This is a genomic window from Polaromonas sp., from assembly GCF_012927455.1.
In the GTDB taxonomy this organism is placed as follows: Bacteria; Pseudomonadota; Gammaproteobacteria; order Burkholderiales; family Burkholderiaceae_C; genus Polaromonas.
On record NZ_JABBPE010000002.1, the window covers coordinates 343,646 to 399,962 of the forward strand.

Sequence of the window (56,317 nt, forward strand, 5' to 3'; positions counted from 1 at the left end):
GCAGTTCTTCGCCCAAGAGGTAGTCGCGCGACGAGCGGCCGCATTCCAGTCGCCACGGTTTGTTGTCGACCATGCCAGTCAGGGAGAAGCCTTGGCCCTCCCCCGCTGCAGCAAAGGAAAAGCCCTGAGCATCGGCCCATGAGGACACGGCATCGGCCTGGGCCGGGTTCTGTCCAGCTGCTTTAGCGTTTACAGAAAACTTTTTAAGCCGCTCAAACATCGTTCCTGCTTCTCTCTTAAAGTCCGTGAAACTTCATCGTAGCGGTAATCGAATCCAAAGGAAACAACTGTGATCAAGGTTTATTCATGGCCCACACCCAATGGGCACAAAGTGCATGTCATGCTAGAGGAATGTGGCTTGCGGCTGGGCCGCGACTGGGAGGCTATTCCGGTCAATATCGGCGCTGGCGACCAGTTCAAAGCCGATTTTCTGGCCATCAGTCCTAACAACAAGATTCCCGCCCTGATAGACCCGAACGGCCCGGACGGCAAACCGATTGCCCTGTTTGAATCAGGCGCCATCCTGCTTTACCTGGCAGCCAAAACCGGCAAACTGCTGCCGAAAACCGACAGGCTTAAATTTCAGGTGCTGCAATGGCTGATGTTCCAGATGGGTGGAGTCGGCCCCATGCTTGGACAGGCGCACCACTTTCGGCAGTACGCGCCAAACAAACTAGAGTATGCGATCAACCGTTACAGCAACGAAGCCAAACGGCTTTACGGCGTGATGGACAAGCAGTTGGCCAGCAGCAAATTCATCGCCTGCAACCAGTACACCATCGCTGACATCGCCATCTTTCCGTGGCTGCGCAACTGGGAAAACCAGGGCATAGACTGGGCCGACTACCCGCAACTGAAAAAGTGGTTTGACCTGGTTGGTGCCCGCCCGGCGGTACAGCGCGGCGTGCAGGTGCTGGCAGACCTGCGCCGCCCCATCACAGGCGACAAAGAGCGCGAAATCCTGTTTGGCAGCACGCAGTACCAAAAACGCTGAAATTCAGAACAAATAAGGCAGTAGCCCATAAGGGACGGGCGAATACAGCTATCATAATAGTAGCAAAATAAGCGAAATCCCGGTATCACGATCAACCTAACTTTTTTCGGCGAAGCCCTTGCCGCTGCGCTACAACAAAGTGCCAGTAGTCCAGCCGCCACCAAACCGGTCATGCGGGTACACATGCAAGTCCTGAGGAATTTTTAGAGGGTGTCAGGAGGCTAAATGGTCTGCCCGGAGGGGATCGAACCCCCGACCCTCAGCTTAGAAGGCTGATGCTCTATCCGACTGAGCTACGGGCAGAAAACGAAGGCGGATATAAAAAAAGCCCACAAAGTGAGCTTTTTTTAATCGAATTCTTGGTCGGAGTACAAGGATTCGAACCTTGGACCCCCTGGTCCCAAACCAGGTGCGCTACCAGACTGCGCCACACTCCGACAAGAAATGAATTATAGCGTGTACGGACTCCAAACCCGGCGCGCGGCTCCATTTTTTTGCGTTGCCTGCCAACGTCAGCTTTGCTTGAGTCCGGCGCCGGTCAGAAAACCGGCTCTTGGCCACCTTTCAGTGACAGCGGTAGCCCCAACAAAATGGGCAGACTGGCAGACGGTCTCACAATGGAGAAATAAACAGGAGACTCAAATGACCGTGAAGATCGTCAGGCTGGGAGAGGCGCGCAGCACCGATGAGGGCTTGCGCATTGGTACGGTGCGCCGACCACCGCGCGGTGTGCCCAAGGCGGCGTTTGCGTCGCAGGACTGGTACGACGTCTGGTATCCCAACCTGGCACCGAGCCTGGAGACCATGAAGCTGGGGCAGACGATCGAATCGGACAAGGACTGGGCCTTGTTCAGCAAAAAATACCGCGCGGAAACGAATCAGCCCGATGCCAGCCGAAGCCTGGATCTGCTGGCGGCGCTGTCGCACCAGACCAATTTCGCGGTCGGCTGTTACTGCGACAACGAAGCACGCTGCCACCGTTCGCTGCTGCGCGAACTGCTCAGTGAACGCGGCGCATTCATCGCCGGCTAGGTTTCACCGCCCGTCCGTCCCGAGCAAGCGACGGCCCCCGAGGGTCTGGAGCCTGCTGCTCCGAACCTGCTTGAGCAGGTTCGGACGGGCGACAAAGGCAAAGCGTCTGGCGAGCCGCGGCCTGCAAGGCCTCAAAAGCTACACGCAGTAAGCGACCGTTGGGGGCGATATTCTCAAAGCTTGACGTATTCGTACTCAATCGGATTGGCGTTGATGCCACGGTCCGGCGGTGCAATCCAGCCGGCCATCTTGCCCGGCTCGGTAACGCGCTGCATCAGGCTGTGAATGAAGCTTTTGTCGGCGTCGGTCGGCAGCCAGGCGTCCTTATTCGCTTCAAACTCTGCCGCGCTGATGGGCTGGCCCTGCGGGTTGGTGCAGGCGGTTGCCCAGGCGCCGACGCTACGGCGAAAACGCGTGTTGGGCAAGCTCAGTTCAAAATTAATACCGGCCCGCTTGATGCCCATGTTCCAGCGCGTCACGCCGACATTGCAATCCTTCACGTATTCCAGCCGGGTGATTTCGTTCATGCCGTTACGCGTTGAAATGGTTTCATTCCTCAGTCCTCCCTTGCCGTCAGGCACCTGGATGCTCATTTCGGTATCGAGCTCGACATGGTCGGCAAACTTCGCTTCGTCGGGCCGGCCCTTGATGCCGTTGCTGAAGTAGTTGGCGGCGTTGCTTGATGACTCCGAGCCGAACAGGTCTAGCGACGAGGTGAACCAGTAGTTCATGAATTTCTGGATGGTCGGCAAATCAATCACACCGGCCTGACGCAGCATGGCGACGTCATCGGTCTGCAGTTCCTTCATCACTTCCAGCGTCCGTTTAATGACGCGGCCGATACCGGTCTCGCCGACAAACATGTGGTGCGCTTCCTCGGTGAGCATAAAACGCGTGGTGCGCGCCAGCGGGTCAAACGCCGACTCGGCAAAGCTTTTGAGCTGGAACTTGCCGTCCCGGTCGGTGAAGTAGGTGAACATGAAAAAGCTCAGCCAGTTGTCCATGGGTTCGTTAAACGTCCCCAGAATGCGCGGCTTGTCGGCATCGCCGCTGTGGCGCATCAAAAGTTCCTCGGCTTCCTCGCGGCCATCCCGGCCAAAGTGCGCGTGCAGCAGATACACCATGGCCCAGAGGTGGCGGCCTTCTTCCACGTTGACCTGAAACAGGTTGCGCAGGTCGTACAGCGAGGGCGCGGTATGGCCGAGCAGGCGTTGCTGCTCAACCGATGCCGGCTCGGTGTCGCCCTGCGTGACGATGAGCCGGCGAAAAGCGCTGCGGTATTCACCCGGGACCTCTTGCCAGACGTCCTGGCCCTTGTGGTCGCCAAAGCCGATCTTGCGGCCCGCTTCCTTGTCGGCCATAAAAATGCCCCAGCGGTAGTCGGGCATGGGCGTGTAGCCATAGCTGGCCCAGCCCGACGCATCGACGCCGACGGCGGTACGCAGAAAAACGTCGTTGGCCTTGAAGTCGCTGGGACCCATTTCGTCCCACCAGTTCAAAAAGGCCGGTTGCCAGTGCTCAAGCGCGCGTTGCAACTGTCGGTTTTCACCGAGCTGGACGTTGTTGGGGATCAGGGCTTGCAGGTCAATGTTGGACATAGAACTTCCTTTGTTAGATGAGAAAGAAGGCAATTTTTCGACGGGCCGCCCCTAGAAAAAATAGCCCCTTCTTCTTGTGCAAGGGGCAGCGTATTACGTGCAGCGAAAAGCGTGGGGGCTATACCCTCTTCCAGTCGAATTTGGCTTTCTTGCCGGTGCCAAAGAGCTTCAAGGCGCCCTCTTCGCCCACCGCATTGGGGCGAATGAAAATCCAGTTCTGCCAAGCCGAAAGGCGGCCGAAGATGCGCGTTTCCATGGTCTCTTTGCCGGGAAAGCGCAGCGAGGCCTCCAGGCCGGTCATGGCGTCGGGCGATAGACTGGCACGCTCTTCAAGCATGATGCGAATCTCGTCGTCCCAGTCGATGTCGTCTGGCGTCAAAGTGACCAGGCCGAGCGCCAGTGCCTGGTCGGCGAGCAGCCTGCTGTCGCCGAGTTTTTCCAGCTGGGTGATGGTCGACATGTCCTCGCAAAACCGCGTCTGCAACCGGCTCAAGCCGTTGACGGCGGGAAACCAGCCGAAATTAGCGGCGCTGAGCTGAAGCGCCGGCGCGGCATCGGAAGAATCAGGCAACTCCAGCATGTAGATGCGGTCGCAGGCCAGCGCCAACTCATAAAACGTACCGGAAAAGCACGAGCCGGCATCGACCAGCGCAAGCAGCGAGCGGCTGGTCACGTCCAGCCGCGCCAAGGTGCGGCGCAGCGCCCCCAGCGTTTCCTTCACCAGCCAGTGCTCCTTGAGTTGGTCCAGCACCTCGTCCATCTGCATGACCAGAACCGCATCGCCCTGCGTCCGGATCACCCAAGTGCCGATTTCTGGCTCGTTGCTGCGCAGATTCAAAATGGCGTCGTCGAGCTCGCGCTGCAGCCTGAGCGGGTACCAGCTGGCGCCGGCGGCCTTGATGGCGTCTGGCGTGGACTCGACGGGCACAGCGGGCGCCTGCACTGTTAAGGTGGCGATGCGCTTGTCGCGGTCCACCCCCACATCGACCACGCTGTAGTGGTAGCCGGCGTCGTCAATGGTTGCCCGCAAAGCCGTCAATTCAATGCCATTTTCGTTAAGGTTTAGGCCTGCAGCCCTTGTAGATCGGGCGCGGAGTGCTTCTATTTCTGTAGCAAGTAAGGCGCCGAATTGCTGCGGCCTGGCGCAGCCGTCAATCAGCTTCCAGTCTTTGGCGCGATCGGCACGCACGCCTTCGCTGGTGGTGCAGAAAATGTCGGCCAGGTCGCGTCGCACCTTGCGCTTGTCGGTGATGCGCGTCAGGCCGCCGGTGCCGGGCAACACGCCCAGCAGCGGCACTTCGGGCAGGCTCACGGTCGAGCTGCGGTCATCAACCATGATGATGCGGTCGCAGGCCAGCGCCAGCTCGTAGCCGCCACCGGCGCAGGCACCCGTGACGGCGGCAATCGACTTGAGGCCGTCATGGCGCGATGAATCTTCCAGGCCGTTGCGGGTTTCGTTGGTGAACTTGCAGAAGTTCACCTTCCAGCCATGGCCGGACAGGCCCAGCATGTAGATGTTGGCGCCTGAGCACCAGATTTTTTCCTTGCCGCTCTCAAACACCAGCACCTTGACAGCCGGGTGTTCGAAGCGGATGCGGTTAATGGCGTCGTGCAGTTCAATGTCGACCCCGAGGTCATAGCTGTTGAGCTTGAGCTTGTAGCCCGGCTTGATCCCGCCGTCTTCGTTGATGTCTAGCTTGAGGCGAGCCACCTCGCCTTCTACCGTCAGCGTCCAGTGCTGATAACGGCTGGGGTGCGTGGCAAAGCTCACCAGCTCGCGCTGCTGGCCGGCGATCAGCTGTTTAAACAATAGCGGCTCGGTCATGGCGTTCATGTCGTCTCTTTCTCGGGGTGTTGGGCGATGGATTTGACGAAGGATTTAGCCTGCGGCACAGCGCGATCAAGGTCTTTCAGGCTCTGTTTAGGGCTGTGTGCAGCGGTATCGACGACGGCGTCGGCGCGCGCATACAACGCTTCCCGGCTGGCCAGAATGCCGCGCAGGTCTTCCATCGCCTCGCTGGTGGCGCCGCGCGTCGCGTCAAAAGGCCGCATGTCGCCCTGGGCCACCACGCGCGCCATGTGCTCTTGCGGGCTGGCCTTGAGCCAGACACAGTAAAAAAGGCTTTGCAGCAAATCAAAGGTTTCGCGCTCGCTGACGATGCTGCCGCCCGTGGTTATCACAACACCGCCGGCATGCTCTTCGGCAATGCGCAGCAGCGCGCGCCGTTCGTAACGCCGGTAGCCCGCCTGCCCGTGCAGCAGCAGGATTTCGTTCATGCTGGTGCCGGCTTCGCGTTCGATTTCACGATCCAGCTCAACGAAGGGCAGGCCGCGCCGGGCCGCCAGCTGGCTGCCCAGCGTCGATTTGCCGGCGCCGCGCAAGCCAATCAAGGCCACCCGCTGCGCGCGGCCCGGCGCGTCCTGCAGGCCAAAGGTGCTGCCCAGCAAGCCGCAGGCCTGGTCCAGTTGCGCGTCATCGAGCCGCGAGAGCAGGCCCTGCGCCCGTGCCAGCGCCGGGCGCGGCGCGTCCTGCAGCAACTCCAGAATGGAAATATTCAGCGCACGCGCCGCCGCTTCCAGAGAATTGATGGAGACATTACCTTTTCCTGATTCCACATCCGCCAGAAAGCGCTCGCTCAGGCCGGAATCTGCCGCCAGCGCCCGGCGCGTCATGCCGCGGCGCGCGCGCCAGGCTCTGATCCGCCCACCCAACTCGGCAAGCGTGGCTTTCGATTCCTGTTCAGACATGATTTCCAAAAAACACCTGCTTTAAATAAAAAGGGGGCTGCGTTTGCGATTTTTGCAAGCTCGACCTCGAGAAATTGCAGTATACTTCAGCTTTGTTTGATCCAGCGCAGTTTATCGCATCTTTTTTCTGGAGAATTGTTGATGAAGCTCAAAGTCCTCGTGGGCACCATGACCAGCACTGCCGACTATGTGGCGCAGGCCATCCAGATGGATTGCGCTGATCTGGTGAGTGACATTGAAGTGACGCTGATGGACGGGCTGGACATCAGCGTGTTTGATGCCGAAAAAGCAGAAGATGCGATTTATCTCATCTGCAGCGCCACTTATGGTTCCGGTGATGTCCCGGACAATGCCCGGGCCTTGTACGACTCGATGGATTCCCAGCCGCGGTTTTTAGGCCATGTGCGCTACGGCGTGATTGCGCTGGGCGACCGCACCTACCTGCAAACTTACTGCTTTGGCGGCAAGAAATTCGACGAGCGGTTGCAGGGTCTGGGAGCGCAGCGCATCGGAGAGGTCTGGTGCCACGATGCCAGCAGCGGCACCCTGCCCGAGATTGAGGGCACAGCCTGGTGTCGCCAGTGGCTGGTCGCTGCGCTGCAAGACGCCGACACAGCGGCGTAGAACCATAAAACGCCTCCCAGACCTAAAAAAACACATCAAATCATGCTCTAGCCCAATAGACACAGGCGCAAGCAGCTATAAAAATAATAGCATCGGTGCATCGCCCTCAGACCGCGAGCCAGATGCCAAGCAGGAGACACAACATGCCATTGAGCCGTGCCGACCATTCGGTCAGCCCACCCCGGGTAGAGATTCCCCGCGACTACAACGCCGCGCACGATTTGCTGGAGCGCAATGCCCAGCGCCCGGACAAGGCCGCCTTTATCGATGCGCTCAGCGGCGAGCAGTTGAGCTACGGCGCGCTGGCCGAGCAGTCGCAGCGCTTTGCCAATGCCTTGCGGGCGCACGGTTTTGCGCCGGAAAGCCGTGTCATGCTGGCCATGCTGGACACGCCCGAATGGCCGGTGGCGTTTTTGGGCTGCATTCTGGCGGGCGTGGTACCGGTGGCGGCCAACACCCTGCTGACCAGCGCTGACTTTGCCTTCATGCTGCGCGACTCGCGCGCCCAGGGGCTGGTCGTCTCGCAGGCCCTGCTGCCGCAGTTCGAAGCACTGCTGGCAGACCGCGACACACTGAAAACGGTGTTCGTCGCGGGAACCGAAGATTCGGCTTCATTCATAACGTTAGCCCAAGCGATACGGGCGCAGACAGCTACCAAAAAAATAGCAGACACGCGGGCGGACGACGCCTGCTTCTGGCTTTATTCCAGCGGCTCGACCGGCACGCCGAAGGGCACGGTGCACCTGCACAGCCACCTGATCCAGACCGCTGAGCTGTATGGCCGCGCGGTGCTCGGCATGCGCGAGTCGGACGTGGTGTATTCGGCGGCCAAGCTGTTTTTTGCCTATGGCCTTGGCAATGCGCTGACCTTCCCCATGAGCGTGGGCGCCACCACCGTACTGCTGGCCGTGCGCCCCACGCCGGCGGAGGTATTTGGTGTTCTTGAAAAATACCAGCCAACCATCTTCTTCGGCGTGCCCACGCTGTATGCAGGCTTGCTGGCCTTCCCGGACAAGCCGGAGCGGTCGGCGCTTAACTTGCGCCTTTGCGCCAGCGCTGGCGAGGCGCTACCCGCCGAAATCGGCAAAAAATGGAAAACTCACTATGACTGCGACATTCTGGACGGCATCGGCTCGACCGAGATGCTGCATATCTTCTTAAGCAACCGGCCCGGCCAGGTGCGCTACGGCACGACCGGCCAGGCAGTACCCGGCTACGCGCTGCGCATCGTCGGCGACGACGGCCAGGAATGCGGCGTTGGCGAGATCGGCGAACTGCAGATCAGCGGCCCGAGCGCCGCACTGATGTACTGGAACAACCGCGCCAAGACCAAGGCCACCTTTGCCGGAGAATGGACCAAAAGCGGCGACAAGTACACGCGTGACGCCGACGGCTACTACACCTACGGCGGGCGCAGCGACGACATGCTCAAGGTCGGCGGCATTTATGTTTCGCCATTCGAAGTCGAGGCCTGCCTGATGAGCCACGCCGCCGTGCTGGAAGTCGCTGTCATTGGCGTGGCCGACGCCGACCAACTGGTCAAGCCCAAGGCCTATGTGGTGCTTAAAGCTGGCCAGACGGTGACGGCGGACGAGCTGAAAGCCCATGTCAAGCAGCAACTGGCGCCGTACAAATACCCGCGCTTGATTGAGTTCGTCAGCGAGTTACCCAAAACGGCGACTGGCAAGATACAGCGCTTCAAACTGCGCGAGAGTTCGACAGGCTAGCTGGCGGCTGGCGACTGGCGACGCACTTGCACGGCCTATTCGGGTTAGTCAGCTATGCCAGCGGTCAAAGCGTGAACTACATTGGGTGCACTCATTTCCCAAGTGCCTGTTTTTTTTCCGGAGACCCCCCATGACATCACGTCGCCTTGTACTGACCCGCTGCGCCAGCTTGATTGGCGCGGCCTCCACCGGCCTGCTGCTGCCCGCGCACGCGCAGGCCAGCAAAATTCGTGTCGGCTTCATGCTGCCCTACACCGGCACCTTCGCGCAACTTGGCGTGGCGATTGAAAACGGTTTTCGGCTGGCCATCAATGAGCAAGGCGGCAAGCTCGGTGGCCGCGAGATCGAATACTTCAAGGTCGATGACGAATCCGATCCCTCCAAGGGCATTGAAAACGCCAACAAACTGGTGCAGCGCGACAAGGTCGATGTGCTGGTCGGCACCGTGCATTCGGGCGTGCAGATGGGCATTCAGAAAGTCGCGCGCGAAAGCGGTGTGCTGAGCCTGATACCCAACGCCGGCGTGCACGCCGCCACGCGCGGCCTGTGCGCGCCCAACGTGTTCCGCACCTCATTTACCAACTCACAACCAACCCGGGCGCTGGGTCAGGCCATGATCGCCAAGGGCCACAAAAAGGCCGTTTGGATCACCTGGAAATATGCTGCGGGCGACGAAGCGTTCGAAGGCTTCAAGGAAAGCTACACCGCCGCTGGCGGCACCATCATCAAAGAGCTCGGCCTGCCCTTCCCGCAGGTCGAATTTCAGGCACTGCTGACTGAAATTGCCGCGCTGAAACCTGATGCGGTCGCCTGCTTTTTTGCTGGCGGGGGCGCAGCCAAATTCATCAAAGACTACGCAGCCGCCGGCCTCAAGGGCAAGATTCCGCTATACGGCTCGGGCTTTCTTACCGAGGGCGTGCTCGAAGCCGCCGGCCCGGCTGCTGACGGCATCATCACGACGATGCATTACAGCGACTCGCTCGACACGCCCCGCAACAAAAAATTTCGCCTCGACTACGCCAAAGCCTACAAGGCCCAGCCCGACGTCTATGCGGTGCAGGGCTACGACACCGGTCTGCTTTTGATTCAAGGCGCCAATGCCGTGAAGGGTGACCTGAACAGCAAACCGGTGCTGTACAAGGCCATGGAAGGCGCAACCATCGACAGCCCGCGCGGCAAATGGACCATGAGCAAGGCGCACAACCCGGTGCAGGACATGTACCTTCGCGTGGTTGAAAACAAGGAAAACAAGGTGCTGGGCGTAGCCGCTAAAGCGCTGGCCGACAGCGGCGCCGGCTGCAAGATGGCCTGAAATGGCCACCACGGTCGCTTGCTACGCATAGCTCACTGCCCCCCAAGGGAGCCGCTGCGCCTGCGGCCCGGCGAAGCCGGCTCCGCGGCCCCTGCTTGCGTTAAGAAACACCCAGTCGAGCACTGCGTATCGTTTCAGTAACCGTCCCCTACTCCTTTTTTATGCTGAGGCTCACGCGTCGCCACTCCTGAAATAAAAATCCGAATAATTCATCGATGGATTTAGCCAACTTTCTCATTCAGCTTTTAAACAGCGTGCAATACGGCCTGCTGCTCTTCATGCTTGCGGCTGGCCTGACACTGATCTTCGGCATCATGGGCGTGGTCAATCTGGCGCATGGCAGTTTTTATATGCTGGGTGCGTATCTGGCGTGGTCGCTTAGCGCGCAATTTGGCAGCCTCACGCTGGCGATCATCGTGGGCGCGGGGCTTTCTATCATCTTCGGCCTCGCACTTGAGTGGTTGCTGTTCAGGCACTTCTACCAGCGCGACCATCTGGACCAGGTGCTGCTGACCTTTGGCCTGATCTATATTTTTGAGGAACTGCGCTCCATCTTGTGGGGCGACGACGTACACGGCGTGCCCATTCCCGATCTGCTCAGCGCATCGATTCCGCTTACCGAAAACCTGTCGTATCCGGTCTACCGCCTTTTTATGTCGGGCGTTTGCATCACGCTGGCAATCAGTCTTTATTTTCTGATCTCCAAAACCCGTCTCGGCATGAAGATACGCGCCGGCGCATTCAACCGCGACATGGCCGAGTCGCTCGGTATCAACATCAGGCTGATTTATTCGGTGGTATTTGCGCTGGGCGTTGGGCTTGCCGCTGTGGCCGGCATGATCGCCGCGCCGGTTGCCAGCGTGTATCCCAACATGGGCTCGCAGGTGCTCATCATGTGCTTTGTGGTGGTGGTGATCGGCGGTATCGGTTCGGTGCGCGGCGCGCTCATTGCCGCGTTGCTGGTCGGGCTGGTCGATACCTTTGGCAAGGTCTTGCTGCCATCGGTGGCGGGCATGCTGGTGTACATGCTGATGGCGGCCGTTTTGCTCTGGAAGCCTGAAGGACTCTTCAAACAATGAGCACGCAAAAAGCAAATCTTGAGATTCTTCCGCGCGGCGTGCAGGTGGCGCTCGCGCTGGGGCTGATTGCCCTCGCCGCCTTCCCTTTCGCTGGCACCGATTTCTACATCCAGATGGTCACGCGCATGATGATCATGGCGATCTTTGCGATGAGTCTGGACTTGCTGCAGGGCGTAACCGGCTTGGTGTCGCTGGGCCATGCGGCCTACTTTGGTCTGGCCGGCTATGCGCTGGCTTTCTTGACGCCGCAGGGCGAGGCCGTGAGCCTGTGGTGGACGCTGCCCATCGCCGTTCTGGCCTCGGGCCTGGCGGCACTCATCATCGGCTTTTTTGTGGTGCGCACACACGGCATTTACTTCATCATGGTCACCATGGCCTTTGCCCAGATGGTGTTCTACCTGTTTTTTGACAACAAGCTGCTGGGCGGCTCCGACGGGCTTTACATCAATTTCAAGCCGAGTGCGCAAATTGCGGGCTGGGTGCCGTTTGATCTGGACGGCAAGCGCACGCTGTATTACTTCACGCTGGGCGCCCTGCTGCTGGTCTATGCCTTTTTGCGTCGCCTGCTCTGGAGCCCGTTTGGCCGCGCGCTGGCCGGCATTCGCGTCAACGAGCACCGCATGCGCGCCATGGGCTATGGCGTCTTTGGCTACAAGCTGGCGGCCTTCACGCTGGCAGGCGCGCTGGCCGGGCTGGCCGGCTACCTGTGGGGCACGCAGACTGGCTACATCAATCCCGAACTGATGGGCTTTCACATGAGCGCGCACGCCATCATGATGGTGATTCTGGGCGGCATGGGCAACTTCGCCGGCGCGATTGTGGGTGCGTTTGCGTTTGAATATCTGCTGCATGTGTTCAAAGACCTGCCGCAGATCGGCAGCGTGAATCTGGGCAAGCACTGGCAGCTCTGGATGGGCCTTTTCATCGTGGGGGTGGTGGTGTTTGCGCCACGCGGGTTGCTCGGGCTGGTCGAGCGCTTTGGCCAACGCAAGGAGGCATCCAATGAGTGAGGATGTGCGCCGCGCCGGACTGCCCCAAGCAAGCACAATTTCTTTGGGGGGCAGCGAAGTACACCAAGTGACGAGTGTGGGGGCCCTACTTTTAAGCGCCAAAAACCTGACCAAACGTTTTGGCGGTCTGGCTGCCGTCAACGATGTGTCGCTGGAGCTGCTGCGCAACCAAATTCATGCGGTCATTGGCCCCAACGGCGCTGGCAAATCCACGCTGACCAATCTGCTATCTGGCGATTTGCCGCCCACCTCGGGCTCGGTCATGCTGGGCCAGCGCGACGTGACGGGCTGGAGTCCCGAGAAAATATCCGCGCAGGGCCTGGGGCGCAGCTACCAGAAGACCAACATCTTTTTGCCTTTCAGTGTCTGGGAAAACGTGCGGCTGGCCGCCCAGTCGCGCCAGCCGCACGCCGCGCGCTGGCTCAGTCATGCTACAAGTTTTATAGCTGTCAACGCCCGTGCTGAAAAGGCTCTGGAGCTTTCCGGCCTTCAAAAAAGGAAAAACAGCGGTGCCGGTACGCTCAGCCACGGCGAACAGCGCCAGTTAGAGATCGCCATGACGCTGGCCACCGAGCCGCAGGTGCTGCTGCTCGACGAACCGCTGGCCGGCATGGGCGCGCAAGAAGCCGAACGCATGGTGACGCTGCTGCAAAGTATCAAGAAGGACCACGGCATCTTGCTGGTGGAGCACGACATGGATGCGGTGTTCGCGCTGGCCGACCAACTGACGGTGATGGTCAACGGCCAAGTGATTGCGAGTGGCAAGCCGGCAGAAATCCGCGCTGATGCGGGCGTGCAGGCGGCTTACCTGGGTGAAGAACACTGATGGCCGACTTACTCATCAACGCCGAGCAGATCCACACTTATTACGGCGCCAGCCACATCCTGCGCGGCGTCAGCTTCTCGGTGGCGCGCGGCGAAACCATCGGCCTGATGGGCCGCAACGGCATGGGAAAAAGCACGCTGCTGAAAAGCATCATGGGCCTGGTCAAACCGCGCTCGGGTTCGGTTGCCATTGCCGGCCTGCCGATGACAAGACGAGCGCCCTATGAAATTGCCCGGCGGGGCATCGCCTACGTACCCGAGGGCCGCGGCATTTTTGGGAACCTCAGCGTGAAGGAAAACCTCCTCATGTCGGCGCGGGCCGGCTCGCGTGGCCAGCGCGACTGGACCTACGAGCGCGTGCTCGACACCTTTGCGCGCCTGCGGGAGCGCCTGGGCCACGGCGGCCAGCAGCTCAGCGGCGGCGAGCAGCAAATGCTGACCATAGGCCGCGCGCTGATGACCAACCCCGATGTGCTGATTCTTGACGAGGCCACCGAAGGTCTGGCGCCTTTGGTGGCGCGCGAGATCTGGCGAATCTGCGGGCTGATTCGCGAGACCGGCATCAGCAGCGTCATCGTCGATAAAAACTGGAAGCATGTCACGCAAATCACCGACCGCAATGTAATCTTGCTCAAGGGCGAGGTGGTGTTTGAAGGCAGCTCGGCAGAACTGCAGGCCAGTCCTGATCTGCTGCAGCAATACCTCGGCGTTTGACTTATCAGGCATCAGACATCAGGCATCAGCTATCGGACATCGCAAGCGCTTGACAGGAGACACCATGCGTACTCAAGTCGTCATCGTGGGTGGCGGTCCGGCCGGGCTGCTGCTGGGGCAACTGCTCTACAAGGCCGGCCTGGACGCCGTCATTTTGGAACGCCAGAGCGCCGACTATGTGCTGGGCCGCATCCGTGCCGGCGTGCTTGAGCAGGTCACCACCGACCTGATGGATGAAGTCGGTGTGGGCGCGCGCATGCACCAGGAAGGCCTGGTGCATGGCGGCTTTGACATGCTGTTCAAGGGCCAGCGCCACCGCATCGATATGCAGCGGCTCACCGGCGGTAAAAACGTCATGGTCTACGGCCAGACCGAACTCACGCGCGACCTGATGGATGCCCGCCAGGCCGCCGGCCTGCAGACCATTTATGGCGCCGGCAACGTAACGGTGCATGACTTTGACAGCGCCCAGCCGCTTGTGCGCTACGAGACGGAAGGGGACGGCCCGGCTGGCAAGCAGGTGCACGAGATCGCCTGCGACTTCATCGCTGGCTGCGACGGCTTTCACGGCGTGTGCCGCGCCAGCGTGCCGCACAGCGCGATTCGGGAATACGAAAAAATCTACCCCTTCGGCTGGCTTGGCGTGTTGTCAGAAACGCCGCCAGTCCATGAAGAACTGATTTACGCCAACAGTCCGCGCGGCTTTGCCCTGTGCTCGCAGCGCAGCCACACGCGCAGCCGCTACTACCTGCAAGTGCCGCTGACCGACAAGGCCAGCGACTGGTCCGACGAAGCCTTCTGGCAGGAACTGCGCCTGCGGCTTGACCCACAGGGGCGCGCTAAGCTGGTCACCGGCCCGTCCCTCGAAAAAAGCATCGCCCCGCTGCGCAGCTTTGTCACCGAGCCGATGCACTTTGGCCGCATGTTTCTGGCCGGCGATGCCGCGCACATCGTGCCGCCCACCGGCGCCAAGGGGCTGAATCTGGCGGCGACCGACGTGAAATACCTGTCCAGCGCCCTCATAGAGTTTTACCAGGAGAAAAGCCAGGCCGGCATCGACCACTACTCGGAGCGCTGCCTGCGCCGCGTATGGCGCGCCGAGCGCTTTTCCTGGTGGTTCACCGGCCTGATGCACCGCTTCCCCGAAAACGGCGAGATTGGCCAGAAGCTGCAAGAGGCCGAACTCGACTACATCATTCACTCCGAAGCCGGCGCACGCTCGCTGGCCGAGAACTATGTCGGACTGCCGTTGGATTTTGGCGAGTGAACCGACGCACGGTTTTTTACCAGGAGCAGACTATGATTAATTTCGCCCTCCAGCCCACATAAACCGGGCGTAACCAGCTACTGATTTAATAGCAAATGAACACCACCCCCATCAAACCACTGCAAGCCCTCAAGGGCGTCAGCATCCTCAGCCTGGCCCTCAACCTGCCCGGACCGGCCGCGCTGATGCGTTGCCACCAGATGGGCGCGCGCTGCGTCAAGCTGGAGCCGCCCGGCGCGGACCCGATGGGCCGCTACAGCCCGACGGCCTATGCGCAACTGCACCAAGGCATCAAGCTGTTGACGGCGGACCTTAAAACGGATGCCGGCCAGAAACTGCTGCAGCGCGAACTGGCAAAAACCGATGTGCTGCTCACCTCGTTTCGCCCTTCAGCGCTAGCCAAGCTGGGGCTGGCCTGGAAACAGCTGCACCGCCTTTACCCTTCCCTGTCGCTGGTTGCCATCGTCGGCAGCCCGGGCGAGCGTGCCGAAGAACCCGGCCACGACCTGACCTACCTCGCTGAAAACGGCCTGGTGACCGGGCTGGACCTGCCCGCCACGCTCTACGCCGACATGGGCGGCTCGCTGATGGCCGTAGAGGCCGTGCTGCAAGCCACCTTGACCCAACACGCCAAGGGCAAGGGCGTATTCATCGAAGTGACGCTGTCCGGCGCTGCCGCCTATCTGGCGCTGCCGCGGCACTGGGGCTTGACACAGCCCGCCGGCACGGTCGGCGGCGCGCACGCCGGCTACCGCGTCTACCCTTGTAAAAATGGCCGTGTCGCGGTCGCTGCGCTGGAGCCGCATTTCGCCGCCGCCTTGTGCGCAGCGGCCGGGGTCGAGGCCTCAGGCATGAAGGCCATGTTCGCCCCCGCCACGCAGCAGGCGGTTGCCGCCTTCTTGCTCACGCAGACACGCAAGCAGCTCGACCAGTTGGCGGCTGACAAAGACATTCCGCTACACACGCTATCAAAATAGTAGCTGCTTGCGCACGGGCTGCTTGAGCTGGTGGCTTAAAGTCCATCTGGATTCGCCGTTCTTCGTAGATCGGATTAGCGCAGCGTAATCCGACATCGGCGAATGTGGGTTTGAGGTAGTGACTGCATGCCTGCACAGTTTTGGCTTGCCATCGGCGCGGGCAGCAGCCCATAATCTGCCCGGTTAGCAGGGCTTGAAAATTTCAAACCCCTGTATCGACCGCCGCGCAGACGGTTCCGTCCAACGAGGTATCTGCCGCAGGAGGCCATCGATGATTTACGAAGACTTGTTGCGACGGCGGATAAACGCTCAACGTTATGCATCTATAGCCCGAGGAATGTTATGAGCCATCGCGTCGTTGTTTTTGTCGCTGCTTCTCTTCTGTCCTTCTCGACCTTACTCCGTGCAGATGAGCAAATTCCAATCGACCAGGTGCCAATGTATGGAGGCATGGACCGAAGCACGATTCCTGAGTTGAAGGCGGGCGACGAAAAGTTGATAGCCGACACAACCAACCACTATGGAACACGAGAGAAAGCGAGTGCTGCATTTGTTAACAACGCCTTTGCTTACTACCAACGAGACGATCTAGCGAACGCAATGCGCAGATTCAATCAGGCATGGCTTCTCAACCCACAAAACCCCGAGGTTTATGCCGGCTTTGGCTCCGTACTACATGACAAAGGGGGGAATTGCGAAGCCATGCAAATGATGGAAAGAGCAATCGCATTGAACCCGCCTACGTTCCAAGGCATACACCCTGATGCGGCACGACTCATTACCCTGTGTGCTGTCAGCGACAAAGGTCTAACCTCGGAAGCCAAGTTCAAATTGTTTGAACGCTCAGAGTCGCTGTACAAGAAGGCTGAAGAGATCGAACCAAATAAGCGATACGTCTATAGGTCATGGGCAACGGCTTATTACTGGCGAGGGCAGTATTCCGATGCGTGGGCAATGGTCGCAAAAGAACTTGCTGCTGGTGGCATTCCTAGTGAGAAATTCTTGGGATTGCTCCGCGAAAAAATGTCAGACCCGATGTCACGGTGACAATGCATAACATGGCGCTCCTCCTCGCTCCCTTTGGTCGCTGGACTCTGCGCACCAAGGTCGAGGATCGAAGCCGGACCTGCGGAATCTCAAACAAAGCGCGGCGTCTGGTAGTGATCCATACGGAGCGCCGCAACGGCATTCGAATCATCAGCGCACGAAAGGCAACGCGGTATGAAAAAGGCATCTACCAAAACGGCTGATCTAGACATCCCCGAATTGAAGCGAGATCAACTCGGCAAGGGTGTACGTGGCAAGCACCTAAAGCATTTCATGCAGGGTAGCAATGTCGTTGTCTTGCAACCTGAAATTCAGAAAGCATTCCCTACTTCTGAGGCAGTCAATAAGGCCTTGGCAAGCATGTTGGCCTTTGCGCAAGAAACGCAGGGCTTGACGAATAAGGCTAGATCGCGCAAGCGAAGCGCACCCGCGCTCTGAGCCGGTTGCTGGACAAGCCCGGATCAACGGCTACGGCTTACTGAAAATATCTCCTGCAAGCTCGCCACGCGCGGAGGGTTTGCGCGTTGCCAAGTCCGACCGTGCCAGTGGTTCAAGCCGTCCTTGCAACGACCCGGACGGCTGCGGCGGTCACTGTCGCTTACGCATGCGGCTAAGCCGATCTAAAAAGAACCGGGGTGTTGAGGGAACTGCGTCGCTATAAATTGGTAGGTAAATGGCGCTCTAGCCCAATAAGCACGAGCGCAATCAGCTATCGAAACAATAGCATATTCCATACCCGCCAACAGCAGCCCGGCCATGGTGCGCCATCGCTGCAACCCTCGGGCTGCTTGGATTTCCGCCGTGGCGCGGGTAGGATGAAACCCAGCCTTTCCAACCTTTTCCAACTCTTCTAATCGGACCCCGCCATGACCGAATTCGAACTCAAGCTGGAGGTCCCGGCCGACTGCGCCGAGGCGGTCGAGGCCGCTGTGCGCAACGGGCCGGTCGTGCGGCAGCGGCTGCTGGCGCGCTACTTCGACACGCCCGATCGTGCGCTGGCGGCGCAGGGCGTGGTGGTGCGCCTGCGCAAGGAGGGCGCGCAATGGGTGCAAACCGCCAAGGCGCCGGGTAGCCGGCCGCTGGAGCGGCTGGAGCACAACGTCGACCTGGCCGGCCGGGCGACGCCGCTGCTTGACTTGGCGCGGCACCACGGCACGCCGGTGGCCGAGCGTATCCAGCGCGCCTTGAAGCTCAAGCCTGCCCAAGCCTTCCCCCCGCTGGAGCTGGTTTACCAGACCGACATCACCCGGCTCAGCCGCATCATCAGCGCCGGCGAGGCGTCGGTCGAGATTGCCTGGGACACGGGACGCATTTCAGCAAAAACTCCAGAGGGAAGGCGCGCGCTGCCGGTGCGTGAACTGGAGCTGGAACTCAAGCAAGGCAGCCCGGCAAACGCCGTGGAACTGGCGCGCTTCTGGTGCCAGGCGCACGGGCTGTGGCTAAGCAGCGTGAGCAAGTCGATGAAAGGCCAGCGGTTAGCTGATGCGCAGCCGTTCGGCGCCGCCGTGGCGGCGCAGGCGCCACGCTTCGGGCGCCGCGCATCGGGCCGCACCATGGCGGCCGCCGTGCTTGCATCCTGCCTGGACCAGGTGCTGGCCAACGCCAGCGACGTGGCCGGCGGCTGCAACGACGCTGAACACATCCACCAGCTGCGCGTCGGCCTGCGCCGGCTGCGCACTGCCCTGCGCGAACTCGGCGCCTTGATTGAGGGCGTGGACAGCGCCTGGGAAGCGCCCATCGTTGCGCTGTTTCGCGCGCTGGGCTTGCACCGTGACCGCGACTATCTGCTGCATAGCGTGCAAGGCCAACTGACGGCTTCAGGCGGGCCGCCGCTGGACTGGAGCGCTGCCCTTACCGAGCTGCCTGACCCGGCGGCAGCGGTGCGCGCGCCGGCGTTCCAGGAAGCGCTGATCGGCCTGATCGGCCTGGTTCACGCAGCTTCAGCCGATGAGGTGATGCAGCCCGATCAATCCGCCAGGAAAACCGTGCGCCGCCGTCTGCGCAAGCTGCACAAGGAGGCGGTCACCGAGGGCCGGCAATTCCTCCAGCTTGAAGAAGCCATGCAGCATCGCCTGCGCAAGCGGCTCAAACGCCTGCGTTACCTAGCCGAATTTTCGCGGCCGCTATTTGCCAGGCGTGAGGTCGATGCGTTTGTTGCTGCGCTCAAGCCCGTGCAGGACGCGTTGGGCATGTACAACGACGAACTGGCTGCCCTGCAGGCCTGGCAGCAACTGGTCAGCGACGATGCGCGCGCCTGGTTTGGCACCGGCTGGCTCAGCGCCCGCCGCGCCGCCAACGCGCAAGCCTGCCTGCAGGCCTGCGAGAAGTTTGCGCAGGAAGCCAAGCCGTTCTGGGATTAACAGGGGCAGGCGCGGCACAAACCGTCGCAATGGCCGCGTTGACGCTGGCGCGACAATCGAAAGCTGCAACTACCGGCCTTCGGGCAGACACATGAGAAAAGATGGAATGGTCGTGCGCTGGGACAGCGCACGCGGATTTGGATTTATTCGCAGCGCCGGCACGACCGCTGACGTTTTCTTTCATGCCAAAGACTTTCAGGACACGGCTGCGCCGCACGAGGGCATGCCGGTGACTTTTGAGGAAATTCACGTCGGCGGAAAAGGCCCGCGCGCCATGTCGGTGAAAAGTCTGGGGGTCATGCGGGCAAGTGGCATGGATCGAAGCATCAGGCCGACAACGCGGCACCCGCGCAAGTCCCCAGGCGCCAGCGCCCTGCGTCACTCCGCATCCAGCTACAGGCATTCTTCTTCCCGTCAGGCGCCGACTGCTTTCGTCATGCTCCTCATGCTGGGCTGGATGGCGCTGGTGATGTGGGGGATCTGGGTGGGGCGGCTTTCCGCACTGGCTCTGGCGCTGGCACCGCTGCTGAATCTGCTTACTTTCTGGCTGTACTGGTCCGACAAGCACGCTGCGCAGACGGGAAACTGGCGCACGAAAGAAGACACGCTGCACCTCTTCGGCTTGCTGGGCGGCTGGCCCGGCGCCTGGTTTGCGCAGCAGATCCTGCGGCACAAATCAAACAAGGCGTCTTTTCGCGGCGGCTACTGGGCTACGGTGGCGCTGCATTGCGTGGTTCTTGCGGGCTGGATCTTCTGGTCACCGGTACACAATTTGCTATTTAATTCATAGCTACTTGCGAATTCTACGAGCGGGCTACAGCCTGATATTGCATGCAAAAACATCGCAGATCACGCGCGCGGCAGGTCGGATTAGCGCAGCGTAACCCGACGTCGGCGACTGTGCTGCGGCTACAGGAACTGGCTGCACTGCGGGCCTTCGAGGCGTCTACGCTAGGTTTGCGCAGGAAGCCAAGCCGTTCTGGGATTAGCGGGGCAGGCGCAACCGCAAGCCCATGCATTCACCCTGCGCAAAGCTGCAGTTAGCGGCGGTCCTTGCCGCGCTCTTCGTCCTGGTTTTCTCCATCCCTGTCCCGGCGCTGCTGCTTGCGCTCGGGACCCCGGTCTTGCTGTGCATTGCTGTTTTCGCGGCCCCGGTCTTGCGCATCGTTGCGCGGGCCGCGTCCCTGTGATGGAGCTTGTTCGGCTTGCTGCGGCTGGGCTTGCCGATCTTGCTGCGCACGTTGTTGTTGATTAACTGCTTGCCGCCGCTCGGACTGCTCCTGCTGCCGTTGCTCCTGACGCTGCTCTTGCCGCTGTGGTTGTCGTTCCTGATCCTGCCGCTGCGGCCGCGGTGGTTCGCCTCGCTGGCTGCCGCCGGCGTTGTCTTGCGGATCAAAATACCGCTGCGTGGCGGCTTCCTGTGGCTGGTAGCGGTAGTGATCGGATCGGATCGAATGCTGTTCGTCTACAGCGCGCGGATAGCGATCGCCCGAATACTGGCGCTGGTAGATCGGTAACGGCGCTGCCGCCGGGGCTGAGCGGCGGTCCCAACGGTCCCAGTCGCCGTGGCGCTGTTCCCAGTCGCGCCCCCAGTGCTCCCCCCAGCGCGGCGACGCGTCGGCACGCCAGCCGCGAAAATATGGCGGAGGCTGGCCGTAGTAGTGCACCGGAACGCGCAGCACGAACAGCGGCACATATTCAGGCCCTACCGATTGCCAGGGCCCGTTGTACCAGCCGCTTTGGTACCAGTTGTCGTCGCTATACACCCAGTACAAACCGTCGTAGAAGAAGTAATTTGAATTTGCACCCGGGTCGTAATACACGGGATAGCCGGGCACTTGCATCATCTGCGGATAGACCGGCACGTTGATGCCGATGCTGATGCCGGGCGCAGCAATGCCAACGCTGATCTGGGCCTGAGCGGGGTTTAACGTGCAAAGCAATGTCGTTAAGGCAATAAGCAGGGTGCGCATATTATTTTTCTCCAGTTTCATAAACAGTCATGGTTGCCACAGCCATGCAAAACCACTGCGCACGAAGCGTCCCGCAAGCAAGGCCGACTGTTCTAAATTAGTAGCTATGCACTGTGGCGTCTGTGCGCCTGGCCGCATTGCCGATATTTTTAGCAATGAACCCTTATCGGGTGGCGCCGTTACAGCAGGTATGCGCACGCCCACCGTTCGCCACACGGCCATGTCTGCTACCCCTACAACCGCTACCAACGATGGGCCGCTTGTCAGCGCGTGCATTGACCAGCGTTGCGACATGGCGCCGAATACGCTGACCTGAAGCAGTGGCCAACAGCTACCCCTTTTTTACAAATCAAAAAAAGCCCGCAACATCTGATGCTGAATCAGCCGACTTTTTATTGCTTCACCTGGTTTTGTATGGACATGTAATCTAAACGTCGAAATCGCGTACGCCGGCGATATATTGAGGTCTAGCCAAGGAGGCCCTCATGAAAAAGTGGATTGGTCCGCTGAAGATATTCAGCCATGTGGTGGTGCTGTTGATGTTGATCGCCATCTTGTACGCCGCCTTCATCTCCATCAAGTACTGGTCCGGCATCAGTGTTTAAGAGCTCAACGCCATGAACAAAAAACAAACCCGTCTGTTTGCCATCGGTTCGTCGCTGGTTGCTGCGCTGGCATTTATCGGCATGACCATCGACAGCCACCGGCAATTTGGCAAGCTCACCAATGCCGACAAAATCACGCCCACGGTCACCCGAGGCAAAGACGTCTGGCACAAAAACAACTGCATCAACTGCCACACCCTGTTTGGCGAGGGTGCCTACTACGCGCCCGACCTGACCAAGATCACCAAGCATCGCGGCGAGGCCTACCTGACGGCCTACATGCGCGATCCGTCCAAGTTCTACGATGAAACGCGTCACCGCCGCCTGATGCCCAAGCAGGATTTAAGCGAAACCGACATCACCGACCTGATTGCGTTCCTCGACTGGGTGAGCAATGTCGATAACCAGAACTGGCCGCCCCGCCCGATTCTGGTAACGGGCGCCACGCTGCCAGGCTCCGACCTGGCGGTCAGCCAGCAAACCACAGGCGCTGGCGGCGCCGCGAGCGCAACGCCGCCCGGCGCGCGGCCCGTTGCAGGCAACGAAAATCCGATTGCCCTGGGCGAAAAAGTATTTCGCAGCGCGTCGCCGGCCTGCACCGCATGCCATTCGATTGCGCCGGGCGTGAACATGGCCGGGCCCTCTCTTGCCGGTTTGGCGGCACGCACTGAAACGCTGCTGGCTTCAGGCGACTACAAGGGCAAAGCCAAAGACCTGGCGGGCTACATTCGGGAGTCGATCACCGAGCCCAGCGCGCACATCGTGCCGGGTCCTATGTACTCGGCCAGTGGTGCGTCGTTCATGCCAACGACCTATGCCAAAGACTTGACGCCCGCGCAAATCGACCAGCTCGCCGACTACCTGTCGTCGCTCAAATAATGCGCTCTGCATTGTTGCCAAGCACCGACTTCAGACATTCATATTTCCGCCGGAGATCGCCATGAGATACAAATCCCAAGCAGTTGCCTACTGGTACTTTGCCGTTGCCCTCACATTGTTTGGCCTGCAACTGGTATTCGGTCTGCTGTCGGCGGCCAAGTACCTCGGCCCCGATCCGCTGCTCTACATCTTGCCGTTTGACGTCACCAAGGTCATCCATACCAATCTGCTGATTGTCTGGGTGCTGACCGGCTTCATGGGCGCAACCTACTGGATGGTTCCCGACGAATCACGAACCGAGTTGCACAGCACCAAGCTGGCTTATGTGCAGTTGGTGCTCTGGACGCTCATGGGCGTGGCCACCGTCGTCGGTTACCTGTTTCGTTATGGCACCGGCAACAAGCTGCTGGAGCAGCCGCTGCCGTCCAAGATCGTCATCGTCATCGTGATGCTGATGTTCCTCTACAACATCGCCATGACCATCAAGAAGTCGGGCCGCTTCACCACCACCGAAGGGGTGTTGATTGGCGGGCTGGGCTTGGCTGCGCTGCTGTATTTGCCGGCGCTGCTTGAGTACGAAAATTACACCGTCTCGATCTTCTACCGCTGGTGGACGATTCACCTGTGGGTCGAGGGCGTGTGGGAAATGATTCAGGGCGGCTTTCTTGCCTACCTGCTGATTCGCCTGTCGGGCGCCGACCGCGAGGTGATGGAAAAGTGGCTCTATGTCATCGTTGGCCTGGTCTTCATCGCCGGCATCATTGGCACCGCGCACCATTACTACTGGATCGGCGTGCCGGGGTACTGGCTGCCCATCGGCGGTTTTTTTAGCGCGCTGGAGCCGCTGGCGCTGATCGGCATGGCGATCTACGCCTATTCATCCATCCGCCGCTCAGGCCTGGCGCACCCCAACAAACTGGCCTTGCACTGGACCGTAGGCAGCGCGGTGTTCACGCTGTTTGGCGCCGGCCTGCTCGGCTTGGCGCATACCTTTCCAAGCGTCAACAAGTGGACGCATGGCACCTTGATAACGGCCATGCACGGCCATGCGGCGTTCTATGGCGCCTACGCCATGATCGTGCTGGCCATGATCACCTACGCGCTGCCTTCCATCACCCGCCGGCCCGAGGAAGGCACGGCGATGGGCTATGTTTCGTTCTGGATGCAGATCGCTGGCATGTTCGGCATGACGCTGTCGTTTGCCACCGCAGGCATCGGCCAGGTTTACCTGGAGCGCATCATGGGCATGGGCTACCTCGATGCCCAACTCAAGATCCAGATCCATTTTGTGATGCTGATCATCACTGCTTCGATCTTTGCGATTGGCGTGGCCTTGTTCATCATTGATTTTTTCCGTTACAGCCCGCACTTTGAAGTGATGAACGATCCGGAGCCGGCGCTCAAACCCGTCCGCCCGGTGCGACCGGTCGCGGCTTGAGTCAGCATGGCGCCTGACGCAGCGCAAACGGCAGCGCTTGACGCGCCCTACTACCTGCCAACCGGCGACGAGGTGGCGGTGTTCGAGCAATGCCATGCGCGCAGTCTGGCGGTCATGCTAAAGGGCCCGACCGGCTGCGGCAAGACGCGTTTCATCGAGTACATGGCGTGGCGCCTTGGCCGCCCGCTCATCACCATTTCCTGCCATGACGACCTGACTGCGAGCGACCTGGTCGGCCGCTTTTTGATCCGCCATGACGGCACGGCCTGGCAAGACGGCCCACTGACCCGCGCGGTGCGCGACGGCGCGATTTGCTATCTTGATGAAGTGGTCGAAGCACGCCAGGATACGGTCGTCGTGCTGCATCCGCTGACCGATCACCGTCGGATGCTGCCGATAGACAAGACCGGTGAAACGATCCACGCGGCCGAAGGTTTTCAGCTCGTGGTGTCGTACAACCCGGGTTATCAGCGCATGTTGAAAGACATGAAGCCGAGCACGCGCCAGCGCTTTGTGGCGCTCGACTTCACCTTTCCGCCGCCCGAACGCGAAGCAGCCATCGTGGAGCGTGAAGGCGACGTGGACCCGACGATTGCGCGCGGTTTGGTCGGGCTGGGCCAGCGGCTGCGCAACCTGCACGACCGGGGGTTGGCCGAAGTACCGAGCACACGCCTGTTGATTGCAGCGGCCCGCCTCATCACTTCTGGTATCCCGGTGCATCTGGCGTGCTATACGGCCATCGTGTCGCCCCTGTCGGACGAGCCGTCGCTGATCGGCGCCATGCGCGATCTGGTCGACGCCACCTTCGTTTAGGCAACCCAGGGTCGGCATGGCCGAAGCAGAAGATGTCATTACCGACGCAGCGCGTCACGCGACGATTTTTGCGCGTGCGCTGTGGCGCCGCCATCGCCCTGCCCCTCCCGGCCCCGTGCCGCTTCGACTGGCCGATGTCGCCCAGCGGCTCGACTTGCTGATTGCCGCCGTGTTTGGCCGCAGCTTTGCGCTGCGCGTGGCCCAGCCGCCAGCCGCGCCGTCCTGGGCCGGTCGCCTGTTGCTGCGCCATCAACTGCCGCCGGTGCGCGATGCTTTTCCAGCCACCGATGGGCGCAGCATCTGGCTGCCGGCAAGCTTTGATCTGCCAGAACCCGACGCCCTGGCGACCGAGCGTTTTCGCACCCTGGCGCTGCAGCAGGCCATGCGCGCCGAACGCGGCAGCGCCGAGCATCTGCCTGACGCGGCGGCGCCGCTGGAACGCGAGTTGTATTTGCTGCTGGAAGCGCGTGCCGCCGAGGATGCACTGGTTCGCCTCTTACCCGGCATGGCCGCGCCGCTGGCCACGCTGCGGCGCGAAGCTTTGCAGCAGCGGCCCAAGCTGGCTGCATTCACCGCGCCCTTGCGAGAAATTGAGGAACTGGTGCGCGCGCTGTTGGGCGCCGGCAGCGATAACGCGTTCCTGGCCAGACTGCCGGGCAGGCTGGACTCCAGCCTGTTTGCGCTGCCAGCCACGCCAGCGCAAATCCGGCGACAAGCCCAGGCGTTGTCTGCCGCGCTGGGTGAAACTGCCGCACGTGCACTCAAAGGTACGCGCCTGTTGTGGCGCGACTGGTTTACTGGCGAGCTGCGCATGCCGCCCGCCACCTTGCGCGCATCCGGCCAACCGGCCGCCAGCGAAGATGAGGGCAACGACACCACCAAGCCCCGCAGCGCCCGCCTGTCGCGCAGGCCCGAGGTGCGCGAAGGCGACGACGATGAAGACGATAAAAAACCCGGGGCCTGGATGGTGCAGACCGCCCAGCCACAGGAAAAAGCCGAAGACCCGATGGGCCTGCAGCGCCCCACCGACCGCGACGAAAGCACCGCCGCCGAGGATTTCGCCGACGCCATGTCGGAGTTGCCCGAAGCGCGGCTGGTGTCCGCCCCCGGCAAACCCAAGGAAGTGCTGATCTCGGACGACCCGCCAGAATCCCGCGCGAAGCGTGAAATGACGGGCAAGCCGGGCGAGGCACCGGACCGGCGGCATTACCCCGAATGGGACTGGCGCCTAGGGGCGTACCGCGATCCGGGCGCTACCGTGCTGTTGCTGCCCGCGCCCGTTGGCCCGCAAAAATGGGTCGATGACACGCTGCAGGCGCGGCGCGGCATGCTGCACGAAATTCGCCGCCGCTTCGAGTTGCTGCGAGCCCAGCGCGTGCGCGTGCGCAAGCAGCTTGACGGCGACGACATCGATCTGCAGGCATACATCGACAGCCATGCGGATTTTTGCGCCGGCCAGCCGATGGCGCAGCGGCTTTACCAATCCGAGCGGCGCAGCCGGCGCGACTTGGGCGTCATGCTGCTGGTCGATGTCAGCGGCTCGACCGACGGCTGGATAGCCGCCGACCGGCGCATCATTGATGTCGAACGCGAAGCGCTGCTGCTGGTGTGCATCGCGCTGGACGGCATGGCCGAGCCCTACAGCGTGCTGGCATTTTCAGGAGAAGGGCCGCAAGCGGTCGTGGTGCGCAGCATCAAGCGCTTTGACGAGCGCTATGACAACGCCGTGGCGCAGCGCATCGCCGGACTGGAGCCCGAGCATTACACCCGCGCCGGCGCGGCAATGCGCCATGCCAGCAGCTTGCTGATGAACGAGGCGGCCGAGCACCGGCTGCTGCTGCTGCTGTCCGACGGCAAGCCCAACGACATCGACGACTACGAAGGCCGCTACGGCGTGGAAGACCTGCGCCAGGCCGTGATCGAGGCCAAACTGCAGGGCATTTCACCGTTTTGCCTGACCATCGATCGGCAAGCGGCGAACTACCTGTCAGCGGTCTTCGGCCCCAACCACTATGCCTTGCTGCCGCGGCCCGAATTGCTGCCAAGCGTGCTGCTGGACTGGCTGAGGCGACTGGTAGCGGCATGACGTCGACGCGGTCACTTCACGGCCATAAACGGCAGCAGCCAAAGGTGCTGTGCAGTTGGGTATACGTCGTGCAAGGCTTTTCTGGAAGTGAAAATTCGCTCGTGAGACCGCCTGTCGGACATCACCGCATCACATCCACCCATGACTTGGGCGACCACTACACCAGGCGCAAGCGCTGCATCTTCAGTGGAGATTTTTTCCCTACGGTAGTGCGCCGGGGCGCGGCGGCGACATCAACCGCAAAACGCTGGAAGCTTTTTTGAAGTTCGGCTTTGAGCCAGGCGTCTGCCAGCGCATGCTTGGGGAGAAAGAGCTTTTTGCGCCGCAGGTGCTGGGGTCGCACAAGATTTAGGCCTTGGGCTTGTGCAGGGTGAACTCAGATAAATCATGAATTTGCCAGCCATCGGCGCGTCACACCATTGGTCCAGCCAAACCCGTCTTGCAGCGGATATTCGCCCCCGCCTCCGCCAGCCGCCCGGCCATGCGGCAAATCACGCAGCGCGTACTTTTCAACCAGCTTGCCCTCACGCTCAAAGACCGCTTGCACTGTGGAAAGCCAGCGCTGACGGATATCGCTGGCGAGCGAAGTCAGCCCGAAATTTTCAAAACCCGTGACCGCCATCCATTGCAGCGGCGCCCAGCCGTTGGGCCGGTCCCATTGCTGGCCGCTCGCCTGCTCGGTGGTGGCCAGCCCGCCCGGGGCAAGCAAGCGCCGACGCACCGTATCAGCCACCGCAACCGCCTGCGGCCGGCTCGCCAGGCCGGTAAAAAGCGGTGTCACAGTGGCGGCGCTCAGGCAGCTGCGCTGCCGGTCCTGCTGCCAGTCAAAGTCAAAATATGCGCCTTCGCCAGCGTTCCACATCAGCCGGTCCATCGCTACGCGGCGCTGAGCCGCGCGCGTCTCAAACGCACTGCCCCTGGCGCTGTCGCCGGTGTTTCGGCTCAGGCGCGCGATGGTCATTTCGAGCTGGTACATGAACGCATTGAGGTCAACCGGCGCCAGGCTGGTGGTGCATGTGCTTGAAAGCGAAAGACTTCCGGACACTGCCGGATCAGGAGAATCAGCAGAATTAGGATTGCGCAGCCACCTGGTGCTGAAGTCCCATCCCGATTCAGCGGCCGCCCGCAAATCACGATAGACCTCGGCGGCCGGCCGGTCGGCTTGCGCCGCTGTGGCCACGTCCTCGCGCCAGGACTCCTCGCGCGGCGTGTCGCGATCGTCCCAATATCGGTTGAGCAAGGCGCCGCCCTGCAGCGCGACCACATGTCGCCATGCCTCGCCCGGGCGCAGCCGTTCAGCCCCGTCCATCCAGTAAGCGTGTTCGCGCAGCAACTGCGGCAAATACCCTTGGGCGCGTTGCCCGCCGCAGGCTTCGCACAGCCCGACCATGAGCGCGAACACCGGCGGCTGGGAGCGGCTTAAATAATAGGTCCGGTTGCCGTTCGGAACATGGCCGAAGGTGTCGATCAGGTAGGCGAAATTGTCGGTCATCGCGTGCACCAGCTCGGCGCGGCCGCTTTGGGCCAGCCCCAGCATCGTGAAGTACGAATCCCAGTAGTACATCTCGACAAAGCGCCCGCCCGGCACCACATAGGCATGCGGCAAGGGCAGCAGCGAACTTTTTTCCGGGTGAGCGGCCGGCTCGCGCGTCAGCACCGGCCACAGAGCGTCTATGTGCTGCACAAGCGGCACGCCAGGCGTGCAGACATAGGCGCTGCGATCTATGCACGGCGGCGCGAAGTGTTGATGGACAAAGGCGTTCAAGTCAAAGCCTGGCCGGCCGCATTGCACACGGTAGGCCGCAAGGATGGCGGATGGCTCGTCTTGTGGAGCGCAATCAACAAACGCCTTGCAGTCGTCAAAAATCCCGCCGCTTTGCACTGCGATGAAAAGCTCCTGATAGCGGTCGGCCGGCGTGTGGACGTCGGCCGGTGGCGCACTCGCGGCTGCCGCCTGCCGGGCCTCGGGGCGACAGTCGATGGCCTTCATTGCTCGGCGTAGTTCCAGAGCAGGCCACCGTCCACCACGTACGTCGTGCCCGTTATATAGCCGGCATCGTCAGACGCGAGAAAAGCCACCAGCCCTGCCACGTCTGACGGCAAGCCGAGCCGCCGCAAGGGAATTTGCGTCTCAAGCCGGCTAACCTGCGCGGGGTCGTCGAGCAACTTGGAATTAATGGGGGTGCGAATCGCCCCTGGCGCAACATTGTTGACTGTGATGCCGAGCGGCGCGAGTTCAATGGCCAAATTGCGCATCAGCATTTTGAGACCGCCCTTGCTCATGCAATACGGCGAAAAGTTTGGAAAGGGCAGCTCTTCGTGCACAGAACTGATGTTGATGACCTTGCCCGGATGGCCGGCACGGCGGCAATGGGCGGCAAAGGCCTGGGTCAGAAAAAACGGACCCTTTAGATTGGTGTTCAGGACCTGGTCGTAATCGGCTTCCTCTACCTCCAGAAAGCCGGCGCGACGCTCGATGCCGGCGTTGTTCACCAAAATATCAATGCGCGGAAAGGCCGCGGCAGCTTGCGCAACCATCGCACGCACCGCAACCACGCTGGAAACATCGGCCACCAGCACTTCACAACGTCGCCCGCAGGCTTCGATTGCCACGCGGACCGCCTGGGCGCGCTCATCGTCTGAGCGCACGTTGAGCGCAATGTCCGCTCCTTGCTCAGCCAGCTTGAGTGCGATGGCTTGTCCAATACCCTGCCCGGCGCCGGTGATCAACGCGACTTGATGGTTTAGCTGCATTAGCGATGGAGCGTGGCAGCGGCGGTGAGTTCCCGGCAAGCTTGCAAGCGCTGCAAAATTGTGTAGCCGCCGTGCTGGAGGAAAAAGGGAAGTCAGGGCGACGTCGCCTGGGTCAGTTTTGTCAGACTCGGTCGAGAATTGCAGTGCTAGCCATCGCCTTGATGGTTTCGCGGCTTGCTCGATCTGTTGCGACGCTTCCAGGCCGAAGGCGTGGCCTATTTGCTGGTCGGCGGTCACGCTGTCCGCCTCAACGGCTTTAATCGCGACACCGAAAACATGGACATTCTCCTGCCCTCTTCCCTTGAAAACGGCCGCCGGGCGCAATTTGCTGGTGCGTTATACCCTGCATGCAATTCTCCGACTTCCTGAAATTTTGTTCAGGAAAATAGATTTTTATAGCAATTCGAACATCGCCTTTCACTCGGCTTCGTTGTGCAAATTGAAATAGTTACACACAACGCGCAGCCGCAGCCGCCTTCAGGAATTCATACAGTCGCCCAGCCGGCTGCGAAGCCGGAAAATCAACGGGCGCGCAAAGCAACAACGAGCGCTGCGCCCAGGCGTCCGACAGCGGCCGCACGGTGAGGCGCGTGCTACTACCGGCGCGCGTGAGCACGGCAGCGGGCACGACTGCCGCGCCTACGCCTTGCGCCACTAGGGTGCATATCGCGTCGAAGCTGCCGAGGTTGGCGCGGATGCGCATGGGCTTGCCCAGCTGAGCCGCCTGCAGGCTTAAGTACGTTTGCAAGGCGCTTGATGCGCTGTAACCCACCAGCTCGATCTCCAGCGCCTTCGCAAAGGCCACGGAGCGGCTGCGCGCCAGCGCGTGCCCGCGCGGCAACACGACCACCAGCGGGTCCCTGCAGAAAAATTCCGTGCGCAGCCCGGTCATATCCACAGCGTCCGACACGATGCCCAGGTCGGTGGCACCCTGCTTAACCGCATGCACGGTGAGGTGGCTGGCGCTTTCCTCCACCACCGTGTCGATGGCCGGATGCTTCAGCAGAAAGCTCGCGAGCAATGGCGGCAAGTGCTGCACCAGTGCCGAGGTATTGCACATCAGGTGGATTTTTCCGAGTGCGCCGCGGCCATGCAGCGCCAGCTCACCGCGCAGCTGCGTCATCTGCGCCAACACAGCGTGTGCATGGCGCAGCAGTGCTTCACCTGCGGCCGTGGGGCGCACGCCGCGTGAGTGGCGCAGCAGCAGTGCCACGCCGGCCTGCTCTTCCATGCCGCGTATGCGCGCGCTAGCCGCGGCCAGCGTCAGGTGCGAGCGCCCGGCGGCTGCGGTCAGGCTGCCGGCTTCGCAGGCATGCACAAAAAGCTGAAGGTCGGTCCAGTCAAAACGCATAGCGATCACCCCAGGTACATAGCCATCGCTAAGCCTACCTCAAGCAAAGACAGATAGTCACCGTCGCTTCCACAGACCAAAATAAAAGCTCTGTTTACTTCAGGTGCATTCATGTTCGTTCCCAATGTCCACGACTTCATGGTGGTAAGTTTTGTTTTCTTCGTGGCGGGCAATGTCAAGGGCTTGCTCGGCATGGGGCTGCCGACGGTGGCCATGGGGCTGCTGGGCCTGATGATGCCGGTGGCCGAAGGCGCCGCGCTACTGGTGTTGCCGTCGCTCATCACCAATCTGTGGCAGATGGCACGCGGTGACCACCTGCGAGCGCTGGCGCGGCGGCTGTGGCCGATGATGGCCGGGGTCTGCGCCGGCGCGTGGATGGGCAGCGGCTGGATGTTGGCAGCCGCCGGCGACGCCATGCTGTGGCTGGGCCTGTGCCTGGCGGCCTATGCCCTCGCCGGGCTAGCTGGCCTGCACCTGCCGCAACCGTCACCGCGGCAAGAAGCCTGGGTTTCAACTGTGGTGGGCGGCCTGACCGGGCTGCTGACTGCTGTCACCGGCGTGTTCGTGCTGCCGGCCGTGCCCTACCTTCAGGCGCTGGGTCTTAAGAAAGACGAGATGGCCCAGGCCCTGGGCCTGTCGTTCACCGTCTCCACCTTGGCGCTTGCCGTGACCCTGACCACCAGCCGGCACCTGAACGCTGACTCTGCGACGCAATCCCTGCTGCTGCTGCTGCCGGCGCTGATGGGCATGTGGCTGGGTCAGCGCCTGCGCGACGAACTGAGCCAGGAGAGCTTTCGTGCGTGGTTCATGTGGGGGCTGCTGGCGCTCGGGGCGGGGCTCGTGTGGCACGATTATTAAAATAAAAATGACCTATAACCCTCATTCCGTATGCGCGAGTAGCTATTAAAAAAATAGCAGATGGCACTCCCATCAGGTAATCACGGCTTCCACACCCGCATGAAACTTCGCTGAACACGATCAGGACAAGTCGACTCCCCTGGCTTGCCGTTGATATCTCACATCAGGCCTCTGCCCCGGCCATTCAAAAGCACGTTTGGCCACCCCATACAGGGCCCACAGAAGCAGCAGCGGCAAGACCAGGGTCTGCAGCAGAAAAATCACGATGAGCTTGATGATGTGCTCGGTGGCCCGCTCTGCTGCCTGTTTAAGCTCGTCAAAATTCTTTTTCACATCGGCGGTTTTCGACAGCCAGCCTTTCATTTGCTCCATCAATCCCGGGGTCTCTGAAGCCATCGGAACAGCGGGGCCGAGCTTGTCCACCTGACCTGATGCCGAGTCCATCAGCTGCTGGCTGGCCTGATAGTCGGCGGCCAGAAATTTTTGCCAAAGCAGGTCGGTGCCTATCGTGACCACGGGAATGGCGAAGCGCAGCATCAGCAAAATAACCAGCATTCTGGACAGCCAGGCAGGCGCGTGCTGGCGCCGCATATAAAGCCAGCACCAGCCCAGCGCTGCAGCGCTTAGTGCCAGTGATATAGGCCAGTAGCCGCCTATGCCGATCAAAACCTTTTGAATTCCGAAAACGACGCTGGCGGCCAGCATCAGGTTGGAAAACTGTTCGACCAGATCGTTGACGGGGTCCAGCACCTGGCCGGGCGCCAGAGTGACCCCCACGCCCAGAGGCGTCACCAAAGCCTCCGTGCCCTGCGCAACCGAGATGGCGGCATTCAATACCCTGGCAGTGGCAAAGCTGACCAGCGCCCTCTTCAGGCCCGCATCGACCTGCTGCATGGCGGGCGCGTCCAGCGGCGCAAGCCAGGAACATAGAACCACGGCGGCCATGGTCAGGGCCACAAGAACCCGGCGGGCTGTCTGCATAGATCTAGTTCTCTTGGGTTGGTAGCGAGCGCGTGCCGGTTTCCCCAACGCTCCTGTTTTGATAGCTGCTCACGCCCGTGCTATATGGGCTGGAGCAACTTTTCATTGCAAAAATGCTAGCGGGCCTTGCGCAACGGCTTGCCGGCAGCCCGGCCAGCCCCGTTGTCGCGCGGCGGCAGGCCGGTGTGCTGCGTCAGCATGCGGCCCTTGACCGGCGCGGCGGGCTTGAGCGCGACCGTAGTCGAGTTCTTGCGCCGCGCGCTGGTGTAAGTGCCGTCAAGCATGGGCTGAAAAGTCGGGATCAGGTGGTGCTTGCCGTTGCCGATCAGGTCGGCGCGGCCCATCGCCTTGAGTGCCTCGCGCAGCAGCGGCCAGTTGTTGGCATCGTGGTAGCGCAAAAAGGCCTTGTGCAGGCGGCGGCGCTTGTCGCCGCGAACGATGTCGACCGTTTCGCTGTCGCGCGTGATCTTGCGCAGCGGGTTCTTGTTGCTGTGGTACATCGCCGTGGCGGTGGCCATCGGGCTGGGGTAGAAGGTTTGCACCTGGTCGGCGCGAAAGCCGTTTTTCTTCAGCCAGACGGCCAGGTTCATCATGTCTTCGTCGCTGGTGCCGGGGTGGGCGGCGATGAAGTAGGGAATCAAAAACTGCTTCTTACCGGCTTCCAGGGTGAACTTGTCGAACAGGGTCTTGAACTTTTCGTAGTTTCCAATGCCCGGCTTCATCATCTTGGTGAGCGGTCCGGCTTCGGTGTGCTCGGGCGCAATTTTCAGGTAGCCGCCGACGTGGTGCTGCACCAGCTCTTTCACGTATTCTGGGCTTTGCAGCGCCAGGTCGTAACGCAGGCCGGAACCGATCAGGATTTTCTTGATGCCCTTGAGCGCACGGCCGCGCTTGTAGATCTTGATGAGCGGGCCGTGGTCGGTGGTCAGGTTCTGGCAGATGCCGGGATAGACGCAGCTCGGCTTGCGGCAGGCCGACTCAATCTCGGGCGAGCGGCATCCCAGGCGGTACATGTTGGCGGTGGGGCCGCCCAAGTCGGAAATGGTGCCGGTGAAACCTTCAACCTTGTCGCGGATGTCTTCAATCTCGCGGATGACGGAATCCTCTGATCGGCTCTGGATGATGCGGCCTTCATGCTCGGTGATCGAGCAAAAAGTGCAGCCGCCAAAGCAGCCGCGCATGATGTTGATCGAAAAGCGAATCATCTCCCAGGCCGGAATTTTGGTGGCGCCGTCGTGGCGGCCGTTGGCGTCGGCGTAACCCGGATGCGGGCCGCGCGCATACGGCAAATCGAACACATGGTCCATCTCGGCCGTGGTCAGCGGAATCGGCGGCGGATTAAGCCAGACATCGCGCGCCGTTGCGCCTTCGCCATGCGCCTGTACCAGCGCCCGGGCATTGCCGGGATTGGTTTCCAGGTGCAGCACGCGGTTGGCATGGGCGTAGAGCACCGGGTCAGCCTTGATCTGCTCGTAGCTTGGCAGGCGAATCACGGTGCGATCGCGTGGCGGCACCTTGACGCTGCCTTTGCCGTACAACGCCGGATTGGGCATGAAGACCAAAGGCTTGATCGCCGGGTTGGATATTGAGACGGCGCCGCCGTCCTTCTCGCCGTCTTCCTTGGCGCAGCTCGCACCCTGTCCGGCCGCCTGCTCGCTGGTGGTCATGTAGGGGTTGATGTGCGACTCGACACGGCCCGGTTCATCAACCTGCGTGGAGTCAATCTCAAACCAGCCCTTGCCGGATTCGTCGTCCTGGCGACGCACGAAGGCGGTGCCGCGCACGTCGGTGATTTGCTGTACCGGCTCTTTGGCGGCCAGGCGATGCGCAATTTCGACCAGCGCGCGCTCGGCGTTGCCGTACAGCAGCAGGTCGCTTTTGGCATCGACGACGATGGAGCGGCGCACCTTGTCGGACCAGTAGTCGTAATGCGCGATGCGGCGCAGGCTGCCTTCGATGCCGCCCAAAATGATGGGTACGTCTTTATAGGCTTCGCGGCAGCGCTGGCTGTAGACAATGGCGGCGCGGTCTGGCCGCTTGCCGCCTATATCGCCGGGGGTGTAGGCGTCATCGCTGCGGATCTTGCGGTCAGCCGTGTAGCGGTTGATCATCGAGTCCATGTTGCCTGCGGTCACGCCCCAGAACAGGTTCGGCTTGCCCAGCGCCTTGAAGGCCTCCGCGCTTTGCCAGTCGGGCTGGGCAATGATGCCGACGCGAAAGCCCTGCGCTTCCAGCACACGGCCAATCACCGCCATGCCAAAACTTGGGTGGTCGACATAGGCGTCGCCGGTGACCAGCACCACATCGCAGCTGTCCCAGCCGAGCGCATTCATTTCAGCCCGGGTGGTGGGCAGAAATTTGGCCGTGCCGAAGCGCGCCGCCCAGTACTTGCGGTAACTGGTCAGCGGCTTGGCGGCGCGCGTAAAGAAGGAGACGTCAACGGGGGCGTTCATGGGGCGGATCTGTAGCAGGCGTTGGCACCACGGTGTGGTGAAACCTACGATTTTGGGGGTAACCCTCGATTTTACGGTTTTAAACCGTTCCGCGCATCGTCAAGGGTACTTGGAGCCCGTCTTGGGCCGAAGGGGCTGGTCATTTCAGGCCAAAGCATCAAAACCCGGAAAATTCACCATGAAATGGCCCCCTAACCCAATAATAACGGGCGCGAGCAGCTATCAAATTGCTAGTAAATAAACAACCCATCAAGGCCAGACCGGGCGCCGCAAATCATTCCAGATAGTCCATCAGCCACGGCGTAACCGATTGCAGAAACTCAATTTCACTGTCATCAATAGCCTGCGGCTTGAGATCGAAATGGCAAAAGGTGCCATAAATCGTTCCTGGCTTGCGCGACAGCGGCAGGCCAAAATAGGCATTGAGGACACCTCGGTAAGAGTGTCCCAGCAGCCGCTCGTCCTGGCTGGAATCGCCGGTATTGAAACCGCCCTCGGCCATGACAAACTGGCAAAAACTGTCTCCCAGCGGGACTTTCGCAAAATTCGATACGGACTCTCCAAGCCGGTCGTACAGGTAAATATTGCGCATCATCGCGCCTTCAAAGCGGTAAATCGCGGTGTAGCGATAGTCGGTGCGGGCATTCAAAAACTTCAGGCCCGCTTCAACGCCGCCCCGCTCAATTTCAGCCAGCAAGGGGCCGCGGCTTTCACTCAGCATTTCCGTTTCGGCGGAAGGATTCATCCCTGGTTTTTCTGCGAAAGATGCCATAACACTAATTCCTCACTGTCATCTGCCCGCGCACTTCACCCCCCGGATTGGCGGCAGTATGGACATTGGCGTACCAGCGACCGGCCAGCAAATCAGCCGCCTGCGCTGGCGTCAGCGTGGCACGGCCTTCCTGCGGGCTGCGGACGGGAGCGGTCCAGGGCAAGGCGACCCCGGCGTTGACGCCTATGGCGGCAGGCCCATGAAAGTGTGCCGCCGTGGCAGGCCCCGAAAGACCGCTGAAATTGGCTTTCCAGCGAAATTCGCTGGTTTCCTTGTTGAAAACCGCGTCAACTGAACCGTTGCCCTGGCTCGCGTTGGGCGGCACCTCGTTGGCAGCGCGCAACTGAGTGGTGAAGGCCACCAGGCTGGACTCGCGCTTCATCATGCCGCAGCCGCTTACCGCTGCCAAGGCAATCAGGGATACCAAGGTGATTGCGGCGAAAGACGTGCTGGATGAGGGGCGACGGATCATGGTCAGTTCCTTTTACTTTTGAAGCTCGATTGTCTGTTCGACACCCGTAAAAACGCCATAGGACAAACGCCAATAAGGCCCGTCGGCATTGGACGACCCGCCTTATGAGCCGGGCTGGCGGTGTGAGCGCTGAAGGGCGGATGGCCTCTATTGGCGTTTTTTCCTACGCCATCGGAATCCGGCCGCCGACAGCAGGCCAGCACTGGCGCGGGAACAGTAACGCAATGGCCGTAGGCCAACATTTCCCAGCAAAAACACAGGGGCACCCACATGGCTTCACGCGCTTTATGGAAAGGAGCCATCAGCTTCGGTCTGGTGCACATTCCGGTGGCCCTGCATTCGGCCACCTCAGACAGCGGACTGGACTTTGACTGGCTGGACAAACGCAGCATGGACCCGGTCGGCTACAAACGGATTAACAAGATCACCGGCAAGGAAATCACCAAGGAAAACATCGTCAAAGGCATTGCCTACGAAAAAGGAGAAGGAGACGGCCAGTACGTGGTGCTGTCCGACGAAGAGATCGCAGCGGCCTATCCCAAGACGACGCAGACCATAGAGATTGAAAGCTTTGTCGCCAATACCGAGATTCCCTTCATCTACCTGGAGCGACCCTACTACATTGCGCCCATCAACAAGGGCAAAAAGGTCTACGCCTTGCTGCGCGACACGCTGCTGCAGACGCAGCGCGTGGGCATTGCGCGGGTGGTGATTCAAACCAAGCAACACCTGGCTGTGCTGGTGCCGTCGGGGCCCGGGCTGGTGCTGAATTTGCTGCGCTGGGGCGGCGATATCCGTTCTTGGGAAGAGCTGGACTTGCCAGCCGAAGGCGCCAAGGCGGCCGGCTTGTCTGAACGCGAACTGGCCATGGCCAAACAGCTGGTCGATGACATGACCACGACTTGGGACCCGAAGCTTTTTACCGACTCGTTCAAGGAAGAAATCATGGCGCTGGTCGAACGCAAGGCGAAGGCAGGCAAGCTGGAAAAGGTGACGCAACTGGAAGCGTCGGGTGACTCCGCTGAAGGCGGTAGGGGAGCGCAAATACTGGATCTCACAGAGTTGCTGCAGCGCAGTCTGCGCAAAGGTGGCTCGGTTGGCGATGACGCGCCCACACCCAAAACCCCATCCACCAAGGCCGCAGCAAAGAAACCTGCGCGCCCCGCCGGCAAGCAGCGCGCCGCCTGAACTCGACACCCCGCCGTCATGGACAACCGCGAGCTTCATAACCCGCCTGACCCGCTTGACCCGCTTGGGAAGTACCGCGCCAAACGCGACTTCATGCAGACGCCCGAGCCCGCTGAAGGCGGGCAGCGCGCGGACCAGGCGCTGACCTTCGTGATTCAGAAGCATGCCGCGCGCAATCTGCACTACGACTTTCGTCTGGAACTGCAGGGCAGCCTCAAAAGCTGGGCGGTGCCCAAAGGGCCCAGCCTGGACCCGGCCGTCAAACGCATGGCCGTGCAGGTTGAAGACCATCCGATTTCCTACGCCAGCTTTGAAGGGCTTATTCCTCCAAAACAATACGGCTCGGGCAACGTTATCGTCTGGGACCGTGGCATCTGGACGCCATTGGGCGATGCGGAAAAAGGCCTGCAAAGCGGCAAACTGAAGTTTGAGCTGCACGGCGAGAAGCTCAAAGGCGGCTGGACGCTGGTGCGCATGCACGGCCGCAGCGACGAAAAACAGCCGACCTGGCTGCTGATCAAGGAGCGCGACGAGCATGCCCGCGCTGAGCAAGAATTCGATGCGTTGAGGGCTCTTCCCGACAGCGTGCTGAGCGGCAAGCCACTGCCAGCCAAACCAATCCTGAAAGCCGGCGCCAAAGCGCTTCGAAAGACCCCGCAACGCAGCACGGCGACCAAGGCACCGTCCCCTGGTCGCCTCCCCGCAGGCGCCGTCAAAGCCGCGCTGCCCGACAGCCTCGCCCCGCAACTTGCCATGCTAGTAACGCGCGTGCCCGCCGACGCTGAAGACTGGATGTACGAGATCAAGTTCGATGGCTACCGGCTGCTGACCCGCATTGAAGGTGCGTCGGTGCGCTGCTTCACGCGCAACGGCAAGGACTGGAGCGCCAAGCTGCCCGCGTTGGTCAAGGCCGCTGGGCAGCTCGGCCTGGGGTCAGGCTGGCTTGATGGCGAGATTGTGATGCTGAACGACAAAGGCCTGCCGGACTTTGGCGCGTTGCAAAACGTCTTTGACAGTGCCCACAAGGCAGATGCCGCCGAGATTGTTTACTTCGTCTTCGACCTGCCCTACGCCGACGGGCTGGATCTGCGCGCGCTTGCGCTGACCGAGCGCCGTGACAGGCTGCGCGCCGTGCTGGCGCGCCAGCCGCAGGGCAGCATTCGCTTCAGCGAAGCGTTTGCGCAAGCCCCGCAAGACCTGCTCGCTTCCGCGAAGCGCCTGGGGCTGGAGGGAGTGGTCGGCAAGCGTGCCAGCTCACACTACAGATCAAGCCATTCGCCCGACTGGATCAAGCTGAAAACACAGTTGCGCCAGGAGTTTGTGATTGGCGGCTACACCGCGCCCAAAGGCGCACGCGCCGGGCTTGGCGCCCTGCTGCTAGGCGTGCACGACGCGGATGAAACGCTGTGCTACGTCGGCAATGTTGGCACTGGATTTTCTGAGAAAACATTGCGCGATCTGCAAGCTCGCTTGTCCCAAATTCACAGCGAGCGCAGCCCCTTTGCCGCGCTGCCCGCTGCGGTGAAAGGCCAATGGGTCAAACCACAGCTGCTAGCGGAAGTATCTTTTGCCGAATGGACCCACGCCGGCCGTATCCGCCACGCGGTATTCCAGGGCTTGCGCCTTGACAAAGCAGCGTGCCACATTGTTCGCGAAAGCGCGGTGACGCCGCCAGAGCTGGAGAAAGGACATGCAGTGCCCCCGCCAAGCAGTACCCCCACCACCCCCAGCAGCGAGAGCGCACCCAGTGCCAGCCCGGCCTTGCGCACGCTGCGCCTCACGCATCCCGAACGCGTCATCGACCCGAGCAGCGGCTTTACCAAGAAAAACCTGGTCGAGCATTACGCCAGCGTTGCCGCGCTGATCTTGCCGCACCTGAAGGCCAGACCGGTTTCGCTGGTGCGCGCGCCGTCGGGCATAGAAGGCGAGTTGTTCGTTCAAAAACACGCCGAAGCCACGTCCATTCCGGGCATCAAGCTGCTTGACCCCAAGCTCGACCCTGGCCACGCGCCGCTGCTCGAAATCGCAACTGCGGATGCCCTGCTGGCGGCCACTCAGCTCAATGTGGTCGAGTTTCATACCTGGAACGCCACCAGCCAGGCTATCGGCAAGCCAGACCGCATGATCTTTGACCTGGATCCGGGGGAAGGCGTGGGCTGGCCCGAAGTGCAAGAGGCGGCGCAGCTGGTGCGAACTCTCCTTGATGAACTCGGGCTGACGGGTTTTCTGAAAACCAGCGGTGGCAAAGGCCTGCATGTGGTGGTGCCGCTCAAACGCGGCCACGACTTTGCCACGGTCAAGAACTTTTCTCATGCCATGGTGACCCATCTGGCGCGCGTGCTGCCGCAGCGCTTTGTGGCCATCAGCGGACCGAAAAACCGCGTCAAGAAGATTTTTGTCGACTACCTTCGCAACGGCTTTGGCGCCACCACGGTGGCGGCCTGGTCGGTGCGCGCGCGGCCGGGTCTGGGGGTTTCTGTCCCCGTGGCCTGGGACGAGTTGCCAGCCCTCACCGGCGGCGCGCACTGGACGGCACGTACCCTGGGCGGACGGCTGGCCACCGGCAACCAGCCGTGGAGCAACTACGCGTCGTCGGCCCAACGCTTGACGGCGGCCATGAAGCGACTCGATTTCAACCCGGCTGCGCAAGCTAAATGAATGCGGGCGGTGCTGGCATGCGCGCTGTCCGGCTTCCTACGCAAACAAAGCCACTCGCCCTACAGGCCGAGCGCGCACGAACTTTTCAAAATCATGATTGAGCAGCAATTTTGCGGCTCATTTACCCCCTCCGGAGAACTTCATGCACTCTGACAACCAAGCCAGCGACCCTAACGACCCGCAAGAACAACGACCCCAGGAAAAAGAGAACAAAAATGGCGAGCACGGCCAGAACGGTAACTTGCAAGATCCGGTCCAAGACCAAACCAGCGACGCGCAACTGAACCAGGGCCCAAGGCAATCAAGGCCAGCAAAGTAGAGAGCACAGCCAGATCGAAATTAGTCAGGAAGACGAAAGCGACGAAGACGTATTTTCAGACGATGCGTCTGACGCCCCACCGCAGCACAACAAGGTTGTGTATGGCGGGCAATCTGACCAGACACTTTGAGCGTTCCCAGCATTTGCGCGGCCTTTGCCAAGCCTTTGGCAGGTTGGTCGAACGCGAGGCGTTGCATCGCGGCACCGGTGTGTGTAGGTTTGTGCCGCGAGTTACCTGCTTGCGCTGGCGCACCACCCGCAGCAGACCTATGATTCGGCAAACGCAGCACGAATTGCGTTTGGAGGCTCATGATGAAAAAATTCGCACCCCTGACTTTGCTCGTTTTGGTTGCCTTGCTGCTAAGCGGTTGCCCTGACTCCAAAATGCCCAAACCACCGCCCAAAGTGCCTGAACCAAAATTGCTGACCGGCACCTTTGTTGGCGCGCCTGCTGCACTGATGGCACATGGGTCTGCCAATAACGCCGCGGCACTGCGGCGTTCATGAACCGCCCTTGCTATCAGGGCCGCCTACTGATAGCGGGCAGTGTGCTGTTCAACGCCTGCGCCGTTCCGGTCAATTTTTCCTCAGCCGCTTTGCCTGCCGATCCTCAGGCGCAGACGGTCAACGTAGAGGGACGGTCTTACCTGATCGGCCCGCTGACCGCCAGCACCTGGACGGCGACCACGAAAGGCGCTGACCGTCCGATTGACAGCAGCGCGTCGGGCAAGGCAGCGCTGCTTCAGGCGATAGAGAACACCTCCGGATGTAAAGTCACCGACAGCGACTTTTCACGCCAAGGCCTGCAACTCGATGCCCAAATCGATTGCGGTGCGCGCTTGAAAAACTAGTGCGACACCATTCAAGATAAAAAAAAGGGGCGGCACTTAATGCCGCCCCCGGGTTGCTGGGCCATGGGGTCAGCAATAAAACGTTTTTGTCGATTGCGCTACCAGGCCAATGGCACGCTGCTTTTTAAAGCGATCTAATCCGAGGTTTTTACGGCGTCGCGCAAAGCCTTGACCTGGTCGTGGCTGCGCTGGGCGCCTTGCGCCTGGCGTTCCACCACGGCCTTGATGGCCGCCGGCAGGTCTTCCTTCAGCGCTTTACGGTAGCGGGCCAAAGCCGCGTCTTCGCCACGTTCACATTCGTCGAGCATGCCCTCGTCGCTGTAACCCGTCAGCGTGCCGCGCACGGACACCCAGCCCCGGTGCAGCGTGCCGCTCATGGAGCCACCTTCATCAGGCTTGCCACCCAATTGCAGGATCAGCCCCTGCAGTTCCACGCTGGCGTCACGGCATTCGTCGGCATGGCGCAGCATCAGTGTCTTGATGTCCTGCGCCACGGTGTGAGAGCCGCACTCCCGAAAGCCATACTCACCATCGCGGCAAGATTCCAGCAGGTTATTGAGGGTATCGATCACATCGTCGTTATCCATATCACCGTTGTCCATGGCATCGCTGTCTACGCCGTCATTATTCAAAGTGGCAGCCGTGCCGCGGGCAATGTCCGGGTAGCTGCTCCGGGAGGCGCCGCTACCCAATTGCGCTTCCGATTCCAGTTGCCTGTCGATACGGTTCCAAGCCGCGCGGCTGGCCACCTTGGCCTGATCCCAATTAAGGGTGGAACGCTCTTTTCTGACGTCCCAATGCGTCGCCAGCCGGCTTTCGGTCTGCTCAAACGTGCCGATATAGTCGCCACGCGCCTCCAGCCCAAGACGGTAGGCCGGGCCGTAGTCGTCGAAGGTTCGGCCGGTTTCGTAGTAGGGTTCGCGGTGGTAGTTGTCGCGCCAATAGGCTTCTTCAGCCGTGGGATTGATGGCTTCAGCGGCGGCTTTGCCGCCCAGGCCACCGGCTACGGCACCGACCACACCACCCACCAAGGCGCCCACAGGGCCGCCAAAGGCACCTGCGGCCGCGCCTGCCCCGGCTCCACCGACGACCGCGCCTACGCCGGTACCCACAGGGTGGGCGCCCGGTTCCTGGCTGATCGGATCAAGATTCTGATTGTTTTCTCTTGCCATGATGTTTCCTGTAAAAAGGTAAAGACACGAATCGCGAGGAAGCGCGAACGCCCAAAACGGGTGCCAAAAGACAGTTCATTTCGGTCGACTTCCATATCTTGGCCGGCAACGCGGCAGACGGTGGTCAGGCAAGCTCAAAACCAGTTGTAGGAGAACACCGCACAGACGTGGAGAAACCGGTGGCGCTGCGACAAGGACATCTTTTGTAGTCGGGATAGCCGAAGCCGCAAGCCAACTTACCGGTGCCAAGTAAAAATCAATAAAAAATCCCGAAGCCCAATCAAATAGGGCGCAAGCAGCTATTAAAACAATAGCATGCACGGCTGCGCACTGCGTGTAGACTCAGCCGTCAAGCTCCGGATAGTGGCGAAAAATGCCTTCTTCGTTGAAAGCAATGCGCCGCTCGCTCGCCAGGTAGGCCGCCACGCGCTTATGCTGCGCCACGCTGTCATGCAGCGCGGCCACCAGCGGCGCCTTTTTCAAGGCGCGCCGCGTCGCTCTGGGAAAGGCGTAGAGCAGGCCATCGACCAGCTGAAACAGCGACAGGTCGGCATAGCTCAGCCGCCCACCGACCAGATGCGCGCTACTCCGCGTCTTGCGCGGGTTACGCGCCAGCAGGCTTTCAAACCAGGCCAAAAACTTCGGCACACGCACCAGCCGAAAGTCCTTGGCGCGCGCGACAGCCTCTTTCTTCTGATCTTCGTAGTACGCGCCCGAGCCCAGCGGGTGGTGCGTGTCATGCGCCTCGGCCACCAGGTCGGCAATGGTCAGCTGAATCTGGTGCGTCCACAGGCGCCGGCGCTCACTCTTGCCCACCAGGCCCAGGCGCGGGCCCAAGTACAGCAAAATGGCCGCCGTTTGGCCGACGATGACCTCGCCGTCAATTAAAAATGGCGGGGCAAACGGCGGCTGCGTCAGCTGGGGGCTTTCCATGAACTGCAGCATCGCGTCAACATCTTTACCTTCTGCGCCCCTCGCCACGTCGACGTAACTGGCGCCCGCCGCCTCTAGCGCCAAACGGACAAATTCGCCGCGCCCCTGAATCGTCGGCCAGTAGTGAAGCTGATAAGGCATAGGTTCAGACCCTTGCAGTTTGTAGACTTCGAATCCTAAGCGAATGTCAAATGGGACAAGAAGGTGAAGGTGGCCGAATTTTTGTAAGACTGCCGGCCGAAACCTGCTGCAGCCACTAAACAAACCGATCTTGCCGTATGTGCAGTGCCGCACAGAACTCTGGCACCAAAATCTGTAAGCTGTTAGCTCCTGTAAAACTTGTTAATCGCAATCGTTGCCCTGTCATCGGGACGATTATTCCGCATTGCCAAATGCCAAAAAGCAGTAACGTAGCGTTATTGCCAAAAACCTATTTGTCTTTATGGAACATCAGGAAAGTAACGGGCTTACACACGGTCTGGGGCAACTGGCAGCACAGGGCGCGGACGTGGCCCGCCTAGCCAGCGCAATTGTTTCGACCTGGGTGAAAATTGAAAGCGCCCTCGCCCCCGTCATCGGCAAGCGCGGCCTTGCAGCGCTTTACGAACGCAGTCTTCACATGGCGCGCACCGGCCATCCCTGGCTGGCGCCGGCCCATGAAGGCGTTGAAACCACAATGGATTTGACTGCATTGAAAGCCGCACTGAAGGGGCAAGACAGTGCGAGCGCTGCAGCTGGCGGCGGCGCCCACTTGCAGGCGTTCTACGAAGTGCTTGGCAGCTTGATCAGCCCGTCGCTGACGCATCGCCTGCTTGGGTCCATCTGGGAACACTCATTGAACGAACCCACCACTGAGGAAAAATTGTCATGACCCGCAAGGTGACCATCAACCGCCTGCCCACCGGCGTACCCGGCCTGGACGAGATAATTGGCGGTGGCCTACCGGAGTTTTCCTTTAACCTGATTGCCGGGCCGCCTGGCTGCGGCAAGACCACGCTGGCGCATCAGATCATGTTCGCGCTGGCCACGCCAAAACGCCCCGCGCTGTTCTTGACGGTGCTGGGTGAGCCTTCTATCAAAATGCTGCGCTATCAGCAGCAGTTTGATTTTTTCGACAGCGACAAGATCAACCACTCAGTGCACTTCGTCAATCTGAGCGAAGAAGCGTTGACGGGCGACCTGGCGGTGGTGCTGGCGCGCATCGCGGCGGAAGTAAAAAAGCATGACCCTGCACTGGTGTTTGTCGACTCTTTCCGCTCGGTTGTACTGGCCGGCACTGCTGGTGCCAGCGGGGCCACTGGCAGCAATCCGGGCAATGAGCTGCAGCTGTTCATGCAGCAACTCGCCATGCTGATGACCAGCTGGCACGCCACGACTTTTCTTATCGGCGAATATTTCACCGAGACCGATGCCAATCCGGTGTTCACCGTGGCAGATGGCCTGATCTGGCTGCGCCAGTCGGTGCAGCGCAACTCCATGGTGCGCAAACTGGAAATCCTGAAGATGCGCGGCCAGTCAACCCTGGCGGGCTTGCACTCGTTTCGCATCGGCCGCGAGGGCGTGCAGGTGTTTGCACCGGCCGGCGCTGGCAAGCAGCTAGAGCCACCGGTTGAAGCGACCGGCGAACGCGTGCAGACCGGCATTGGCCGCCTTGACGAGATGCTCGGGGGCGGCCTGCCGCGCGGCTATTCCATGCTGATAGCCGGCCCCTCAGGCTCGGGCAAAAGCATTCTTGCGTCTTCCTTTCTGGCAGAAGGTGTGCGCTGCGGCGAGACCGGCGTGCTGGTGGCCTTTGAGCAGCGCCCCAGCCCGACGCGCAACCGCCCGATGGACGAGCTGATCAAAACCGGCAAGGTCGGCCTGGTCGATACCGAGGGTGACGACATCTCCATCGATGAAGTGTTGTACTGGCTGATGAAGGAGGTGCGCCGCCTCAAGGCGAAGCGCGTGGTGATCGATTCGCTGTCGGGTTTTGAGCTTAAATTAGCGCCCACCTTTCGTGACGATTTTCGTGAGTCGATGTTGCGTATGGTCACCACGCTGTCTCGCGAGGGCGTCACGGTGCTGATGACCTCCGAGCTGGAAGATCGTTACAGCGACCTGCGCTTCAGCCCTTATGGCACAGCCTTTCTGACCGATGCCATCGTTGTGCAGCGTTACATCGAACTGGACAGCCGCTTGCGCCGGGTGATGGCCGTCGTCAAAGTGCGCGCCAGCATGCATTCCAACGAGTTGCGCGAGTACAGCATTGCCGCGGACGGCATTCATGTCGGCGACATGCTGACCGAGCAGGAGGGACTGCTGGGCGGGCGCCCTACCCGCCGCAACGAACCCGAAGCGGGTGAAGCCGGGCCGGCGGGCAAGGGCGGCCGGGCGCGGCAGACCCAAGGCACATGATGAACACCCCTGCTGACCTGGACGAAAGCCACAATAGCCACAATAGCCAGCGTGTCCAGGTTGCCGACGCCGCCCGGGAACTGGCGCGAATTGAGCAGCAAACCGGCGAGGCACGCGCCGACCTGGCCAGGCTGCTCAGGGAACTGGAGACAGCGCAGACCCGGCAGGGCCAGTCGCAAGCAGCCCGGCTGCTTGAAGCCAACGAGCAACTGGTGCTGGCGACCCTCAATGCCCAGAAGGCTGCCGAAATCAGCCAGCGCGCACTGCACGAAGCGGTGGAGGCGGCACAACTTGACGCGCTGACCGAACTGCCCAACCGCTTGCTGCTGCGTGCCCGTCTGGCACTGGCCGTGGCGGAGGCCAAGCAGCGCGGCGGGCGTGTGGCCTTGCTGCTGATGGAAATCAGCAACTTCAAGGAGATCCGTGACTCGATGGGCGCAGCGGTGGGCGATCAGGTGTTGATGCATGCGACCCGATGCCTGACCAGCGCTGCAGGCGCGCAAGCCACCGTGAGCCGCCACGGCAGCGTCGAGTTTTTGATATTGCTGCCTGACGTGCAGCAAGCTTCTGAAGCCGTCGCTCTTGCTGAAAAAATAGTCGCAGCGCTCGGCGCGCCCGCCCGCTTCAACGACCATGAGCTGCGCCTGAGCGCCAATGTCGGCATCAGCATTTATCCGGAAGACAGTGAGCAGGTTGACAGCCTGATTGATCAGGCGGTGGCCGCCATGTACCGGGCCAAATGGCAAAGCCCCGCCGGCGATTCGCCTGGCGAGAAGGCCGACAGCGAATTGACGCTGGCGCCGCTGCGAAAGCCGGTGGTTCAGCGCTATACCGCGCTGGCCGAACAGGCCCTGCACCAAGCCGACATGCAAGAGGCGAACACCGAGCTGCTGGTATCCGCATTGGGCGCGCGGCAGCTGGTAGAGGCGGCCGAACGCGCGCGGCGCCAGCAGGCCGTTTTCCTCGGAATCCTGGCCCATGAACTGCGTAACCCGCTGGCGCCGCTGCGCAATGCCGCAGCCTTGCTGAGCCGCATTCCCAGCGTCGAGCCGCTTTTGGGACAAGTTCAGGCCATCATTGAAAGGCAATTGAGCACGATGTCGCGGCTGGTTGGAGACCTGCTGGATTTATCCCGCGCGAGTGCGGGCAAGCTGCGCATTGAAAAGCGCCCGGTCGACATGGCAGGTCTGGTTGATAACGTGGTGAGAGCCTGTCGGCCCGGCATGGACTCGCGCCTGCAGCAGTTCGACCTGCAGCTGCCGCCGTATCGGACGGAAGTGGACGGCGATGCGGTTCGACTGACGCAAATCCTCACCAATCTCCTGGACAACGCATCAAAATACACGCCCGAGGGCGGAATGATCGGGCTGTCAATGCAGGCCGAGGGCGATTTCCTGGCCCTCACAGTGGTCGACAACGGCATCGGCATCACTGCCGAGACCTTGCCCGATATTTTCGAGCCTTTTGTTCAGGATGCGCACGCAACGGCCTTTGACAAAAGCGGTTTGGGTATTGGGCTGACGGTGGTGCGCGATCTGGTGGAGGCGCACGGCGGTCAGGTGGAGGCAAAAAGCGACGGCAAGATGCTCGGCAGCATGTTCACCGTCAGGCTTCCGCTCAGCTCAAACATTTTAGTGACTTCGACGTAGTTAACCAGGCTACAGCCCAATAGACATGGGCTTAAGCAGCTATTATTTTTATAGCGCACAAAGACAGAAACCTGGCCGGGCAGCCGGCCTCGGTGCGGTCCAGCCGGATCGGCAACACGCTCGCTCCGGAAAGCAAAACGGCCCTGGGCGTTGCCGCCCAAGGCCGTTAAATGCTACTGTTTTTATAGCGCGTTCCGCCCTCTTTGTAAGGGCGCGAGGCTAAAACACTGTCAATCGGCGTAAACGCCAGCCTTCTTGATGACCGGTCCCCATTTGGCGATCTCGGCTTCCAGGTGGGTCTTCAGGCTGGGGCCATTCATCTTGTCCATCGGCACAACTTCGGAACTCAAATCGGCCAGGCGCTGCTTGACCATGGGATCCTGCATCGCGGTCTGCAGCGCGGCGGTGATCTTGTCAAGAATCGGCTTGGGCGTGCCCTTGGGCGCATACATGCCGTGCCAGACCTTGACCTCGAACCCCTTCAGGCCCTGTTCGTCCAGCGTCGGTACATTGGGCAGGGATGACAGGCGCTTGAGTGTGGTCGCGCCAAACACCTTGACGCGGCCCTCCTTGATCATGGGCACGGTCTGCGTGGTTTGGTCGCACAACAAGTCCACTTGGCCGCCCAGCAAGTCGTTCATGGCCGGGCCCGTGCCCTTGTAGGGAACGGTGGTGAGCTCGACGCCGATCTGGCTCATGAACATCAGGCCGCACAAATGCGAGACCGCGCCCAGGCCGGCATTGGCCAGCGACACCTTGTCCTTGTTGGTCTTCAGGTAGGCCTGCAGCTCTGTGAGGTTGTTGGCCGGAAAGTCCTTGCGCGCCAGCAGCGTCATAGGCACGTCAACCACCTGGGCGATGTACTCGAAGTCCTTCAGCGGATCAAAGGCCAGCTTTTTGTAGAGCGCCGGCGCCGTCGACATGCCCATGTGGTGCAGGAATATGGTGTAGCCATTGGGCGCGGCGCGCGCCGCCTTGGTGGCGCCTATCGTGCCGCCCGCGCCCACCACGTTTTCCACCAGCACGGTCTGGCCCAGCGCCTTGCCCATGGGAATGGAGATCATGCGAGCCACCGCATCAGTCGGGCCACCGGCCGCGAAGGGCACGATCATCGAAATTGGATGGTCGGGGAACGGCGCCTGCGCCGACGCGGGGGCGGCCAGGCCGGCCACGAATACCGACAAAGAGGCCGTGAGCAGAGTCTTGAATTGGAGCTTGAGTTTCATAGGGGTTCCAGGGTTGATTCAGCACTTCTTCAAAGAATCGTGTAACTGAATAGGCAGCTATTCTCACCCAAATCGGCTACGCCGAAAATTCGGATAAACCCCGTCAGCGCGTGGCGGCCAGCGCGCGGGTGGCATGCAAACCGGCTTTCAGGCCAGTTGGCCAGAACCAACAGGAGGCGGAAGGAGCGCGCCAGACTGATCAAAGGGCTGAGCGACGGGGTAAGCCCTTCAGGTCAGGGCGTAGCTGCCAGCAACAGCCCCACGCGCGGCCACTGCGCCACCTGCCACAGCGCATCCACGGCGGCCTGCATTTCGACGGCCGTGGCGCCGCCGCTGAACGCCGCCAGGCGCAAGGCCTTGGCCGTGATCTCGGCGCGGCTCAAGGTATTGCCGGGGTCGCCCTTGGGCTCATCGACGCGGCCTTGCAACACGCGGCCGTCCGTCGTGTGCACCGTAACTTTGCCGATCCAGCGCTGCGGATAGGCGCCATCGACCTCGGGGTCAAGTTCCATCGTTACCCGCTCACGCAGGCTTTGCGTGGCGTCGTCCAGAAAATGCTGCTCGAACTCAGCCAGCCCGGCGTGGCCGAAACGCGCCACCAGGCCCAGGACCGTGCCCATGGAAAATTTGCTCTGGTGCACCGTGGCAGGCCGCAGCACCGCACCCAGCACGTCGATCGCCGCCTGGTGTACATGCGTCACAACGCGCGCCAGGTCATCGGGCTGTAAAGCGTGCGTTTGCATCACCTGCAGCAAGGCATCGGCGGCCGGATGGGTGTGGCGGCAGCAGGCGTGGTACTTGAACGAGGTCTCGGCGGTGGCCCAGCGCCCTTCCTTTCCCTTTCCATTTCCAGGCAGGCCATCAGTCAGTTTGGCAACGTCGGCATCGCTCGACATGCCGGCCGCCATGCCCTGCGGTCCTTCAAAAATCTGCGCGGCACCGGTGAAGCCGTCCTGCGCGAGGTAGGCCGACATCAGCCCGGCAGCGGCGGCGTGCGCCGTGTGCAGCTGCTTGCTGTCGGACGCCGTGCGCAAGAACTCCCAGAGCCCGGCCGACTGCGTGCCAGCCGAGCCGAAGGCGTGCTGCATCTGCTGCGCGTCCAGCCCCAGCAGCTGGCCCACGGCGGCGGCGGCGGCCAGCGTGCCGGCTGTTCCGGTCGTGTGAAACACCTTGTAGTGCGAGCGTCCGAGGAATTCACCGACGCGAATACCGACCTCGTAGCCCGCCACGCAGGCCGTCAGCAGCTGCTGCCCGCTGGCGCCCAGCGCCTGCGCGGTGGCCAGCGCCGCCGGAAAAACCACCGTGGCCGGGTGAAACACCGAGCCGTTGTGCACATCGTCCTGCTCGGCCAGATGCGAGGCGGCGGCGTTGGCCATGGCGGCCAGGTAGGGACTGGTGCGCGCGCGGTTGACGATGATTTCAGCCGGGCCCGCCTCTGCACCGGCCGGGCCCATGGCCTGGGCAAAGCGCGTGATGCTTGTTACTTGCCGCGCACCGTGGCCAGCGACGGCCGAACCAAACCAGTCAACCAGCAGGTCCTCGGCACGGCGCACTACTGGCTCGGGAATGGTGTTGAAACGCAGGCCGGCGGCGAAGGCTGCGAGTTGGGCAGTGGGAGAACTCATGAAAATCATCCTTTGGAACAAAAAAGGCCTGCAGCCCATATACAGCGGGCGCAAGTAGCTATTATTTTAATAGCAGTTAGGTGTTCTGGCGCTTGGCTTGCAGAGGCATCAAATGGCGCCGTTGGCACGCAGCGCGGCAATCGCTGCGTCGCCCTGCCCCAGCTCACGCAGGATGGCCTCGGTGTGCTGGCCCACGGCAGGCACCGGGTCCATGCGGTAGTCAAAGCGGTTGCTGCGCCCGGGTGGCAGCAGTGCCGGAATGCTGCCCGCCGGCGAGCCCACCTCTTGCCAGCGCCCGCGTGCCTTGAGCTGCGGGTGCGCCCACAAACCGGCCATGTCGTTCATGCGGGCGTTGGCAATTTGCGCCGCGTCCAGTCGCTGCAGCACCTGCTCGGTGCTGAGCTTGCCGAACACTCCGAGGATGATGGCCTGAAGCGCCGCGCGGTGCTCATTGCGCCGCGCATTGCTGTCAAAGCGCGGGTCGCTGGCCAGACCGGCGTCTTGCAGCACCCCCTCGCAAAAGCCCTTCCACTCGCGCTCGTTCTGCAGGCCAAGCATCACGGTGCCGCCGTCACCGGCGGCAAACGGGCCATAGGGATAGATGCTGGCGTGCGCGGCGGCGCTGCGCGGCGGCGGCGGCGCGCCGTCAAACGCGTAGTACATCGGGTAGTTCATCCATTCGGCCAGCGATTCCAGCATGGACACGTCGATGTGGCTGCCTTGGCCGGTCTTGCCGCGCAGCAGCAGCGCCGACAGGATGCTGGTGTAGGCGTACATGCCGGCCGCAATGTCGGCGATTGAATTGCCCGCCTTGCTGGGCGCATCAGGCGTTCCGGTGACGGAGAGAAAACCCGCCTCGCTCTGGATCAGCAAGTCGTAGGCTTTCTTGTCGCGGTAGGGGCCGTCGTCGCCATAGCCGGAGATGTCGCAGACGATCAGCTTGGGGTGTTGCTGGCTCAGCGCGCCAAACGACAGCCCCATGCGCGCCGCCGCGCCGGGCGCGAGGTTTTGCACCAGCACGTCGGCCTGACCCAGCAACTCCTTCAGCGCTGCCAGCGCGCCCGGCTGTTTCAGGTCCAGCGTCAGGCTTTCCTTGGAGCGGTTGGTCCAGACAAAGTGCGAGGCCAGGCCCTTCACGCGGGCGTCGTAGTCGCGGGCAAAATCGCCGCCACCAGGGCGCTCTACCTTGATGACGCGCGCGCCCAGGTCGGCCAGCTGGCGCGTGCAGAACGGCGCGGCGATCGCGTGTTCGAGAGAGACGACGGTGATGCCGTCAAGGGGTCGGGTCATGGCGGTCTTCCGGAATTCAGAATGAGCGCGGCAGGCCCAGCAGGTGCTCGGCCACGTAACTCAAGATCAGGTTGGTCGATATCGGCGCGACCTGGTACAGCCGTGTTTCCCGGAACTTGCGCTCCACGTCGTATTCGTTGGCAAAGCCAAAGCCGCCGTGAAACTGAATGCAGGCGTTGGCTGCCTCCCAGGAGGCCTTGGCGGCGAGGTACTTGGCCATGTTGGCCTCGGCGCCGCAGGGCTGCTGGGCGTCGAACAGTTCGCAGGCCTTGAAACGCATCAGGTTGGCGGCCTCCACCTCAATGTAGCTTTCGGCGATGGGGAACTGCACGCCCTGGTTTTGCCCGATGGGGCGGCCGAACACCACGCGCTCGCTGACGTATTTGGTCACGCGGTCTATGAACCAGTAGCCGTCGCCAATGCACTCGGCCGCAATCAGCGTGCGCTCGGCGTTTAGCCCGTCCAGAATGTATTTGAAACCCTGGCCTTCCTGGCCGATCAGGTTTTCTTCAGGGATTTCAAGGTTTTCGAAGAACAGCTCGTTGGTTTCGTGGTTCACCATGTTGGGAATCGGCCGTACCGTCATGCCCGATTTTTCGGCCTGGCGCAAGTCGACCATAAAAATCGACATGCCCTCGGTCTTTTTCTTTACCTCGGCCAGCACGGTGGTGCGCGCCAGCAAAATCATCCAGTCCGAATGCTGTACGCGCGAGATCCAGACCTTTTGCCCATTGATGACGTAGCGGTCACCTTTTTTGACGGCCATGGTCTTGATCTTGGTGGTGTCGGTGCCGGTACTCGGCTCGGTCACACCCATCGATTGCAGGCGCCACTCGCCGCTGGCGATCTTCGGCAGGTACAGCTCTTTTTGCGCCTGCGAGCCATGGCGCAGCAGCGTGCCCATGTTGTACATCTGGCCGTGGCAGGCGCCGGCGTTGCCGCCGCTGCGGTTGATCTCTTCCATGATGACCGAAGCCTCAGCCAGGCCCAGCCCCGAGCCGCCATACTCCTGCGGAATCATCGCGGCGAGCCAGCCGGCCCGGGTCAGTGCCGTGACAAAAGCCTCGGGGTAGCCGCGTTTTTCATCAATCTTGCGGTGGTAGTCGTCAGGAAATTCGGCGCACAGCGCGCGCACCGCGTCGCGGATTTCCTGGTATTTGTCGGTGGTGGTTTTGATCATGAAGGTGTTTGGTAGTTTAAAAATGGGGTCAAGCCAGCTCGGCGCTGGCTTGCATGGTGAGCCAGCCTTCGTGGTCTTCCGCCCATCAGCGCACGCTCTTGACATCGGCCGAGGGCTGGCGCTCGATACGCATCGGCTGCAAATCGACCGTTGGCCGCAGCGCCTTGAAATCAAAGCGCTTGATGACCGCGTCTGGCGCATGGCGGCGCAACAGATCAACCAGCAGCGTGGCAATCAGCGGGCCGTGCACGATCAGGCCCGGATAGCCTTCGGCCTCGGTAACGTATTGGCGGTCGTAGTGAATCCGGTGGCCGTTGAAGGCCAACGCCGAATAGCGGAACAGCAGCACGTCGTCGGGCACGATTTTGCCCTGCCAGGTGGCGTCTTTCTCAGCAGGTAAGGACGGCGGCGCCGGGTCTCCGGGCTGGGCCGCAGCGCGGTACACGATGTCATGCTCTTCGGTGATGGCCAAGCCCTTTTCGTTATGAACTTCCTGCTTGACCAGCACAAACAGCAGGTCACCTCTGCGGCCGGTCTTGTGCGTCACAGACCCGATGCGCGAGATACGCCGCACCGCATTAACCACGCGCAGCGGATTGTCCAGTAGCCAATTCAGCCGGCCACCGGCCCACATGCGGCGCGGCTGCGGCACGGGCGGCAGAAAACCACCGCGCCTGGCGTGACCATCGGGCCCAATCTCGCTTTGGTGCGGCTGCGGCAAAAAATACATTCAGTGCCACAACGGCGGCAGCGCCGTGCCCGGCACAGGCGCAGCATCGTCGCGGACCAGTGTCGCGGACAGCCCGCGCGGCGGCGCGGCGGCGATGTCATCGCTCAGGGTTTCGGTCTTGCCGAACCAGTCTTGCAGATTGGCAAAGGTGGCGGCATCAAGGGTGCAAATGTCTGTTTTCACGTCTGCATGTTTTCTCTGTTCTAAAGTTGCGAGTAGCTAGTAAAGAAATCGATTCTTATGCATTCAAAGACTCGATCTCCCATGCAATTTGACATCACCAGCCCACAAAAGCGACCTAAAAGGCAGTTTTAACTGCCGCTGGCAGTTTTCCACCACCCTTTAGCAAGCTCTTCTGTCAGCAGCGCCTTGAGGGTATCCTCTACGCGCCGCGCCGCGCGCGAAAGTGGTCTTCCACTGGTGTGGGCAATCAAAACCACGCGATCGATTGTTGGCTTGACAATCCGTGAGGTAATCAGTGCGCCATTGGCTGGATCGTTTTGTACAGCCGCAAGCGACAGTATGGTGTAGCACCCAGTGCGGCGCACCATTTCCTTGAGCTGCTCCGGTGCATCTAATTCTGCGGTTACGTGCAGGCCTACGCCGACCTTGCTCAGGGCTTCTTCGATCACCGTACGCAAGCCATGCTCGCGACCAGGAAGCACCAAAGGTAAACCTGTCAGCTTGTGCGCCGGAATCTCGCCCTTGGCGTTAACCAAGCCGTCAACTGCAGCCTCATCCTTCGCAGCCAAAAACAGGTTTTCTTCGAGCAGCTTTTCCACATCAAGGCCCGCCATTGTTGAGTTTCCATAGACAAGACCAAAATCGATCACGCCTTCGAGCAACCATCGGGAGATATGCCCGGACAATCCTGAAACCACTCGCAACTGCACATTTGGCAGTTCGCGTTGAACCGTTTCTATCAATGGGACCGTCAGCAAAGGAGTGAGTGAGCCCGGAATACCCACAGCCACTCGACCCACTTCGGCCGACTGATGAACCCGCATGCCGGAGCGCGCCGCGTTGACCGCATCGAGCACGGTGTGGGCATGCACCAGAAAATCGCGCCCTTCCGGTGTCAGTATGGCGCCGTCAAAACGGCGCTCGAACAGTTGCACGTTGATCTCTTCTTCCAGCAACTTGATCTGGGCACTTACCGATGGCTGCGAAATATGCAGCGCCTGCGATGCTTTCAGAAAAGAGCGGTGCTCCGCAATGGCGACAAAATAACTGAACTGCCTGAAATTCAACAGAATTCTCCTGTAGACGTGAATGCATGTGCCGTGATGGCGGAACCTTGCATGCCTACTTTACTCCCGCATGGTGCACTTGCGCCGGGGAGCAATGACCCCATCAGTGACGGCGTTGATTCAGGCGCTGGATAGCCTCATGCCGCGCGACGAGGAGCCGTGCCTGCTCGACCACTGGCAGGTCCACCATGCGGCCTTTGAAGGCAAATGCGACACGCCCTTCCACCACCTGCAAGTCAAACTCCGCCAGCAAGGCCTGCGCGTGATTCACTTCCTGCAGATTCGGTGCGAACCCCTCGTTGAGGATGGGAACCTGTTTGGGGTGAATGCAGAATGCCCCTTCGAAGCCCAGGCGCCGTGCCCGCTGGACTTTAGTCCGGAATTGGATTTCGTCGGAAAAATCCGCCACCGAGCCGATGAAGCCGATGGGCATGACATTCGCCCGGCGCGCTGCTGCAACGGCCATCACATTAGGAACATACAGGCCGTCATCATCCACGGCCATGCGCAATGACACGGCCAAGTCTTCCGCCCCGACAATAATCCCTTGCACGCGGGGATGTGCCGCAGCGATATCGGCCATGTTATGCAGGCCCTCTGCCTCTTCGATCATCGCAATGATCCGCGTGTGGCCAACCGCCATGCCTGCAATGCTTTCCAACTCGCTCAGGATTTCCGCAGCAGCCCGCACCGCCGGAGCATCGGGCACTTTTGGCAAGGTCACAGCGATCACCGAGGGGCGCACAGACGCCTCCAGATCCCGCACCTGCTGGCGCCACGGACGATTCACCCGTACGATCACGTCGTAGCCGGCGGCGGCAAAGCGGTCGGCAATGCTGGGCAGGCGCTCGCGTGCCAGCACCTTCTGGTCCGGCGCCACGCTGTCCTCCAGATCGATCTGCAAGGCATCCGCCGGCTGATGCATGGCGCTTTCGATAAATCGGTCGCTGGTGGCGGGGACGAACAAAATGGAGCGCCACGCGAGCGCGGAAATGGGAGATGTCATTTCGAATTTTTTCCGTTACAGCAGATCATTCAGTTCTGCCAGAATTTCTGCGGTGTGCTCACCCAAGGCAGGTGCAGGCCGGCGAAAGCCGCCC

General features: G+C 61.1%; 49 protein-coding genes, 2 tRNA genes and 1 pseudogene (2 of these 52 cut by a window edge). 28 read left to right on the forward strand and 24 right to left on the reverse strand.

The window, feature by feature from the left end; all coding sequences use genetic code 11:
- Window positions 1–220 carry the start of a hypothetical protein gene (locus HHJ18_RS02180; protein WP_296911077.1) on the reverse strand. The gene continues 467 nt to the left of window position 1, outside the view, so the window shows 220 of its 687 coding nt (coding positions 1–220); the start codon lies at window positions 218–220; its stop codon lies off the left edge, out of view.
- Window positions 221–289: 69 nt separating this feature from the next.
- Between HHJ18_RS02180 and HHJ18_RS02185 the strand changes: the two genes are divergently transcribed.
- The gene (locus HHJ18_RS02185; RefSeq protein WP_296911079.1) at window positions 290–994 is read left to right on the forward strand and encodes a glutathione binding-like protein; all 705 of its coding nucleotides are present in this window, start codon (window positions 290–292) and stop codon (window positions 992–994) included.
- A 226-nt stretch (window positions 995–1,220) separates the two neighbouring features.
- Here the strand turns inward: HHJ18_RS02185 and HHJ18_RS02190 are convergent.
- Both HHJ18_RS02190 and HHJ18_RS02195 read right to left on the reverse strand, forming a co-directional pair.
- Window positions 1,221–1,297 (reverse strand) — tRNA-Arg (locus HHJ18_RS02190).
- Window positions 1,298–1,354: 57 nt separating this feature from the next.
- Window positions 1,355–1,431 (reverse strand) — tRNA-Pro (locus tag HHJ18_RS02195).
- Between the two features lie 205 nt (window positions 1,432–1,636).
- Here HHJ18_RS02195 and HHJ18_RS02200 point away from each other — a divergent pair.
- Window positions 1,637–2,026: a DUF488 family protein gene (locus tag HHJ18_RS02200; RefSeq protein WP_296911082.1), complete on the forward strand. Its 390-nt coding sequence runs from the start codon at window positions 1,637–1,639 to the stop codon at window positions 2,024–2,026.
- Window positions 2,027–2,199: 173 nt separating this feature from the next.
- Here the strand turns inward: HHJ18_RS02200 and boxB are convergent, their stop codons facing one another.
- From boxB to HHJ18_RS02215, 3 genes are all read right to left on the reverse strand, one after another.
- The gene (gene boxB / locus HHJ18_RS02205; protein ID WP_296911085.1) at window positions 2,200–3,624 is read right to left on the reverse strand and encodes a benzoyl-CoA 2,3-epoxidase subunit BoxB; all 1,425 of its coding nucleotides are present in this window, start codon (window positions 3,622–3,624) and stop codon (window positions 2,200–2,202) included.
- A 118-nt stretch (window positions 3,625–3,742) separates the two neighbouring features.
- Window positions 3,743–5,458 (reverse strand): 2,3-epoxybenzoyl-CoA dihydrolase, encoded by a 1,716-nt coding sequence (gene boxC / locus HHJ18_RS02210; protein WP_296911087.1) that lies wholly within the window; start codon window positions 5,456–5,458, stop codon window positions 3,743–3,745.
- Window positions 5,455–6,372 (reverse strand): helix-turn-helix transcriptional regulator, encoded by a 918-nt coding sequence (locus HHJ18_RS02215; protein WP_296911088.1) that lies wholly within the window; start codon window positions 6,370–6,372, stop codon window positions 5,455–5,457. The genes boxC and HHJ18_RS02215 overlap by 4 nt, the downstream gene beginning before the upstream one ends.
- Window positions 6,373–6,513: 141 nt before the next feature.
- Here HHJ18_RS02215 and HHJ18_RS02220 point away from each other — a divergent pair, with 141 nt between their 5' ends.
- The 14 genes from HHJ18_RS02220 (at window position 6,514) to HHJ18_RS02280 (ending at window position 20,104) form a co-directional block, all read left to right on the forward strand.
- A complete protein-coding gene (locus HHJ18_RS02220; RefSeq protein WP_296911090.1) occupies window positions 6,514–6,996 on the forward strand; it encodes a flavodoxin domain-containing protein in 483 nt (160 codons plus the stop codon).
- A gap of 143 nt (window positions 6,997–7,139) precedes the next feature.
- Window positions 7,140–8,723, forward strand: coding sequence for a benzoate-CoA ligase family protein (locus tag HHJ18_RS02225; protein ID WP_296911092.1), 1,584 nt, complete (start codon window positions 7,140–7,142; stop codon window positions 8,721–8,723).
- A 130-nt stretch (window positions 8,724–8,853) separates the two neighbouring features.
- Window positions 8,854–10,035, forward strand: a complete 1,182-nt coding sequence (locus HHJ18_RS02230; protein WP_296911094.1) for an ABC transporter substrate-binding protein — start codon at window positions 8,854–8,856, stop codon at window positions 10,033–10,035.
- Window positions 10,036–10,250: 215 nt separating this feature from the next.
- Complete coding sequence (locus HHJ18_RS02235) at window positions 10,251–11,114, forward strand: branched-chain amino acid ABC transporter permease (RefSeq protein ID WP_296911096.1); 864 nt, start codon at window positions 10,251–10,253, stop codon at window positions 11,112–11,114.
- A complete protein-coding gene (locus tag HHJ18_RS02240; RefSeq protein ID WP_296911098.1) occupies window positions 11,111–12,124 on the forward strand; it encodes a branched-chain amino acid ABC transporter permease in 1,014 nt (337 codons plus the stop codon). The genes HHJ18_RS02235 and HHJ18_RS02240 overlap by 4 nt, the downstream gene beginning before the upstream one ends.
- Window positions 12,125–12,200: 76 nt before the next feature.
- Window positions 12,201–12,950 (forward strand): ABC transporter ATP-binding protein, encoded by a 750-nt coding sequence (locus tag HHJ18_RS02245; protein WP_296911895.1) that lies wholly within the window; start codon window positions 12,201–12,203, stop codon window positions 12,948–12,950.
- On the forward strand, window positions 12,950–13,663 hold the full coding sequence (locus tag HHJ18_RS02250; RefSeq protein ID WP_296911101.1) for an ABC transporter ATP-binding protein: 714 nt from the start codon (window positions 12,950–12,952) through the stop codon (window positions 13,661–13,663). The genes HHJ18_RS02245 and HHJ18_RS02250 overlap by 1 nt, the downstream gene beginning before the upstream one ends.
- A 64-nt stretch (window positions 13,664–13,727) precedes the next feature.
- A complete protein-coding gene (gene pobA, locus HHJ18_RS02255) occupies window positions 13,728–14,930 on the forward strand; it encodes a 4-hydroxybenzoate 3-monooxygenase (protein WP_296911103.1) in 1,203 nt (400 codons plus the stop codon).
- A gap of 95 nt (window positions 14,931–15,025) precedes the next feature.
- A complete protein-coding gene (locus HHJ18_RS02260) occupies window positions 15,026–15,907 on the forward strand; it encodes a CoA transferase (RefSeq protein WP_296911105.1) in 882 nt (293 codons plus the stop codon).
- A 342-nt stretch (window positions 15,908–16,249) separates the two neighbouring features.
- Complete coding sequence (locus HHJ18_RS02265; RefSeq protein WP_296911107.1) at window positions 16,250–16,954, forward strand: hypothetical protein; 705 nt, start codon at window positions 16,250–16,252, stop codon at window positions 16,952–16,954.
- An 11-nt stretch (window positions 16,955–16,965) separates the two neighbouring features.
- Entirely contained in the window at window positions 16,966–17,157 is a 192-nt protein-coding gene (locus HHJ18_RS20925; protein ID WP_366558793.1) for a BrnT family toxin, read from the forward strand.
- Entirely contained in the window at window positions 17,129–17,392 is a 264-nt protein-coding gene (locus tag HHJ18_RS02270) for a hypothetical protein (RefSeq protein WP_296911108.1), read from the forward strand. Before HHJ18_RS20925 ends, HHJ18_RS02270 begins: the two co-directional genes overlap by 29 nt.
- 428 nt (window positions 17,393–17,820) lie before the next feature.
- Entirely contained in the window at window positions 17,821–19,314 is a 1,494-nt protein-coding gene (locus HHJ18_RS02275; RefSeq protein WP_296911110.1) for a CYTH and CHAD domain-containing protein, read from the forward strand.
- A 91-nt stretch (window positions 19,315–19,405) separates the two neighbouring features.
- Window positions 19,406–20,104 (forward strand): cold shock and DUF1294 domain-containing protein, encoded by a 699-nt coding sequence (locus tag HHJ18_RS02280; RefSeq protein ID WP_296911112.1) that lies wholly within the window; start codon window positions 19,406–19,408, stop codon window positions 20,102–20,104.
- 250 nt (window positions 20,105–20,354) lie between these two features.
- On the opposite strand, the gene HHJ18_RS02285 is transcribed toward HHJ18_RS02280, so the two are convergent.
- Window positions 20,355–21,287: a hypothetical protein gene (locus HHJ18_RS02285; RefSeq protein WP_296911114.1), complete on the reverse strand. Its 933-nt coding sequence runs from the start codon at window positions 21,285–21,287 to the stop codon at window positions 20,355–20,357.
- A 617-nt stretch (window positions 21,288–21,904) separates the two neighbouring features.
- Here HHJ18_RS02285 and HHJ18_RS02290 point away from each other — a divergent pair.
- The 4 genes from HHJ18_RS02290 (at window position 21,905) to HHJ18_RS02305 (ending at window position 27,108) form a co-directional block, all read left to right on the forward strand.
- A complete protein-coding gene (locus tag HHJ18_RS02290) occupies window positions 21,905–22,771 on the forward strand; it encodes a cytochrome c (protein WP_296911116.1) in 867 nt (288 codons plus the stop codon).
- Window positions 22,772–22,832: 61 nt separating this feature from the next.
- A complete protein-coding gene (locus HHJ18_RS02295) occupies window positions 22,833–24,209 on the forward strand; it encodes a cbb3-type cytochrome c oxidase subunit I (RefSeq protein WP_296911118.1) in 1,377 nt (458 codons plus the stop codon).
- 6 nt (window positions 24,210–24,215) lie between these two features.
- Window positions 24,216–25,022 (forward strand): CbbQ/NirQ/NorQ/GpvN family protein, encoded by an 807-nt coding sequence (locus tag HHJ18_RS02300; RefSeq protein ID WP_296911121.1) that lies wholly within the window; start codon window positions 24,216–24,218, stop codon window positions 25,020–25,022.
- A gap of 16 nt (window positions 25,023–25,038) precedes the next feature.
- A complete protein-coding gene (locus tag HHJ18_RS02305) occupies window positions 25,039–27,108 on the forward strand; it encodes a VWA domain-containing protein (RefSeq protein WP_296911123.1) in 2,070 nt (689 codons plus the stop codon).
- A 385-nt stretch (window positions 27,109–27,493) separates the two neighbouring features.
- On the opposite strand, the gene treF is transcribed toward HHJ18_RS02305, so the two are convergent.
- Both treF and HHJ18_RS02315 read right to left on the reverse strand, forming a co-directional pair.
- Window positions 27,494–29,098, reverse strand: a complete 1,605-nt coding sequence (treF, locus tag HHJ18_RS02310) for an alpha,alpha-trehalase TreF (RefSeq protein ID WP_296911125.1) — start codon at window positions 29,096–29,098, stop codon at window positions 27,494–27,496.
- Window positions 29,095–29,862, reverse strand: a complete 768-nt coding sequence (locus HHJ18_RS02315) for a glucose 1-dehydrogenase (protein WP_296911127.1) — start codon at window positions 29,860–29,862, stop codon at window positions 29,095–29,097. The genes treF and HHJ18_RS02315 overlap by 4 nt, the downstream gene beginning before the upstream one ends.
- Before the next feature lie 174 nt (window positions 29,863–30,036).
- Here HHJ18_RS02315 and HHJ18_RS02320 point away from each other — a divergent pair, with 174 nt between their 5' ends.
- Window positions 30,037–30,231, forward strand: coding sequence for a hypothetical protein (locus tag HHJ18_RS02320; protein WP_296911128.1), 195 nt, complete (start codon window positions 30,037–30,039; stop codon window positions 30,229–30,231).
- A gap of 79 nt (window positions 30,232–30,310) precedes the next feature.
- Here HHJ18_RS02320 and HHJ18_RS02325 read toward each other — a convergent pair whose 3' ends face one another.
- Entirely contained in the window at window positions 30,311–31,213 is a 903-nt protein-coding gene (locus HHJ18_RS02325; protein ID WP_296911130.1) for a LysR substrate-binding domain-containing protein, read from the reverse strand.
- 111 nt (window positions 31,214–31,324) lie between these two features.
- Between HHJ18_RS02325 and HHJ18_RS02330 the strand changes: the two genes are divergently transcribed.
- Window positions 31,325–32,071 (forward strand): sulfite exporter TauE/SafE family protein, encoded by a 747-nt coding sequence (locus HHJ18_RS02330; RefSeq protein ID WP_296911131.1) that lies wholly within the window; start codon window positions 31,325–31,327, stop codon window positions 32,069–32,071.
- A 120-nt stretch (window positions 32,072–32,191) separates the two neighbouring features.
- Here HHJ18_RS02330 and HHJ18_RS02335 read toward each other — a convergent pair whose 3' ends face one another.
- The 4 genes from HHJ18_RS02335 to HHJ18_RS02350 form a co-directional block, all read right to left on the reverse strand.
- Complete coding sequence (locus tag HHJ18_RS02335) at window positions 32,192–33,052, reverse strand: hypothetical protein (RefSeq protein ID WP_296911134.1); 861 nt, start codon at window positions 33,050–33,052, stop codon at window positions 32,192–32,194.
- 116 nt (window positions 33,053–33,168) lie between these two features.
- Window positions 33,169–35,505, reverse strand: a complete 2,337-nt coding sequence (locus HHJ18_RS02340) for a YgiQ family radical SAM protein (protein WP_296911136.1) — start codon at window positions 35,503–35,505, stop codon at window positions 33,169–33,171.
- Between the two features lie 274 nt (window positions 35,506–35,779).
- On the reverse strand, window positions 35,780–36,250 hold the full coding sequence (locus tag HHJ18_RS02345; RefSeq protein WP_296911138.1) for a GAF domain-containing protein: 471 nt from the start codon (window positions 36,248–36,250) through the stop codon (window positions 35,780–35,782).
- Between the two features lie 31 nt (window positions 36,251–36,281).
- On the reverse strand, window positions 36,282–36,749 hold the full coding sequence (locus HHJ18_RS02350; RefSeq protein WP_296911140.1) for a CHRD domain-containing protein: 468 nt from the start codon (window positions 36,747–36,749) through the stop codon (window positions 36,282–36,284).
- A gap of 270 nt (window positions 36,750–37,019) precedes the next feature.
- On the opposite strand from HHJ18_RS02350, the gene HHJ18_RS02355 reads away from it, so the two are divergent.
- The 3 genes from HHJ18_RS02355 to HHJ18_RS02365 all read left to right on the forward strand — a co-directional run bounded on the left by HHJ18_RS02355 (window position 37,020) and on the right by HHJ18_RS02365 (window position 41,765).
- Window positions 37,020–37,937, forward strand: a complete 918-nt coding sequence (locus HHJ18_RS02355; RefSeq protein ID WP_296911142.1) for a Ku protein — start codon at window positions 37,020–37,022, stop codon at window positions 37,935–37,937.
- An 18-nt stretch (window positions 37,938–37,955) separates the two neighbouring features.
- On the forward strand, window positions 37,956–40,595 hold the full coding sequence (ligD, locus tag HHJ18_RS02360) for a DNA ligase D (RefSeq protein ID WP_296911144.1): 2,640 nt from the start codon (window positions 37,956–37,958) through the stop codon (window positions 40,593–40,595).
- Window positions 40,596–41,417: 822 nt separating this feature from the next.
- Window positions 41,418–41,765 (forward strand): hypothetical protein, encoded by a 348-nt coding sequence (locus HHJ18_RS02365; RefSeq protein WP_296911146.1) that lies wholly within the window; start codon window positions 41,418–41,420, stop codon window positions 41,763–41,765.
- A gap of 134 nt (window positions 41,766–41,899) precedes the next feature.
- On the opposite strand, the gene HHJ18_RS02370 is transcribed toward HHJ18_RS02365, so the two are convergent.
- Together HHJ18_RS02370 and HHJ18_RS02375 are read right to left on the reverse strand one after the other, a co-directional pair.
- Window positions 41,900–42,937, reverse strand: coding sequence for a PA2169 family four-helix-bundle protein (locus HHJ18_RS02370; protein WP_296911148.1), 1,038 nt, complete (start codon window positions 42,935–42,937; stop codon window positions 41,900–41,902).
- A 342-nt stretch (window positions 42,938–43,279) separates the two neighbouring features.
- Window positions 43,280–44,011, reverse strand: a complete 732-nt coding sequence (locus tag HHJ18_RS02375; protein ID WP_296911151.1) for a glutathione S-transferase — start codon at window positions 44,009–44,011, stop codon at window positions 43,280–43,282.
- A gap of 301 nt (window positions 44,012–44,312) precedes the next feature.
- On the opposite strand from HHJ18_RS02375, the gene HHJ18_RS02380 reads away from it, so the two are divergent.
- From HHJ18_RS02380 to HHJ18_RS02390, 3 genes are read left to right on the forward strand one after another with little or no spacing between them, the layout of a single operon-like run.
- Window positions 44,313–44,741 (forward strand): hypothetical protein, encoded by a 429-nt coding sequence (locus tag HHJ18_RS02380; protein ID WP_296911153.1) that lies wholly within the window; start codon window positions 44,313–44,315, stop codon window positions 44,739–44,741.
- The gene (locus HHJ18_RS02385) at window positions 44,738–46,267 is read left to right on the forward strand and encodes an ATPase domain-containing protein (RefSeq protein ID WP_296911155.1); all 1,530 of its coding nucleotides are present in this window, start codon (window positions 44,738–44,740) and stop codon (window positions 46,265–46,267) included. The genes HHJ18_RS02380 and HHJ18_RS02385 overlap by 4 nt, the downstream gene beginning before the upstream one ends.
- Entirely contained in the window at window positions 46,267–47,916 is a 1,650-nt protein-coding gene (locus HHJ18_RS02390; RefSeq protein ID WP_296911157.1) for a diguanylate cyclase, read from the forward strand. The genes HHJ18_RS02385 and HHJ18_RS02390 overlap by 1 nt, the downstream gene beginning before the upstream one ends.
- A gap of 230 nt (window positions 47,917–48,146) precedes the next feature.
- Here HHJ18_RS02390 and HHJ18_RS02395 read toward each other — a convergent pair whose 3' ends face one another.
- From HHJ18_RS02395 to HHJ18_RS02430, 8 genes and pseudogenes are all read right to left on the reverse strand, one after another.
- Window positions 48,147–49,142 carry a tripartite tricarboxylate transporter substrate binding protein BugD gene (locus HHJ18_RS02395; protein WP_296911159.1) on the reverse strand — a complete coding sequence of 332 codons (996 nt, stop codon included), beginning with the start codon at window positions 49,140–49,142 and terminating at the stop codon, window positions 48,147–48,149.
- A 233-nt stretch (window positions 49,143–49,375) separates the two neighbouring features.
- On the reverse strand, window positions 49,376–50,767 hold the full coding sequence (locus tag HHJ18_RS02400; protein ID WP_296911161.1) for an MmgE/PrpD family protein: 1,392 nt from the start codon (window positions 50,765–50,767) through the stop codon (window positions 49,376–49,378).
- Between the two features lie 108 nt (window positions 50,768–50,875).
- Complete coding sequence (locus tag HHJ18_RS02405; protein WP_296911163.1) at window positions 50,876–52,057, reverse strand: CaiB/BaiF CoA-transferase family protein; 1,182 nt, start codon at window positions 52,055–52,057, stop codon at window positions 50,876–50,878.
- A gap of 16 nt (window positions 52,058–52,073) precedes the next feature.
- Window positions 52,074–53,237, reverse strand: coding sequence for an acyl-CoA dehydrogenase family protein (locus tag HHJ18_RS02410; RefSeq protein ID WP_296911166.1), 1,164 nt, complete (start codon window positions 53,235–53,237; stop codon window positions 52,074–52,076).
- An 85-nt stretch (window positions 53,238–53,322) separates the two neighbouring features.
- Window positions 53,323–54,150: pseudogene (locus HHJ18_RS02415) on the reverse strand (acyl-CoA dehydrogenase).
- Window positions 54,151–54,278: 128 nt separating this feature from the next.
- Window positions 54,279–55,217, reverse strand: a complete 939-nt coding sequence (locus HHJ18_RS02420) for a LysR family transcriptional regulator (RefSeq protein ID WP_296911168.1) — start codon at window positions 55,215–55,217, stop codon at window positions 54,279–54,281.
- Between the two features lie 103 nt (window positions 55,218–55,320).
- On the reverse strand, window positions 55,321–56,223 hold the full coding sequence (locus HHJ18_RS02425; RefSeq protein WP_296911170.1) for a CoA ester lyase: 903 nt from the start codon (window positions 56,221–56,223) through the stop codon (window positions 55,321–55,323).
- 15 nt (window positions 56,224–56,238) lie between these two features.
- Window positions 56,239–56,317: the end of a CoA transferase gene (locus HHJ18_RS02430; protein ID WP_296911172.1), read on the reverse strand. It continues 1,088 nt past the right edge of the window; only the last 79 of its 1,167 coding nucleotides appear in the window; the start codon falls outside the window, past its right edge — the gene reads right to left on this strand; its stop codon occupies window positions 56,239–56,241.

What these genes read in the sequence shown, in the direction of transcription:
- HHJ18_RS02305 (WP_296911123.1), top strand. Translation starts at nt 25,039, where the DNA reads ATGGCCGAAGCAGAAGATGTCATTACCGACGCAGCGCGTCACGCGACG.
- HHJ18_RS02315 (WP_296911127.1), bottom strand. Translation starts at nt 29,862, where the DNA reads ATGCAGCTAAACCATCAAGTCGCGTTGATCACCGGCGCCGGGCAGGGT.
- HHJ18_RS02275 (WP_296911110.1), top strand. Translation starts at nt 17,821, where the DNA reads ATGACCGAATTCGAACTCAAGCTGGAGGTCCCGGCCGACTGCGCCGAG.
- ligD (WP_296911144.1), top strand. Translation starts at nt 37,956, where the DNA reads ATGGACAACCGCGAGCTTCATAACCCGCCTGACCCGCTTGACCCGCTT.
- HHJ18_RS02345 (WP_296911138.1), bottom strand. Translation starts at nt 36,250, where the DNA reads ATGAATCCTTCCGCCGAAACGGAAATGCTGAGTGAAAGCCGCGGCCCC.
- HHJ18_RS02225 (WP_296911092.1), top strand. Translation starts at nt 7,140, where the DNA reads ATGCCATTGAGCCGTGCCGACCATTCGGTCAGCCCACCCCGGGTAGAG.
- HHJ18_RS02375 (WP_296911151.1), bottom strand. Translation starts at nt 44,011, where the DNA reads ATGCCTTATCAGCTTCACTACTGGCCGACGATTCAGGGGCGCGGCGAA.
- HHJ18_RS02410 (WP_296911166.1), bottom strand. Translation starts at nt 53,237, where the DNA reads ATGATCAAAACCACCACCGACAAATACCAGGAAATCCGCGACGCGGTG.
- pobA (WP_296911103.1), top strand. Translation starts at nt 13,728, where the DNA reads ATGCGTACTCAAGTCGTCATCGTGGGTGGCGGTCCGGCCGGGCTGCTG.
- HHJ18_RS02280 (WP_296911112.1), top strand. Translation starts at nt 19,406, where the DNA reads ATGAGAAAAGATGGAATGGTCGTGCGCTGGGACAGCGCACGCGGATTT.
- HHJ18_RS02260 (WP_296911105.1), top strand. Translation starts at nt 15,026, where the DNA reads ATGAACACCACCCCCATCAAACCACTGCAAGCCCTCAAGGGCGTCAGC.
- HHJ18_RS02395 (WP_296911159.1), bottom strand. Translation starts at nt 49,142, where the DNA reads ATGAAACTCAAGCTCCAATTCAAGACTCTGCTCACGGCCTCTTTGTCG.
- HHJ18_RS02370 (WP_296911148.1), bottom strand. Translation starts at nt 42,937, where the DNA reads ATGGCAAGAGAAAACAATCAGAATCTTGATCCGATCAGCCAGGAACCG.
- HHJ18_RS02250 (WP_296911101.1), top strand. Translation starts at nt 12,950, where the DNA reads ATGGCCGACTTACTCATCAACGCCGAGCAGATCCACACTTATTACGGC.
- boxC (WP_296911087.1), bottom strand. Translation starts at nt 5,458, where the DNA reads ATGAACGCCATGACCGAGCCGCTATTGTTTAAACAGCTGATCGCCGGC.
- HHJ18_RS02290 (WP_296911116.1), top strand. Translation starts at nt 21,905, where the DNA reads ATGAACAAAAAACAAACCCGTCTGTTTGCCATCGGTTCGTCGCTGGTT.
- boxB (WP_296911085.1), bottom strand. Translation starts at nt 3,624, where the DNA reads ATGTCCAACATTGACCTGCAAGCCCTGATCCCCAACAACGTCCAGCTC.
- HHJ18_RS02325 (WP_296911130.1), bottom strand. Translation starts at nt 31,213, where the DNA reads ATGCGTTTTGACTGGACCGACCTTCAGCTTTTTGTGCATGCCTGCGAA.
- HHJ18_RS02295 (WP_296911118.1), top strand. Translation starts at nt 22,833, where the DNA reads ATGAGATACAAATCCCAAGCAGTTGCCTACTGGTACTTTGCCGTTGCC.
- HHJ18_RS02400 (WP_296911161.1), bottom strand. Translation starts at nt 50,767, where the DNA reads ATGAGTTCTCCCACTGCCCAACTCGCAGCCTTCGCCGCCGGCCTGCGT.
- HHJ18_RS02390 (WP_296911157.1), top strand. Translation starts at nt 46,267, where the DNA reads ATGAACACCCCTGCTGACCTGGACGAAAGCCACAATAGCCACAATAGC.
- HHJ18_RS02220 (WP_296911090.1), top strand. Translation starts at nt 6,514, where the DNA reads ATGAAGCTCAAAGTCCTCGTGGGCACCATGACCAGCACTGCCGACTAT.
- HHJ18_RS02350 (WP_296911140.1), bottom strand. Translation starts at nt 36,749, where the DNA reads ATGATCCGTCGCCCCTCATCCAGCACGTCTTTCGCCGCAATCACCTTG.
- treF (WP_296911125.1), bottom strand. Translation starts at nt 29,098, where the DNA reads ATGAAGGCCATCGACTGTCGCCCCGAGGCCCGGCAGGCGGCAGCCGCG.
- HHJ18_RS02335 (WP_296911134.1), bottom strand. Translation starts at nt 33,052, where the DNA reads ATGCAGACAGCCCGCCGGGTTCTTGTGGCCCTGACCATGGCCGCCGTG.
- HHJ18_RS02425 (WP_296911170.1), bottom strand. Translation starts at nt 56,223, where the DNA reads ATGACATCTCCCATTTCCGCGCTCGCGTGGCGCTCCATTTTGTTCGTC.
- HHJ18_RS02330 (WP_296911131.1), top strand. Translation starts at nt 31,325, where the DNA reads ATGTTCGTTCCCAATGTCCACGACTTCATGGTGGTAAGTTTTGTTTTC.
- HHJ18_RS02385 (WP_296911155.1), top strand. Translation starts at nt 44,738, where the DNA reads ATGACCCGCAAGGTGACCATCAACCGCCTGCCCACCGGCGTACCCGGC.
- HHJ18_RS20925 (WP_366558793.1), top strand. Translation starts at nt 16,966, where the DNA reads ATGGCGCTCCTCCTCGCTCCCTTTGGTCGCTGGACTCTGCGCACCAAG.
- HHJ18_RS02240 (WP_296911098.1), top strand. Translation starts at nt 11,111, where the DNA reads ATGAGCACGCAAAAAGCAAATCTTGAGATTCTTCCGCGCGGCGTGCAG.
- HHJ18_RS02235 (WP_296911096.1), top strand. Translation starts at nt 10,251, where the DNA reads ATGGATTTAGCCAACTTTCTCATTCAGCTTTTAAACAGCGTGCAATAC.
- HHJ18_RS02380 (WP_296911153.1), top strand. Translation starts at nt 44,313, where the DNA reads ATGGAACATCAGGAAAGTAACGGGCTTACACACGGTCTGGGGCAACTG.
- HHJ18_RS02230 (WP_296911094.1), top strand. Translation starts at nt 8,854, where the DNA reads ATGACATCACGTCGCCTTGTACTGACCCGCTGCGCCAGCTTGATTGGC.
- HHJ18_RS02200 (WP_296911082.1), top strand. Translation starts at nt 1,637, where the DNA reads ATGACCGTGAAGATCGTCAGGCTGGGAGAGGCGCGCAGCACCGATGAG.
- HHJ18_RS02340 (WP_296911136.1), bottom strand. Translation starts at nt 35,505, where the DNA reads ATGAACGCCCCCGTTGACGTCTCCTTCTTTACGCGCGCCGCCAAGCCG.
- HHJ18_RS02365 (WP_296911146.1), top strand. Translation starts at nt 41,418, where the DNA reads ATGAACCGCCCTTGCTATCAGGGCCGCCTACTGATAGCGGGCAGTGTG.
- HHJ18_RS02270 (WP_296911108.1), top strand. Translation starts at nt 17,129, where the DNA reads ATGAAAAAGGCATCTACCAAAACGGCTGATCTAGACATCCCCGAATTG.
- HHJ18_RS02285 (WP_296911114.1), bottom strand. Translation starts at nt 21,287, where the DNA reads ATGCGCACCCTGCTTATTGCCTTAACGACATTGCTTTGCACGTTAAAC.
- HHJ18_RS02215 (WP_296911088.1), bottom strand. Translation starts at nt 6,372, where the DNA reads ATGTCTGAACAGGAATCGAAAGCCACGCTTGCCGAGTTGGGTGGGCGG.
- HHJ18_RS02300 (WP_296911121.1), top strand. Translation starts at nt 24,216, where the DNA reads ATGGCGCCTGACGCAGCGCAAACGGCAGCGCTTGACGCGCCCTACTAC.
- HHJ18_RS02405 (WP_296911163.1), bottom strand. Translation starts at nt 52,057, where the DNA reads ATGACCCGACCCCTTGACGGCATCACCGTCGTCTCTCTCGAACACGCG.
- HHJ18_RS02355 (WP_296911142.1), top strand. Translation starts at nt 37,020, where the DNA reads ATGGCTTCACGCGCTTTATGGAAAGGAGCCATCAGCTTCGGTCTGGTG.
- HHJ18_RS02265 (WP_296911107.1), top strand. Translation starts at nt 16,250, where the DNA reads ATGAGCCATCGCGTCGTTGTTTTTGTCGCTGCTTCTCTTCTGTCCTTC.